Source organism: Thermoflexus sp. (assembly GCF_042408815.1).
Classification (GTDB): domain Bacteria; phylum Chloroflexota; class Anaerolineae; order Thermoflexales; family Thermoflexaceae; genus Thermoflexus.
On record NZ_JBHOQR010000003.1, the window covers coordinates 115343 to 173013 of the forward strand.

The 57671-nt window shown below is 64.8% G+C and carries 47 protein-coding genes (1 of these 47 cut by a window edge); 34 read left to right on the top strand and 13 right to left on the bottom strand.

The features are described from left to right. Positions 1 to 70: 70 nt before the first annotated feature. Both tilS and ACFMO3_RS02345 read right to left on the bottom strand, forming a co-directional pair. Complete coding sequence (gene tilS, locus ACFMO3_RS02340) at positions 71 to 1552, bottom strand: tRNA lysidine(34) synthetase TilS (RefSeq protein ID WP_376788826.1); 1482 nt, start codon at positions 1550 to 1552, stop codon at positions 71 to 73. Positions 1553 to 1618: 66 nt separating this feature from the next. Further along, the gene (locus tag ACFMO3_RS02345; RefSeq protein ID WP_376788827.1) at positions 1619 to 2416 is read right to left on the bottom strand and encodes an alpha/beta fold hydrolase; all 798 of its coding nucleotides are present in this window, start codon (positions 2414 to 2416) and stop codon (positions 1619 to 1621) included. A 230-nt stretch (positions 2417 to 2646) separates the two neighbouring features. On the opposite strand from ACFMO3_RS02345, the gene ACFMO3_RS02350 reads away from it, so the two are divergent. The 8 genes from ACFMO3_RS02350 (at position 2647) to ACFMO3_RS02385 (ending at position 14774) form a co-directional block, all read left to right on the top strand. Next, positions 2647 to 2856: a hypothetical protein gene (locus ACFMO3_RS02350; protein ID WP_376788828.1), complete on the top strand. Its 210-nt coding sequence runs from the start codon at positions 2647 to 2649 to the stop codon at positions 2854 to 2856. Between the two features lie 83 nt (positions 2857 to 2939). Continuing rightward, entirely contained in the window at positions 2940 to 3458 is a 519-nt protein-coding gene (locus ACFMO3_RS02355; protein ID WP_376788829.1) for a hypothetical protein, read from the top strand. Positions 3459 to 4063: 605 nt separating this feature from the next. Then, positions 4064 to 7975 (top strand): DNA-directed RNA polymerase subunit beta, encoded by a 3912-nt coding sequence (locus tag ACFMO3_RS02360; protein WP_376788830.1) that lies wholly within the window; start codon positions 4064 to 4066, stop codon positions 7973 to 7975. A 215-nt stretch (positions 7976 to 8190) separates the two neighbouring features. After that, entirely contained in the window at positions 8191 to 8481 is a 291-nt protein-coding gene (gene gatC / locus ACFMO3_RS02365; protein WP_376788831.1) for an Asp-tRNA(Asn)/Glu-tRNA(Gln) amidotransferase subunit GatC, read from the top strand. A gap of 66 nt (positions 8482 to 8547) precedes the next feature. Further along, on the top strand, positions 8548 to 10059 hold the full coding sequence (gene gatA / locus ACFMO3_RS02370) for an Asp-tRNA(Asn)/Glu-tRNA(Gln) amidotransferase subunit GatA (RefSeq protein ID WP_376788832.1): 1512 nt from the start codon (positions 8548 to 8550) through the stop codon (positions 10057 to 10059). Positions 10060 to 10214: 155 nt separating this feature from the next. Continuing rightward, positions 10215 to 11354: an SH3 domain-containing protein gene (locus ACFMO3_RS02375; RefSeq protein ID WP_376788833.1), complete on the top strand. Its 1140-nt coding sequence runs from the start codon at positions 10215 to 10217 to the stop codon at positions 11352 to 11354. A 97-nt stretch (positions 11355 to 11451) separates the two neighbouring features. Then, complete coding sequence (gene upp, locus ACFMO3_RS02380) at positions 11452 to 12084, top strand: uracil phosphoribosyltransferase (protein ID WP_376788834.1); 633 nt, start codon at positions 11452 to 11454, stop codon at positions 12082 to 12084. Between the two features lie 20 nt (positions 12085 to 12104). Further along, on the top strand, positions 12105 to 14774 hold the full coding sequence (locus ACFMO3_RS02385) for a CBS domain-containing protein (protein ID WP_376788835.1): 2670 nt from the start codon (positions 12105 to 12107) through the stop codon (positions 14772 to 14774). Positions 14775 to 14936: 162 nt separating this feature from the next. On the opposite strand, the gene ACFMO3_RS02390 is transcribed toward ACFMO3_RS02385, so the two are convergent. Then, positions 14937 to 17354 (bottom strand): transglycosylase SLT domain-containing protein, encoded by a 2418-nt coding sequence (locus ACFMO3_RS02390; protein WP_376788836.1) that lies wholly within the window; start codon positions 17352 to 17354, stop codon positions 14937 to 14939. 81 nt (positions 17355 to 17435) lie between these two features. After that, positions 17436 to 18233 carry a TlyA family RNA methyltransferase gene (locus ACFMO3_RS02395; protein ID WP_376788837.1) on the bottom strand — a complete coding sequence of 266 codons (798 nt, stop codon included), beginning with the start codon at positions 18231 to 18233 and terminating at the stop codon, positions 17436 to 17438. A 117-nt stretch (positions 18234 to 18350) separates the two neighbouring features. Between ACFMO3_RS02395 and ACFMO3_RS02400 the strand changes: the two genes are divergently transcribed. The 4 genes from ACFMO3_RS02400 to ACFMO3_RS02415 all read left to right on the top strand — a co-directional run bounded on the left by ACFMO3_RS02400 (position 18351) and on the right by ACFMO3_RS02415 (position 22818). Next, complete coding sequence (locus tag ACFMO3_RS02400) at positions 18351 to 19010, top strand: hypothetical protein (protein WP_376788838.1); 660 nt, start codon at positions 18351 to 18353, stop codon at positions 19008 to 19010. Between the two features lie 27 nt (positions 19011 to 19037). Further along, on the top strand, positions 19038 to 20075 hold the full coding sequence (locus ACFMO3_RS02405; RefSeq protein ID WP_376788839.1) for an MraY family glycosyltransferase: 1038 nt from the start codon (positions 19038 to 19040) through the stop codon (positions 20073 to 20075). Between the two features lie 223 nt (positions 20076 to 20298). After that, positions 20299 to 21576, top strand: a complete 1278-nt coding sequence (gene serS, locus ACFMO3_RS02410; protein WP_376788840.1) for a serine--tRNA ligase — start codon at positions 20299 to 20301, stop codon at positions 21574 to 21576. A 228-nt stretch (positions 21577 to 21804) separates the two neighbouring features. After that, complete coding sequence (locus tag ACFMO3_RS02415) at positions 21805 to 22818, top strand: ribonuclease H-like domain-containing protein (RefSeq protein WP_376788841.1); 1014 nt, start codon at positions 21805 to 21807, stop codon at positions 22816 to 22818. 13 nt (positions 22819 to 22831) lie between these two features. On the opposite strand, the gene ACFMO3_RS02420 is transcribed toward ACFMO3_RS02415, so the two are convergent. From ACFMO3_RS02420 to ACFMO3_RS02430, 3 genes are read right to left on the bottom strand one after another with little or no spacing between them, the layout of a single operon-like run. Next, positions 22832 to 23263, bottom strand: a complete 432-nt coding sequence (locus tag ACFMO3_RS02420) for an HIT family protein (protein WP_376788842.1) — start codon at positions 23261 to 23263, stop codon at positions 22832 to 22834. Between the two features lie 33 nt (positions 23264 to 23296). After that, a complete protein-coding gene (locus ACFMO3_RS02425; protein ID WP_376788843.1) occupies positions 23297 to 24562 on the bottom strand; it encodes an FAD-binding oxidoreductase in 1266 nt (421 codons plus the stop codon). Next, the gene (locus ACFMO3_RS02430) at positions 24553 to 26037 is read right to left on the bottom strand and encodes an FAD-binding oxidoreductase (protein ID WP_376788844.1); all 1485 of its coding nucleotides are present in this window, start codon (positions 26035 to 26037) and stop codon (positions 24553 to 24555) included. Before ACFMO3_RS02430 ends, ACFMO3_RS02425 begins: the two co-directional genes overlap by 10 nt. Positions 26038 to 26267: 230 nt before the next feature. Between ACFMO3_RS02430 and ACFMO3_RS02435 the strand changes: the two genes are divergently transcribed. From ACFMO3_RS02435 to ACFMO3_RS02460, 6 genes are all read left to right on the top strand, one after another. Further along, complete coding sequence (locus ACFMO3_RS02435; RefSeq protein WP_376788845.1) at positions 26268 to 27995, top strand: ABC transporter permease; 1728 nt, start codon at positions 26268 to 26270, stop codon at positions 27993 to 27995. Positions 27996 to 28147: 152 nt separating this feature from the next. Next, complete coding sequence (locus ACFMO3_RS02440; protein WP_376788846.1) at positions 28148 to 28720, top strand: TIGR00730 family Rossman fold protein; 573 nt, start codon at positions 28148 to 28150, stop codon at positions 28718 to 28720. A 42-nt stretch (positions 28721 to 28762) separates the two neighbouring features. Continuing rightward, complete coding sequence (locus ACFMO3_RS02445; RefSeq protein WP_376788847.1) at positions 28763 to 29893, top strand: DUF1786 domain-containing protein; 1131 nt, start codon at positions 28763 to 28765, stop codon at positions 29891 to 29893. A gap of 135 nt (positions 29894 to 30028) precedes the next feature. Next, on the top strand, positions 30029 to 30790 hold the full coding sequence (locus tag ACFMO3_RS02450) for a dolichyl-phosphate beta-glucosyltransferase (RefSeq protein WP_376788848.1): 762 nt from the start codon (positions 30029 to 30031) through the stop codon (positions 30788 to 30790). Positions 30791 to 30903: 113 nt separating this feature from the next. Then, positions 30904 to 32739 (top strand): aldehyde ferredoxin oxidoreductase family protein, encoded by a 1836-nt coding sequence (locus tag ACFMO3_RS02455; RefSeq protein WP_376788849.1) that lies wholly within the window; start codon positions 30904 to 30906, stop codon positions 32737 to 32739. Positions 32740 to 32835: 96 nt separating this feature from the next. Beyond that, positions 32836 to 33828: an NAD-dependent epimerase/dehydratase family protein gene (locus ACFMO3_RS02460; protein WP_376788850.1), complete on the top strand. Its 993-nt coding sequence runs from the start codon at positions 32836 to 32838 to the stop codon at positions 33826 to 33828. A 224-nt stretch (positions 33829 to 34052) separates the two neighbouring features. Here the strand turns inward: ACFMO3_RS02460 and cysS are convergent, their stop codons facing one another. From cysS to ACFMO3_RS02490, 6 genes are all read right to left on the bottom strand, one after another. Then, the gene (gene cysS / locus ACFMO3_RS02465; RefSeq protein WP_376788851.1) at positions 34053 to 35507 is read right to left on the bottom strand and encodes a cysteine--tRNA ligase; all 1455 of its coding nucleotides are present in this window, start codon (positions 35505 to 35507) and stop codon (positions 34053 to 34055) included. Positions 35508 to 35690: 183 nt separating this feature from the next. After that, complete coding sequence (locus tag ACFMO3_RS02470; RefSeq protein ID WP_376788852.1) at positions 35691 to 36743, bottom strand: PIN/TRAM domain-containing protein; 1053 nt, start codon at positions 36741 to 36743, stop codon at positions 35691 to 35693. A 90-nt stretch (positions 36744 to 36833) separates the two neighbouring features. After that, a complete protein-coding gene (locus ACFMO3_RS02475) occupies positions 36834 to 37286 on the bottom strand; it encodes a hypothetical protein (protein ID WP_376788853.1) in 453 nt (150 codons plus the stop codon). Between the two features lie 72 nt (positions 37287 to 37358). After that, positions 37359 to 38585: a metallophosphoesterase gene (locus tag ACFMO3_RS02480; protein ID WP_376788854.1), complete on the bottom strand. Its 1227-nt coding sequence runs from the start codon at positions 38583 to 38585 to the stop codon at positions 37359 to 37361. A gap of 40 nt (positions 38586 to 38625) precedes the next feature. Beyond that, positions 38626 to 39417, bottom strand: a complete 792-nt coding sequence (gene pgeF / locus ACFMO3_RS02485; RefSeq protein ID WP_376788855.1) for a peptidoglycan editing factor PgeF — start codon at positions 39415 to 39417, stop codon at positions 38626 to 38628. Beyond that, on the bottom strand, positions 39414 to 40373 hold the full coding sequence (locus ACFMO3_RS02490; protein ID WP_376788856.1) for an alcohol dehydrogenase catalytic domain-containing protein: 960 nt from the start codon (positions 40371 to 40373) through the stop codon (positions 39414 to 39416). The genes pgeF and ACFMO3_RS02490 overlap by 4 nt, the downstream gene beginning before the upstream one ends. Before the next feature lie 308 nt (positions 40374 to 40681). On the opposite strand from ACFMO3_RS02490, the gene mraZ reads away from it, so the two are divergent. The 16 genes from mraZ to ftsZ all read left to right on the top strand — a co-directional run. Further along, the gene (mraZ, locus tag ACFMO3_RS02495) at positions 40682 to 41170 is read left to right on the top strand and encodes a division/cell wall cluster transcriptional repressor MraZ (RefSeq protein WP_376788857.1); all 489 of its coding nucleotides are present in this window, start codon (positions 40682 to 40684) and stop codon (positions 41168 to 41170) included. A 31-nt stretch (positions 41171 to 41201) separates the two neighbouring features. Further along, entirely contained in the window at positions 41202 to 42116 is a 915-nt protein-coding gene (gene rsmH / locus ACFMO3_RS02500; RefSeq protein WP_376788858.1) for a 16S rRNA (cytosine(1402)-N(4))-methyltransferase RsmH, read from the top strand. Continuing rightward, positions 42113 to 42421 (top strand): hypothetical protein, encoded by a 309-nt coding sequence (locus tag ACFMO3_RS02505; RefSeq protein ID WP_376788859.1) that lies wholly within the window; start codon positions 42113 to 42115, stop codon positions 42419 to 42421. Before rsmH ends, ACFMO3_RS02505 begins: the two co-directional genes overlap by 4 nt. Continuing rightward, on the top strand, positions 42418 to 44169 hold the full coding sequence (locus ACFMO3_RS02510; protein ID WP_376788860.1) for a peptidoglycan D,D-transpeptidase FtsI family protein: 1752 nt from the start codon (positions 42418 to 42420) through the stop codon (positions 44167 to 44169). The genes ACFMO3_RS02505 and ACFMO3_RS02510 overlap by 4 nt, the downstream gene beginning before the upstream one ends. An 85-nt stretch (positions 44170 to 44254) precedes the next feature. Beyond that, a complete protein-coding gene (murF, locus tag ACFMO3_RS02515; RefSeq protein WP_376788861.1) occupies positions 44255 to 45682 on the top strand; it encodes a UDP-N-acetylmuramoyl-tripeptide--D-alanyl-D-alanine ligase in 1428 nt (475 codons plus the stop codon). Positions 45683 to 45777: 95 nt separating this feature from the next. Then, a complete protein-coding gene (gene mraY / locus ACFMO3_RS02520; RefSeq protein ID WP_376788862.1) occupies positions 45778 to 46800 on the top strand; it encodes a phospho-N-acetylmuramoyl-pentapeptide-transferase in 1023 nt (340 codons plus the stop codon). Between the two features lie 16 nt (positions 46801 to 46816). Then, positions 46817 to 48193 carry a UDP-N-acetylmuramoyl-L-alanine--D-glutamate ligase gene (murD, locus tag ACFMO3_RS02525; protein ID WP_376788863.1) on the top strand — a complete coding sequence of 459 codons (1377 nt, stop codon included), beginning with the start codon at positions 46817 to 46819 and terminating at the stop codon, positions 48191 to 48193. Then, positions 48190 to 49419 carry an FtsW/RodA/SpoVE family cell cycle protein gene (locus ACFMO3_RS02530; RefSeq protein WP_376788864.1) on the top strand — a complete coding sequence of 410 codons (1230 nt, stop codon included), beginning with the start codon at positions 48190 to 48192 and terminating at the stop codon, positions 49417 to 49419. The genes murD and ACFMO3_RS02530 overlap by 4 nt, the downstream gene beginning before the upstream one ends. Beyond that, complete coding sequence (gene murG / locus ACFMO3_RS02535; RefSeq protein ID WP_376788865.1) at positions 49337 to 50491, top strand: undecaprenyldiphospho-muramoylpentapeptide beta-N-acetylglucosaminyltransferase; 1155 nt, start codon at positions 49337 to 49339, stop codon at positions 50489 to 50491. Before ACFMO3_RS02530 ends, murG begins: the two co-directional genes overlap by 83 nt. Continuing rightward, complete coding sequence (locus ACFMO3_RS02540) at positions 50488 to 51012, top strand: CvpA family protein (RefSeq protein ID WP_376788866.1); 525 nt, start codon at positions 50488 to 50490, stop codon at positions 51010 to 51012. The genes murG and ACFMO3_RS02540 overlap by 4 nt, the downstream gene beginning before the upstream one ends. A gap of 68 nt (positions 51013 to 51080) precedes the next feature. Further along, the gene (gene murC, locus ACFMO3_RS02545) at positions 51081 to 52514 is read left to right on the top strand and encodes a UDP-N-acetylmuramate--L-alanine ligase (RefSeq protein WP_376788867.1); all 1434 of its coding nucleotides are present in this window, start codon (positions 51081 to 51083) and stop codon (positions 52512 to 52514) included. Further along, a complete protein-coding gene (gene murB / locus ACFMO3_RS02550; protein ID WP_376788868.1) occupies positions 52514 to 53503 on the top strand; it encodes a UDP-N-acetylmuramate dehydrogenase in 990 nt (329 codons plus the stop codon). Before murC ends, murB begins: the two co-directional genes overlap by 1 nt. Next, positions 53448 to 54647, top strand: a complete 1200-nt coding sequence (locus tag ACFMO3_RS02555; RefSeq protein WP_376788869.1) for a D-alanine--D-alanine ligase family protein — start codon at positions 53448 to 53450, stop codon at positions 54645 to 54647. The genes murB and ACFMO3_RS02555 overlap by 56 nt, the downstream gene beginning before the upstream one ends. A gap of 11 nt (positions 54648 to 54658) precedes the next feature. Beyond that, complete coding sequence (locus ACFMO3_RS02560; protein WP_376788870.1) at positions 54659 to 55372, top strand: cell division protein FtsQ/DivIB; 714 nt, start codon at positions 54659 to 54661, stop codon at positions 55370 to 55372. A gap of 40 nt (positions 55373 to 55412) precedes the next feature. Further along, the gene (gene ftsA, locus ACFMO3_RS02565; RefSeq protein ID WP_376788871.1) at positions 55413 to 56639 is read left to right on the top strand and encodes a cell division protein FtsA; all 1227 of its coding nucleotides are present in this window, start codon (positions 55413 to 55415) and stop codon (positions 56637 to 56639) included. Between the two features lie 92 nt (positions 56640 to 56731). Then, a protein-coding gene (ftsZ, locus tag ACFMO3_RS02570) for a cell division protein FtsZ (protein ID WP_376788872.1) crosses the window boundary here: on the top strand, positions 56732 to 57671 show its 5' portion. Its footprint extends 167 nt past the window's final position; the window shows 940 of its 1107 coding nt (coding positions 1–940); its start codon is at positions 56732 to 56734; its stop codon lies off the right edge, out of view.

Consider the following 57671-nt stretch of genomic DNA (forward strand, 5'->3'; position numbering starts at 1 on the left):
TGTCAGGAGGATCTTTCAGCGGTGCCTTTGCCGGTGAGGGCCGATCTCTCCTCATAGGGACGACCGGCGATCATTTCCCTATCGCTCGCCGGATGGCGATGCGCCATACCCGGCGGGCCTCGGGGCCAGGCCGGATAAACGCCGCGGGCCGCACGCCAGCCACCCACAGGATCTCATCCCGCTCGTTGACCAGCAGCGGCCATCGCTCGCGCCATGCCTGAGGGATCTTTTGATGGATCAGGAGGGTCTTCAGGCGCACCGGGCCGGGCATCCCGGCCGGGTGAAAGCGATCTCCCGGACGACGAACTCGGAAAGCCAGGTGGGTCCCCGCACGCTCTGCGTCCAGGTAAAGGGTCCATGGATCCGCATGCTGCAGCCGGATGGGATCCCAGGCAGAGATTTCCTCCCAGATCGCCACCCACCGGCCATCGGGCCATGGGGTCTCTCCGGGGCGTAGCGGCAAGGGAGCGGTCAGCAGGGGAAGGTCTGGATCCGGCCAGACGGCGCCTGTGCGGGCGATCATCAGATTCCCATAGGCTACCACCACCCGCAGATCTTCAGGCCAGGTCAGCATGCTCCCTGTCCTCCCTTCCTCAGCGATCCGGATCGCCTTCTCTACATGCTCAAATCCCAGGTCCCGCAGGCGGCGGGCCAGACGGAAGGCGGCTTCCCGCAAGGCCATGCGCCGGAGGCTCAGGGGGAGGCTCCGCCAGCGGGCGAGGTCGAAGACAATGCGCTCCGGTTCTTCGCTGACGACGACGGTGGGCCAGACCTGACGAAGGGTCTGCTCCAAGAACTCATAATCCGCCGCGAGGGCCTCGGCCATCCGCCACCAGGTTTCCCGCAGCCGGGGGTTCAGACGCTCCAGGAAGGGAAGCACCTCGTGGCGCAGCCGATTGCGGAAAAATGTGAGGTCCAGGTTCGATCGGTCGAAACGGGGCGTCAGCCTTTTGGCCTGAAGATAAGCTTCGATTTCCCGCCGCCAGATTCCCAGAAGGGGCCGCACGAGCCAGAGTCCCTCCGGGGGTTGGCGCAGCAGACCATGGTATTCCGGGAGGGGCATGCGAGGGCGCATACCCCGCAAGCCTGCCAGGCCGCTTCCTCGCAAAAGATGCATCAGCACCGTTTCCACCTGATCATCCGCATGATGAGCGACCGCGATGGTGTGGCTCCCCACCCGGGCGGCGACCTCGGCCAGGAAGGTGTAGCGGGCCTGGCGGGCTGCTTCCTCGAGGGAAAGACCCTCCTGCTCGGCCAGCGCGTGGACATCCATCCGTTCAACGGTGCACGGCAGCCCCCAGGCCCGGGCCAGCTCCGCTACGAAGGCCGCATCGGCGTCCGCTTCCGCTCCGCGCAGGCCGTGGTGGAGATGGGCGACGTGAACGGTGATCCCGAATTCCGGGGCCAGATCCCGCAGCACATCCAGCAGGCACAGGGAATCCGGCCCGCCGGAAACGCCCACCACAACCGGCTCCCCAGAGGCGAAGAGCTGAAAGCGAAGAGCGGCCTCGCGGACTGCTCGCCGCACGGTGGCGATCGCCCGTTTTTCCATGGATCGGGTTCTCCATCCAGATGGGTAGGCGGGGGCATGCTCCCATATCCTGGTTCATCGCATCCCTCAGGCCCCTAGCTCCTGGAGGAATCCCCGGACCGCCTCGTTGAACGCCTCGGGAGCCTCCACATTGGCCAGGTGGCCGGCTCGGGGGATCACCACCAGCTGGGCGCGGGGGATCCCTTCCGCCATCTGGCGGGTAAGATCCGGTGGGGTTACCGCATCCTCCTCGCCGACGAGCACCAGCGTCGGCACCTGAATGGAGGGAAGGAGCTCCGTGCGGTCCGGCCGTTCGGCCATCGCTTGCAGCGCGCCGATGAGCCCGGCGGCGGGGTTTGTGAGCATCTTGCGTCGAAGGGTTTCCACCAGCTCCGGCCGCTCGCGTTGCGTGGTGGCGCCGAACAAACGAGGAAGGAACGCCTCCACCGCGGCGGGTGTTCCCTCGGCTCGGATTCGTTCGATCAGCGCGTATCGGTTCGCCCGGGCCTCCGGGGCATCGGCCTGATGCCGGGTGTCAGCCAGGATCAGGGCCCGGACCCGTTCCGGATAAGCCGCATAGAAGGCGAAGGCGACATAGCCACCCATCGAAAGCCCGGCCAGCACCACCCGATCGATCCCCAGTGTATCCAGCAATCCCCGCAGGTCGGCCGCGTAGGTTTCCATCGTATATGGACCTTCCGGCGCACTGCTGCCTCCGAATCCGCGCAAATCCACGGTGATCGAGTGGGCGATATCGGCCAGGGCATGGACCTGCGGGTCCCAGAGCCAGCGCCCCAGGGGAAAGCCGTGGATCCAGAGCACTGGGATCCCCTGGCCGCGGACGTCATAGACGAGGCGAATCCCGTCGATCGTTGCGAACGGCATGATTTCCTCCCTGGAATGGGATGATTCCCCAGGATCGAGCCCCCAGGGAGGGAGAAGATCTGAGGGCTCGACGCCATGCGGGCCTCCAGGTTTTTATCATAACTCAACTTGCAAGTGGGATCCCCCCGGGAGGCAGAAAGGGTTCTTTCCCTGGTTGTGGAAGCGTCGCTCGGTGAGTTGAGCTATGATTAAGAGGCGACATCGCCAGGAATCCCGGAGGAGGGCGAAACGTGCGCCGCGAGGGACATTGGTTGCTGGTGGGGGGAGTCCTGGGTGCTCTGTTTGGGGTCCTGGCGGCCTATCTTTATGTGCGGGCCCGACAGGAGCGCGGAGGAAGCGCACGGCCATCCCCGGCCGCCATGGTCCAGGGCGCTGTCACCCTGGTCACCCTGTTGCGCCAGATCGTCGAGATGGCGGAGGGAAAGGGCCGCCGTTCATGATCTTGTGGTAGCCGGCTCCCTGCGGAGGGTCAAAGAAAGAGGCAGAGAGAAAGCAATGCGTTCACGTGAAGATGGAGGTTCTCATGGATGAGATTCTGGAGCGCGTGAAAACAAACCGTCCTGCTCTGGAACGATGGCTTCGACTTCTGCCTGGTTATGCGGGATACAAAGAGAAGGAGCAGCGGCGGGATGCGGATCGGATCCTTCGGGAAACCATCCGTCAACGGCTTCGGGAGCTCGCCGATCGTCTCCTGGGGCTCCAGCGGGAGCTTTCGGAACGAGATCTCTCCCGGGTCGATGAGATCGATCGGGTAGTCCGTCGGATCCAGACGCTGGCCGATCAGGTGGGGGTGGCACGATATGGTTACGCGGGCTTCTTCGATGCCGTCCGCATTGGGGAAGCGGAGCTGGAGGCGCTCTACCGGTTCGATGCGGATCTCCTTCAGAAGATCGAGGAGCTGCAAGGGAGCCTTGACGCTCTGGCCCAGGCGATCCGCGGGGGCGGTGATCTTCCGGCCGCCCTGCGCCCGCTGGAAAGCCAGCTTCAGGAGCTTCAGGGGTTGTGGGAGCGGCGTTTGGAGCTCCTGATCCGCGCCGCATAAGCGTCTTTCCTCCCGGGGGCTTCCAGGACCAGCCTGGCCCTGGCGCTGTGGCCTGAGGGATCATATACAAGAGGAACGGGAAGCGCTCGGATTTGACACAAATCGAGTTTGTTGATATATTGTTAATTTGCGACTTGCAAACCCCATAGAAGACCGCTGGAAGCTTCACGCGGGGGGTGGGATTGGCCTTTTCAGGGCCAGTCATGGGAGGGTAGGAAGATTGGCATGGGTTTTCCTAGAGATTCCAGAAAGATCCTCGATGGGAGTGATTCCGAATATCTCCCATCGGATCCCCAGCGGCGGAACTGCAGATCCCACGCGGATGTTCAAAAGCCACCTTTTGGGACCACGATGGCGCTCAGGGCTTGCACAGTTCGATGTCCATCCGGGAGGCGATAAGGCTCCTTCGGGCCTGCTCCTTGTCTCCCTGGGGCCTGAAGGCCTTCCGACGCATGGAGGTCCAGCCGCGCCGATCCTATCCGAAGTTATGCCGCGGGCTTCCTCTTGGGGTTTTGGGTCCACCCCGCTTGCCTGAATGGGAGCCCAGCAGTGGATGTCCGGATTGAACCGAGCATGCAAGCCTGAACGGGAGGGGGCGATCTGTGATGCTTCGAATCAATGGTGAGAAGCGCTACGCGCATATCCCGGAGATCCTGGAGCCGCCGAATCTGATCGAGATCCAGCATCGATCGTTCCAATGGTTTATCGAGGAGGGCCTCAAGGAGCTCTTTGATGAGATTTCTCCCATCGAGAGCGTGAACGGCCAGATGCGTTTGTATTTCCCGGGCAACAACCCGGTGGCCCGGCAGCTGAAGTTGCGCTACTGGTTCGATGAACCCAAATATACGGAGCTGGAGTGCCTGGAGCGGGACCTTACCTACGGCCGCGGGATGTGGGTTCAGGTGGCGCTGATCGTGGCCGGGCGGGAGCCCATGGTAAAGGATGTCTTCTTCGGGGAGCTCCCGTGGATCACCCGCAACGGCACGTTCATCTATAACGGCACCGAGCGGGTGGTGGTCTCCCAGCTGATCCGCTCGCCCGGTGTCTACTTTGATGTAGAGGAGGATCCCACGCTGGGCCGCCCCCTGGCGATGGCCAAGCTGATCCCGGATCGGGGCGTGTGGCTGGAGTTCGAGACCCGGCGCAATGACCTCTTGCTCCTTCGCTTCAACCGCCGTCGCACGGTGCCGGTCACCCTCTTCCTGCGTGCCCTGGCCGCGCTGGATGATGGGATCAGTGATCTCCTGAAGGAGGGGACCGACGAAGAGCTCCTGGAGCTGTTTCAGGATGTGGATACCCATCCGGATCATCCCTACATTTTGAGCACCCTCCACCAAGAGGGCCAGCTGGAGCCCCGGGAAGGTCGCACGCTGGCTCAGGAGGCCCTCGTCGAATTCTTCCGCCGGATGCGTCCGGGCGATCCACCGACGCTGGAGAACGCCACTTCTTTCCTCGCGGCCCAGCTTTTCGATCCGCACCGGTATGATCTGCACCGGGTCGGCCGGTATAAGATGAACCGGCGGCTGGAGCTTTCCATTCCGATTCACCATCGCACCCTCACCAAGCAGGATATTGTGGCCATCATCAAGGAGCTCATCCGCATCAACAACGGGCTGCGCCCGCCGGATGATATGGACCATCTGGGCAACCGGCGGGTGCGCACGGTGGGCGAGCTGATCCAGGCCAAGATGCGGGTGGGGCTGCGCCGGATGGAGCGGGTGGTTCAGGAGCGCATGAGCATTGCCGATCCTGCCACCGTCACCCCCTTACAGCTGATCAATATCCGCCCGGTCATGGCCGCGCTGCGGGAGTTCTTCGGCTCGAGCCAGCTTTCTCAGTTTATGGATCAGACGAATCCTCTCTCGGAGCTTACGCACAAGCGCACCCTTTCCGCGATGGGGCCAGGTGGTCTGCGGCGAGAGCGCGCTGGCTTTGAGGTGCGGGACGTCCACCTCAGCCACTACGGCCGGATCTGCCCGATCGAAACGCCGGAGGGGCCGAATATCGGTTTGATCGGCCGGCTGGCGATCTACAGCCGGGTGAATGAGTTCGGCTTCATCGAAACCCCCTACCGGAAGGTGCTGCGAGCCGTGCCCAATCAGCCGGAGGCCCTGATCGGCCGGATCCTGCGGGAGGATGTGGTGGATCCGGAGACTGGGGAGGTGATCGCACCGGCCGGGACAGAGGTGGACGCCGGCCTGGCGAAGCGGATTGCCCGTCTGCCGCTGAAGGAGATCCGGGTCCAGCCCTTTGTGACCCGGGAGATCGTGTATCTCACGGCTGATGAGGAAGAGCGGTATGTGATCGCCCAGGCGAATGTGGAGCTGGATGAGAAAGGGCACTTCAAGCAGGCCCGTGTCCCCGCCCGCCATATGGGGAAGTTCATGATGGAGGTCCCGGAGCGGATCGACTACATGGATGTGGCGCCGCGGCAGATTGTGGGGGTTTCAGCTTCCCTGATCCCCTTCCTGGAGCATGATGATGCCAACCGGGCCTTGATGGGTTCCAACATGCAACGCCAGGCGGTGCCGCTTCTGCGCCCCGAGGCCCCCATCGTGGCGACTGGGATGGAGCAGGTGGCGGCCCGGGATTCCGGCCACGTCCTCCTCTCGGAGGTGGATGGGGAGGTCGTCCAAGCCACGGCCGATGAGATCGTGATCCGGGGCACCAACCGGCGCCTGTATCGCTATCCGTTGCGGCGCTTCCAGCGGTCGAACCAGAGCACCTGCATCCATCAGCGCCCCCTGGTCTTCAAGGGCCAGCCGGTGAAGAGGGGCCAGGTCATCGCGGACTCCAGCAGCACGGATCAGGGGATGCTGGCCCTGGGCCGCAACCTGGTGGTGGCCTTCCTTTCGTGGGAGGGCCAGGTCTTTGAGGATGCGATTGTGATCAGCGAGCGGCTGGTGCAGGAGGACGTTTATTCCTCCATTCATATTGAGAAACACGAAGCCGAGGCTCGCGAAACCAAGTTGGGCCCGGAGGAGATCACGCGGGACATCCCCAATGTCGGCGAGGAGCAGCTCCGGGATCTGGACGAGAACGGGATCGTCCGCATTGGGGCGCTGGTGGGCCCGGGGGATATCCTGGTGGGCAAAGTCACACCGAAGGGAGAGCGGGAGATCACCCCGGAGGAGCGCCTGCTCCGGGCGATCTTCGGGGAGAAGGCCCATGAGGTGAAGGATTCCTCGTTGCGGATGCCGCACGGCGAGCATGGGAAGGTGATCGATGTGAAGCTTTTCACCCGCAAGGAATACCGGGAGCTCCCCGCCGGCGTGAACGCGGTGGTGCGGGTTTCAGTGGCCCAGTGGCGGAAGATCACCGAGGGCGACAAGATGGCCGGCCGTCACGGGAACAAGGGTGTGATCTCCAAGGTCGTGCCCATTGAGGATATGCCGTTCCTGCCCGATGGCACCCCAGTGGATATCATCCTGAACCCCTTGGGGGTGCCCAGCCGGATGAACATCGGCCAGCTTCTGGAGACCCATCTGGGCTGGGCGGCCTCGCGGCTGGGCTTCCGGGCGATCACCCCGGTGTTCGATGGGGCAGATGAGCAGGAGATCGAGGCGGAGCTGGCCCGGGCCTGGATGATCGACACGGCTTGGGAGGATGCCCGGCGCCAGTGCTGGGGCTGGCTGAAAGCCCAGGGTTATGAGCTCTCGGAGCTCCAGGATGATGCGGAGGCGCGTTTGCTCTATCTCTCGGCGATCCTGGGCGCCCGGGGCTACGATGTGGACCGTCTGGCCATCGATGAAGTTTACGCTCGCCGCAGCACCCTCCGGGAATGGCTCCGGGATCGGGGCTACGATCCGGATGAGATCCTGGTGTTCGAGGATGATCCACGCTCTCCGGAGGAACGTCGGAAGGCGGATGAAAAGGCCATCCTGGTGGGCCTGCGGCTGTGGATGGAGCGCCTCGGGGTGGATACACAAGGCATTCCCGACGAGCAGGTCCGCCAGCGGGCCACAGAGGTGATGCTGGAGACAGGCCAGCCGATGCCGATCCTGGGGAAGATGATCCTCTACGACGGCAAGACTGGCGAGCCCTTCGATCGGCCGGTGACCGTCGGGGTGATTTACATGATGAAGCTGGCCCATCTGGTGGAGGACAAGGTGCATGCTCGGTCCACGGGTCCTTACTCGCTGATCACCCAGCAGCCGCTGGGCGGCAAGGCGCAGTTCGGCGGGCAGCGGTTCGGCGAGATGGAGGTCTGGGCCCTGGAGGCCTACGGCGCGGCCTACACGCTCCAGGAGATGCTCACCGTCAAGTCGGATGACGTGCAGGGCCGCGTCAAGACCTATGAGGCCATCGTCAAAGGGCGGAAGATCGAGGAGCCCGGGCTGCCGGCCTCCTTTAAGGTGCTGGTCAAGGAGCTCCAGTCCTTGGCGGTGTCGGTGGAGGCGATCACGGATACCGGCGAGGTGATCCGCTTTGGGCGGGAGGAGGAGAAGCCGAAGCTGCCGCGCCTGCCCCTGGGCCTGCTGGATCTGGGGCCTGAGGAGGATGGGAAGGAAGGATAATCCTCTGACGGCCGTAGGAGGTAACGCGCATGTGCCGGGGATGCTCGAACCGAGCATCCCCGGTGTTGTTTTACGATCAATCTTAGGAGGAGACTCGAGGCGGATTTTTGAAGGGTTCCCCTCCCGGTCCCACGGATGAATTCCCTCCCTTATAATTCGGTAAGAGTCACGCCGTTAGGCTCCGTGCAGAGTTCTCCATGCCCGAGGAGGTCGTCATGGCCCTTTCCCGTGAGGAGGTAGAGCACATCGCGGAGCTGGCCAAACTGGCTTTGACAGATGAAGAGAAATCCCTGTATGCGGAGCAACTCTCTGCCATCCTGGACTATTTCCGCAAGCTTCAGGAAGTCGACACTTCGGATATCTCCCCGACGGCCACTGTCCTGCCGATCTGGAATGTCTTTCGGCCTGATGAGCCGGGCGAGCCGATGTCGCGAGAATGGCTGCTTCAAAACGCCCCCGCCCAGGCCGATGGCTGCTTCCAAGTGCAGCCGGTTCTGGAGGAATGAGGGGGGTAGGGGGATGAGGGCGAAAGCGGGCCGCCTTCCCCATGATCTCAGAAGGAGGCTTAGGTGATGGCTCCTTACGAGTGGACGATCTATGAGACCCTGGAGCATCTCCGTCGGGGAGAGATCTCGGCTGTGGAGGTCACTGAGTCCTACCTGACGCGCATCGAAACGCTGGATCCCATCCTGCATGCCTATTTGACGCTGACCCCGGATCTGGCGCTGGCCCAGGCCCGGGAGGCGGATGAACGGTGGGCGGCGTGGCGACGGGATCCGACCACGCCGTTCCCCCCGCTCAACGGGATCCCCTTAGCTATTAAAGATGTGATCTGCGTGCGGGGTGTGCGCTGCACATGCGGCTCCCGCATCCTGGAGAACTTCGTTCCGCCTTATGAGGCCACCGCCATCGCCCGGTTGCGAGAGGCCGGCGCGGTGTTCCTGGGGAAAACGAACACCGATGAGTTCGCGATGGGTTCTTCCACGGAGAACTCTGCCTTCGGCCCGACCCGCAACCCCTGGGATCTGGAGCGGGTGCCGGGAGGCTCCTCAGGGGGCAGCGCGGCGGCGGTCGCGGCCGGCCTCTGTGCCGGGGCCCTGGGCACGGACACGGGCGGTTCGGTTCGTCAGCCGGCCGCGCTATGCGGGGTCGTCGGGTTGAAGCCGACCTATGGTCGGGTTTCCCGTTACGGCCTGGTGGCCTATGGCTCTTCCCTGGATCAGATCGGGACGATCACCAAAGACGTGCGGGATGCGGCGATCCTGTTGCAGTGGATCGCTGGGCCTGATCCCCGGGATGCCACTTCATGGCCCGCGCCGGTCCCCGATTATACCCGGGCGCTGATTCCTGATCTGAAGGGTGTGCGGGTAGGCGTTCCCCCTGAGTATTTCATCCCCGGGATGCAGCCGGAGGTGGAGAGGGCGGTTCGAGAAGCTATCGAGGTGCTGGCGGAGCTGGGGGCTGAAGTCGTAGAGGTCTCCCTTCCCCACACGGCCTACGCCCTGCCCACGTATTACATGATCGCCCCGGCAGAGGCCTCCGCGAACCTGGCCCGTTACGACGGGGTCAAATACGGCCTCCGCATCCAGGGGGAAACGATCTGGGATACCTATCGCCTGACCCGGGGATACGGCTTCGGCTCGGAGGTCAAGCGACGGATCATGCTGGGAACTTACGCCTTATCCGCCGGCTACTATGACGCCTATTATCTGAAAGCCCAGAAAGTGCGCACGCTGATCCGACGGGATTTCGAGCAGGCCTTTGAAAGGGTGGACGTCATGGTCTGCCCCACTTCCCCGACGACCGCTTTCCGGCTCGGCGAGCGAACATCCGATCCGCTTCAGATGTATCTGGCGGATATCTTCACCATCACGGCGAATCTGGCCGGGATCTGCGGCATCAGCGTTCCCTGTGGCTTTGACCACCAGGGACTTCCCATCGGCTTGCAGATCCTGGGGCCCGCGCTGGGCGAGGAGAAGATCCTGCGGGTGGCTTACGCCTACGAGCAGGCCACGCCCTGGCATCGTCGCCGGCCGCCCTTGACCGCCGTCGACCATCCGGGCGGATCCTTGGGGTCCGGATAACGCTCCGGATCGCCGGCTGGAGGATAGACGGATCCGATGAGCGGGGAGGTCATTCCAGCGGGCTCACGCCCGCCAAAATTTCTCCGTAATATAAGGTTGCGATGGGCGCGCTCCGGCACTTGTTGCTCCTGCCTGCAGGAGCCGACTGGCGATGGATGGAAGCGTCCCGCTTCTACATCGAACGGTTCCGGGTGATCCCCACCACGAACCCGGAGCTCGCACTTATGCTTCCCGGCGAGTCGCTGATTGTGTCGCTGGTCCTTCCGGATGGGCGCCCAGGGCATACGGCGGCCCAGCTTCGCCAGCGTCGACCTTCTATTCACCTGGATGTGCTCTTCGCCCCCACGCCGGAACGCCTGCAAAGGATCCTGGATGCCCGCACAGCCCACGGCGCTCGGCTGGGCCGAGGGCTACGGGTCGTCACCACGGATCGCCTGAACGTCCGGGGCGGGCCGGGGTTCTCCGCCCCGATCATCGGTCGTCTGGAGGCGGGCGTTGAGGTGGAGGTGGTGGGACAGAGCGCGGATGGCGCGTGGTGGGCTATCCTGGATCCGATACGCCGGGAACGCGCATGGATCGCTGCCGCGTATACCCGGGTGATCGCAGGGATCCCGGAGACCGTGCCGGTCCTCCTGGTGCAGCTTCCCCGAGTTCGCGCCCGGGCTTCGCTTGCGGTCCGTCAGGAACCGGATCCCGGGGCGCCGATCCTGGGCCAGCTCCCCGAGGGGGCGGAGCGGGAAGCCCTCGGGCAATCGGAAGGAGGACGATGGATCCAGGTTGCCTTTCCCGATGCTGCCCATACGGGCTGGGTGCCGACGGAGGGCCTGGAGATCCTGGGGGGAGCCCTGGAGGAGTTGCCCGTCCATCCATCGAGGCGCTGGCTGCAGCCTCCGGTGAAGCCGCCGGTGGTCCATCGTGCCTTCGGAGCCGATCCGGATTCCTTCGCGGCGTGGGGGTTGCCCGGCCATGAGGGCGTGGACTTCCGGGCTCCACCCGGCGAACCCGTTTATGCGGCTGCGGAAGGGATCGTGGTGATGGCTGCGGAACGTCCGGATCATCCCTATGGGACCCAGGTTCGGATTCAGCATCCAAGGCCGGATGGCATTTACGTTACGATTTATGGTCACCTCATGCCGGGCGCCTTGGAAGTTCAGGTGGGGGAGCGAGTGCAACCCGGACAGCCGCTGGGGCGGGCGGGATCCAGGGGGTTTGTCCATTGGATGCTGAAGAAAGCGGGGGCGCGGAACGGGCCGTATGGGGACATCCTGGACCCGATGCCCTATTTGTGTCTATGATAGAGCGCCGCGGGGGCCACGTGGGGAACGGGGTGGGCTGCCTTCGGTAGCTCGCCGGGTCTTCTGAGCGCCACATCTTCCCTTCAGGAGTTCGGCCATGAGCCAGGTTCGGATCGTGCGCCATCCTGTCGTTCAGCACAAGCTCACCGAGTTGCGGGACCAGCGAACAGGCCCCAAGCGGTTTCGGGAGCTGCTGCGCGAGATGACCCCCCTTTTGTTCTATGAGGCCACCTGGGATCTGGAGGTGGAGGAGGTTCCTGTGAGCACCCCCATGGGAGAGGCTCGGGGGCAGCGCCTGCGGGGAACCATGGGCTTGGTCCCCATCCTGCGGGCCGGGCTCGGGATGGTGGAGGGGGCCCTGCAGGTGTTCCCGGAGGCTCAGGTTTGGCATCTCGGGATCTATCGGGATGAGCGCACCCTGCAGCCGATCGCATACTACAACCGGTTGCCTCCCCAACCCACCGTGACGTGGTGCTTCGTTCTGGATCCGATGCTGGCGACCGGAGGATCAGCAGTGGCCGCGGTGGATATCCTGAAGCGATGGGGAGTGCCACACATTGTCTTTGTGGGTTTAATCGCCGCTCCGGAGGGGCTGGATCGCTTCACTCAGGCTCATCCGGAGATCCCCGTTTATGTGGCGGCGGTGGATAGCCACCTGAACCCCCACGGCTTCATCGTGCCCGGCTTAGGGGACGCAGGCGATCGCCAGTTTGGAACTGGGGTTTCTTGAGCTTCCCCATGGAGAGCGGGATGGAAGAGGGCCTGACCCTCATCCTGACCCATGAGAACGCGGATTTCGACGCCGTCGCCGCGCAGTTGGCGGCGGCCAGGCTCTACCCGCGGGCGATCCCCGTGCTTCCCCGTCGGATGAACCGGAATGTGCGCGCCTTCCTCAACCTGTATGGGGATCAGCTGCCGTTTATGCTCCCGGACGAGCTGATCCGGCGCCCCGTGGATCAGGTCATCCTGGTGGATGCGCAGACGATGGCGACCGTGCGGGGGATAGGGCCCCAGACGCGGGTGCAGATCATCGATCATCATCCGCTGGCGCGGGATCTTCCCCCGGGGTGGACTTACCATGGCGAGCCGGTCGGGGCTACCACCACGCTCCTGGTTGAGGGGCTGGCCGAGCGGGGGATGGGCCTGACGTGGGTGGAGGCCACGTTGATGTTGCTGGGGATTTATGAGGACACGGGCTCCCTGAGCTATCCCTCGACCACTCCTCGCGACCTGCGGGCGGCCGCCTGGCTGATCGAGCGCGGGGCGGATCTAGCGGTTCTGGGCGAGTTCCTCCATCACCCGATGACGGAGGCCCAGCGTCGCCTGTATGATCGCCTGGTGGAATCAGCAGAGACCCGGGAGATCAAGGGACACACTGTGGTGATCGCCGCGGCCCGAGCGGATGGTTTTATGGAGGAGGTCTCCACCATCGCCCATCGGCTCCGGGATCTTTTCGAACCCTCCGCCCTCTTCGTGCTGGTGGAGTTCGACGGGCATATCCAGATGGTCTGTCGCACCACAACGGATGACATCGATGCCAGCGGTGTGGCCGCCCACTTCGGCGGCGGCGGCCACGCCCGAGCAGCGGCCGCGGTGATCCGGGATCGCTCCCTCGAGGAGGTTCGGGAGGAGCTGCTGCAGATCCTGCCCCGCCACATCCGACCTGCTGTGACGGTGGCGGAGATCATGTCCCGTGGCGTTCGTGTTCTCCCCCCAGATTTACCCATCAGTGAGGCGGCAAAGGAGATGCAGCGGACCGGCCATGAGGGCTTCCCGGTGGTTCATGGCGGTCGGGTCATCGGGCTGCTCACCCGTCGCGCCGTCGACCGGGCGCTCCATCATGGTCTGGAGGGGCAGCCGGTGGAACGGGTGATGGAGAAGGGCGAGATTTTCGTCCTCCCCTCCGATCCGGTGGAGAAGGTGCAGCGTCTGATGATCGAGACCGGTTGGGGGCAGATCCCAGTGGTGGAGGATGGGGAGGTGGTGGGCATCGTCACCCGAACCGATCTGATCAAGCTATGGGGGGAGCGCCTGCGGGTCCGCCCCCGCCTCAGCGTGGTCTCCGCGATGGAGGTGGCGTTTCCACCCTCCTGGCTGGCCCTCGTGCGGGAGATCGGCGCGACGGCACAGTCCATGGGCTTCATCGCTTACTTCGTGGGCGGCCTGGTCCGCGATCTCATCCTGAATCACCCCCTTGTCGATGTGGACATTGTGGTGGAGGGGGATGCGATCGCCCTGGCGGATGCGATGCGCGCGCGCTACGGGGGGCGGGTGGTGGCCCATCGGCGCTTCGGCACTGCCAAGTGGTTGCTGGAGGGGGTAACGATCGCCACACCGGCCGGGCCGGTGAAGGGATTGAAGGCGATCGACTTCGTCACGGCCCGTCGCGAGTTCTACGCCCATCCCACGGCACTGCCGCAGGTGGAACCCAGCTCGATCAAGCAGGATCTGCACCGGCGGGACTTCACCATCAATACGCTCGCGGTTTGTCTGAACCCGGACCGATTCGGGGAGCTCCTGGACTTCTATGGAGGGCTCCAGGATCTCCAGCGAGGCCTCATCCGCGTGCTGCATTCCCTGAGCTTTGTGGAGGATCCCACTCGGATCCTGCGGGCGGCCCGGCTGGAGGCGCGCTTGGGGTTCCGGGTGGAACCCCGGACCGAGGAGCTCATCCATCATGCGGTGGATCTCCTGGCACGGGTGAGCGGGGAACGCATCCGCCACGAGATGGAGCTGATCCTGGCGGAGGCCGAGCCCGAGCGCATCCTGGCCCGACTGGAGGAATGGCGAGCGCTCGCCTTTGTGATGCCTGGACTCCAGGCGGATGCGTGGCTGCGGGAGCGTTTCCAGGTCATGCGGAGCGCGCTGGAGCAGGGAGAGTGGCGGGTGATCGAAGAGCCGCCGGAGCGCTGGCGGATCCTGGCGGGATGGGGTGTGATGAGCTATCGTTTGTCTGCCGTCCAGCTGGAGCAGGCCATCCGCCGACTGCGCTTCCCGGCGCGGGATGCAAATGTGTTGCGGGGCATCCAAGAGATCAAGGGGAAACTGGATCGACTGGCGGAGCCGCTGAAGCCCAGCACCATCGCCGAGCATCTGGATCTTTACCCGGCGATTGCTCTCTTCGTGGTCTGGGTCGCCGCGCCTATGAGCCGGGCTCGGGAGAACCTCTATCAGTATGCCCATCACTGGCGAGGGGTTCGACCGATCCTGCGAGGGGACGATCTGCGGCGGCTGGGTATCCCACCGGGCCCGGCCATCGGGCAGATGCTGCGCGCCCTGCGGGCGGCCCGCCTCGATGGCGAGGTGCAGACCCGGGAGGATGAGATCGCATTCGTGAAAGAACGCCTTTCACGGCTGTCGGGTCCGGATTCCCATCCGCAATCATCGGCTGGCCGCCAGGGCGGATCCCAAACATCGTAAGAGGTTGGGTTTCGCTGAGCAAGATTTGCTCCGTGAGGATGAAGTGGGCGTCTGACCAGCCCCCTGGCGGCGAAGGCCAGGGAGGGATAACCTAGGTGGCACTCCCATAGGCCTTCTTTATCGGAGCTGGATGCTGAATTCCCATGGAAAACCCGGTCTGGGCTACTTACTCCGGGAGGCGTAAAGCAACCGATACACCGAGAGGTGTTCGAGGATACGTTCCAGGTAGCGCCGGGTTTCCTCGCTGGTGATCCGTTCGTAGAAGAGATCCACGTCCCCTCGGGCCGCTTCCCACCAACGCGCTGCGTTCCCCGGCCCCCCGTTATACGCGGCCAGGGCGATCCACAGGTTCCCCCCGAAGCGATCCCGCTGCCGGGCCAGATAATAAACCCCAAAGGCGATATTCACCTGAGGCCGATACAGCCATGTCTCCCGATATGGCTGGTCCAGCGCCGCGGCAATGGCCTGGGCCGTCGGCGGGATGATCTGCATCAGCCCCCGGGCCTGCGCGGAGGATACCGCATAGGGATCGAACAGGCTCTCCTGACGCATCAGGGCGTAAAGGAGCAGCGGGTCCAGGTTATAACGCTGCGCTTCCGCCAGCACCTGCTCGAGATAAGGCGTCGGATAGGCCAGACGGGCGAGGAACGGTGGGGCTTCCTGAGGGGCAATGCCCAGGCGGGCCAGCATGCGCGCTGCCGCTTGCAGAGAGAGGGCATCCGCCCCGCGCGCTCGAAAGGCCAGCGCGAGCTGATAGAGAGCCAGCGGATCCCCGTCCAGGTGCTGGCGCACGTTGGTCCAGAGCTTGCGGGCCTCTTCCACCCATCCCATCCGCCACGCCTCTTCCCCGGCCAGCCAGTCCGGATCCGACAGGAAGCGAGGGCTCCGCAAGATGGCGGTGTCCGTAATCCCCAGCCGGGCCGCTAGCCATGTCTCCGCTTCCTCCCGTCCGGATTCAGGATCCGGAAAGGTCGGGGAGGGATTTCCGTCCAGGAACTCCTGGCCGTTCAGAAGCATCCGGGCTCGCTCCCCGAGAAAGCGCCCGGCGGCCCGGGCGGCGACTTCCCGCCATTCCGAAGTCGCGCGTTCGCGATCTCCGCGGGCCATCGCCACTTTCCCCAACCAGAATTGGGCCGTCAGCGCCCAGGGCGAGTCGGGATATCGGCTCCGCAGGGTCTCCCAGGCTGCAGCGGCGGTGGTCAGATCCCCGCGAGCGTAGGCCAGCACGCCCATTCGATGCCACGCCTCCGGGGCGCGCGCGTCGGCAGGAAATCGTTCCGCTAGCTGACGATAAAAGGCCACCGCGGATGCCTCCACACCGTTCCTCTCCATGAGGCGCCCGGCTTCCCAGAGCAGGCGGGGGATGAAGGGATGATCGGGGAAGCGGGCAAGGAAGCGACCCCAGAGCGCGACCGCAGCCTCTGCGTTGCCCTCCTGAATCCATAACCGCCCTTTCTCCAGCCATCCCTCTGCCCAGTGAGAAGCTTCCGGATGATCCCGGAGCAACGCGTCCAGATGGGCATGGGCCGCCTTTGCGTTCCCTAGATCCCGGTAGCACAGCGCCGCATAATAATGGACATCGCCATGGTCTGGATGGGCGGCGATCCAGCGCTCAAAGGCCTGAACGGCCGGAAGGCATTGTCCAGCGAAATAATCGATCCGTCCGCGCAGGTCGTCGGGAACGGGGATCCCGGCGGCCACCAGGCGGACCAGCGCGTTGTAGGCCCCGATGGTATCCGGGGCCTCGCGGATCAGGCGCTGGAGTCGCGCATAGGCTTCGGCGGTTTGCCCGGCGTTTAGAAGGGTCTGAGCAGCCCGCCATTCGATGTAAGCTCGGTCGGCAGGATTCTGGGCGAAGGAAAGGATCGCCTGATACTGCTCCAGCGCCGCCGGATAGGCCTGAAGGGCTTCCAGGGTTTCCGCCAGCTGTTCCCGGATCGCCGCTTCCTGGCTTCGGTCCCGGGCGAAGGGTAAGGCCGCTTGGAGCTCCGCTGCAGCCGCTTCCCACCGACCGGCTTCTCGCAGGGCCAGCGCCCGTCGCATTCGCAGCTCCACGGTCAGCGGAGAGCCGGCAGCCAGCGCCTGGGCATACGCCTCCGCCGCCCCGATCGGATCCCCTGCCTGTCGCCGGGCGTCCCCAAGGAGCGCCCAGAGCTGGCGCGCCCATTCGGATGATAGGAGCTCCAGAGGCGCCTGGCTCAGCCGCTGTGCCGCTTCCAGCGGCCGCTCAGCGGCCAGCAACGCTCGCCCTATGCCCACCCATGCTTCCCCAGCCTGCTCCATGGACAGCGGGCCCTGAAGCGCCGCTGCGTAGGCCGTCGCGGCTTCCTCAAACGCTCCGGCTCGCATCGCCGCTTGAGCCCGCATCAGCCACTCGCTGGGGGAGGGGGCAGGGGTGGGTGGAGGCGTCGGGGAGGGGATGGGAGAGGGGGAGGCAGGGGCGGTAGGCATCCCTGTGGGGGTGAGGGAAGGAGAGGGGAACGGCCGCGGCATCCGGGCGAAGAGTGCCATTAGGCTCAGCAGCACGGCCCCCATCATGACCCAGCGCCAGAAAGGTGGGATGGTCTTTCGGGAACTCATCGGCGACCGTTCCCCGAAATGAGAAGATGATCTTAAAAGATCCGCGGAGCTTCAGGGAGAGGCCATGTCTCTATTCCCGTTCTATTCTCGTGAGGGGGGATGGGCTTCGAGCTCGGCGAAGGCCTCGCGGATCATCGCTTCTGGATCGGCTGTCCCTTCCCCTTTTTGAAGCCATAACAGGAACTCGATGTTGCCAGCCGGTCCGAGCAGTGGCGAGGGGATCATCCCGCGTGGCCACCAGCCCTGGCCCATGGCCCATTCGATCAGTGTCCGCAACACCCGCTCGTGCACCGCACGATCGCGCACAACGCCCCGCCGAACCTCGGCCCGACCAGCCTCGAACTGGGGCTTCACCAGGATAATCGCGTGACCTTCCGGGACCAGCCAGCGATGGGCGTTGGGGAGGATTAGGCGAACCGAGATAAAAGAGACATCGATCGTCACCAGATGGATCCGCTCCGGGAGCGATGAGAGATAGCGGGCGTTGGTCCGCTCCATGACGATCACACGGGGATCCTGGCGCAAGCGCAGGTCCAGGAGGCCATAGCCCACATCGATGGCGTACACCCGGGCCGCGCCATGCTGGAGCAGGCAATCTGTGAATCCTCCCGTGGAAGCGCCGACGTCCGCACAGATCGCTCCCTGGACCGGGACCGGGAAGCGGGCGAGGGCCGCGGCCAGCTTGATGCCGCCGCGGCTCACATAGGGGAGCGGCGCGGTTACAGTGATCGGCGCATCCGCCGGAACCAGGGCCCCCGGCTTGTCCACAACCCGGTCCCCAATCCGCACCCGTCCCGCGCGGATTAACCGTTGGGCGCGCTCTCGGCTCTCTGCCAATCCCCGCTCCACGAGGAGAAGATCCAGACGAACGCGAGCCATCCGAGATGCGGTCGCTGGATGAAGGTCAGGAGTCGTGCCCATGTATCGTTCTCTGGGGGTGAGCAGTGCGCTTTCTCTAAATTATAATGAAAGCAAATTCCCTTGGGGGGACATCGGATGGATCTGGGTGTGCCGATCCTGATGACAGGGGCCATCCTCGTGGTGGGGTGGTTTTTCTTAGGCATGCAATGGAATGTGCATAAAGGCCAACGCCTTTTGCGCTGGATGCGGGAGGGACTGCCCCTGCTCAGCGAGCGGACCACGCTGGAGTGGGTCGGGACGTCCCTGGTTCGGCTGCGGATGCGGGAGGCGAAAACCCCCTTCCGGGAGGTGGAGCTGCTCCTGGTTTTCGAGCCTCGGGATGTGCCCTTTCTCTGGCTGTTCTCCCGGTGGCGCGGGCGGCGGGATCTGATGATCGTGCGAGCGCGGCTCCGACAGCCCCCGGCCTTTGAGGGGGAATGGGCCAACCCCGCGATGTGGACCGGGCGGGAGATCCTTCAGCGCATCGTCTGGGGGGAGTGGGAGAATATGGATCTGGCAGGGGGACGCCTGGCGTATCGGGGAACCATAGCGCCACGGGTGATCGAGGAATGCCTGGGGGATCTGAGCCGCTGTTATCCCTACATCGCCCGACTGTCGGTGCGGCGTGCGGAGCCCCATCACCTCCAGATCCACGTGGGATTCCCCCGGGATCAGAAGATCCCGGCCCGGGAGGTTTTCCAGCAGCTCCGTCACATTGCGGAACGGGTCAGCCGTGGTTCAGCCCTCCCATCATGAGATTCACAATTCCGGAACGGAACGAGGATGCCCTTCCTTCTCGCAGCCTTGCTGGTGTTCCTGATCGCCGTTCTGCTTTCAGGGGGATCAACCCCTGTGGCGGCGCGTCTGGGCTATCGGCTAGGGATGCTGGCTCGGCCGGGAGGGCGTCGGCGGCATCGCGGGGAGATCCCGCGTACCGGCGGCCTGGCGCTCTGGATGGCGTTCGTTCTGGCGGCCCTCTTTGCGCAGAGCCTCCCGATCCCCCGCTTTGATTCGAAAGAGGTCATCCGCCTGATAGGCCTCTTGCTGGGCGGAACGCTCAGCCTAATCCTGGGGCTGATCGATGATCGATGGGAGCTCCCTCCGGGGCCGCAGTTCCTCGGGCAGATCCTGATCGCCCTTCTATCTTTGCCTTTTCTTATCTTCATCGAATACGTCAACAACCCGCTGACCGGCCGCCCGCTTTATTTCCCTCCCCTGATTGTTGTCCTGTTGACGGTTTTCTGGCTGGTGGGGATGATGAACACAGTGAACTGGCTGGATGGGATCGACGGCCTGGCCAGCGGGGTGGTGGCCATTGTGGCGCTGATCCTCTTCCTGCACGCCGGATATCGCCTGGATCCGCCTCAGCATAGCGTGGCCTTGCTGCCGGCGGCCCTGGCCGGAGCATGTGTGGGGTTTCTTCCCTGGAACTGGTCACCCGCCCGTCTGTTTCTGGGGTCTTCCGGCGCGCTCTTCCTCGGCTACACCCTGGGGGTCCTGGCGATCATCGGCGGCGCGAAGGTGGCCACGGTCGTGATGGCCATGGCGCTGCCCATCGCGGATGTGGCGTGGCTGATCGCCTATCGCTGGCGCCGAGGGCGACGTCCCACCCAGGGGGGGCGGGATCATTTGCACTTCCGCCTGCTGGATGCGGGATGGTCTCCGCATCGAATCCGGATGGCTTATTATGGCTTTGCCGCGGCCGCTGGAGGGATTGCCCTGCTGATCCCCTCTGCTCTCTATAAAGCCATGGCGCTGGCCATGCTGGGCGGGGTGCTCATGTGGGTGCTGCGCCAGGCGCCCCCTGAGGCTTCGGATTAAGAATGGATGCGGGTTCGGAGATAAGCTGAGGAAAGCCCTCTCGGGGAGACCGGAAGACTCTGGAAGAATCTGCTCGCTCCCTAATAATGATATCTCGGTGGCCTCCTCCTTCGCGAGCTTGCGCCTACCGCGTTGAGTTTGACAGGAGCTTTCTCGTCCGTTTATGGTTATGCGGTGACATGGGGATCCAGGCTGCTTGGACTCTCCTTCAGAGGAGCACCCTATGCTGGACGTGGAACGCATCCGGCGCAATCCGGAGGAGATCCGGATAGGGCTTCAGCATCGCGGGGAATCCCCGGATCTGGTGGATCGCTTTCTGGAGCTGGATGAAGCATATCGGGCGGCGTTGCAGGAAGTGGAGCGCTTGCGGGCAGTGCGCAATCAGGTCTCCCGGGAGATCGGGCAAATGCCGCCGGGACCGGAGCGGGAGGCCCGCATTGTCGAGATGCGGGAATTGGGCGAACGCTTGGCCGCTGAGGAGGTGCGGCTTCGGGATCTGGAGGCACAGCGGGAGGAGCTTTTGCTACAATTCCCGAACATCCCCCATCCCAGTGTCCCCATTGGTCCGGATGAATCCGCCAACCGGGTGGTGCGGATGGAAGGCGAGATCCCGGAGTTCGACTTCCCACCGCTCCCCCACTGGGAGCTGGGGCCGCGCCTGGGGCTGATCGATTTCGAGCGGGGGGTCAAGCTCTCCGGAAGCCGCTTTTATGTGCTCTGGGGGCTGGGCGCGCGTCTGGAGCGGGCCCTGATCCAGTGGCTGCTGGACCTTCACACGCAGATCCATGGTTACACGGAAGTCTATGTGCCCTTTGTGGTCAAGCGGGAGGCGCTGGTGGGCGCCGGGCAGCTTCCCAAGTTCGAGGACAACCTCTATCACGACGTGGAGGATGATATCTGGCTGGTTCCCACCGCTGAGGTGCCCCTCACCAACCTGCATCGGGATGAGATCCTGGAGGCGGAACAACTGCCCCTATATTACGTGGCCTACACGCCATGCTTCCGCCGGGAACGGATGTCCGCTGGTCGGGATGTGCGGGGGATCAAGCGCGGGCATCAGTTCGACAAGGTGGAGCTCTACAAGTTCACCACGCCGGAGACCTCCTATCTGGAGCTGGAGAAGATGGTGGAGGATGTGGTGGACACCTGCCGGCGTCTGGGGCTGCCGACCCGCGTGGTGGAGATCTGCACGGGGGACCTGGGTTTTGCGGCGGCGAAGACCTACGATGTGGAAGTTTATGCGGCCGGCTGTGGGGAATGGCTGGAGGTCAGCTCGGTGAGCAATACGGAGGACTTCCAGGCCCGGCGGGCGAACCTGCGCTACCGGCCCCGCCCGGGCGCGCGCCCGCGTTACGTGCATACCCTCAACGGGTCCGGCCTGGGCCTTCCCCGCACTGTGATCGCCATCCTGGAAAACTATCAGCAGCGGGATGGCAGCATTGTGGTCCCTGAGGTCTTGCGCCCCTACATGGGCGTAGAGGTCCTGCGGGGTCCCCGGTGAATTTCGGGGCCTCCGCATATCGATGCAACCCCCCCAAGATCCCTTCAAGGCGTGAATATGGAATCCCTGGAAGCCCGGTGGCGCCGGCTTCGAGGAAACCGTGTAGATCAGGCGGACTTTTCTCCTTGGCGGGGAGAGGGAATTCGCCTATGGGAGGAATCCCTGCCGCTGTTCCCGGGGCATGGGGATCTTCCGCTGGAGGCCTGGCGGAGGGCCTCGCGGGAAGCAGTGGCGACCCTGGCGGGCCATCCCGACTGGCTGGACATCCCGCCGGAAGGAGTGCTCTTTCTGGATACGGAGACTACCGGGCTGGTAGGAGGGGCCGGGACGATGGTCTTCCTCATCGGTTTCGCCCGGATCGAGGGGGAGGCGCTGGTGTTCCGTCAGCTTTTCCTGGCTGATCCGGCGGGGGAGCCGATGTTCTGGCGGACTTTCCTCGCGATGACCCGGGAGGTGCAGGGACTGGTGACGTTCAATGGGCGGGGTTTTGATCTTCCCCTGATCGAGATGCGCCTTGCGATGCAACGGCTTCGCTGGCATGGCCTGGACGTCCCGCACTGGGATCTTTTACCCACTGCCCGTCGCCTCTGGCGGCGTCGTCTTCCCTCCCGGGCGCTGGCTGCTCTGGAGGAGGCGGTGCTGGGGCTGGAACGTTCCCTGGGCGATGTGCCCGGCTATGAGATCCCCACCCGTTATTGGTCTTATCTGCAAACCCGGGATCTGAATCTGCTGGAGGGGGTGTTTCTTCACAACCGTCAGGATGTGCTTTCCATGGTGATCCTGGCGGCCCGGCTGGCCCATCTGTTTGAGGCGCCCGAGCTCGATCCTGCGGTCCAGGGCTGGGACTGGATGCAGTTGGGCCGGTGGTATCAAGAGAGCGGCCGCTGGGAGGCTGCCGAGCGAGCCTTTCGTCGGGCGCTGGAGGAGGGGGGAGAGGATCTAGAGCTCCGTCGGGCCGCGTGGCATGCGCTGGGGACGCTGTTGCGTCGAATGGGGCGCCTGGAGGAGGCCGCCCGGATCTGGCAGGAGTGGGCGATGGAGATCCCAGACGAGGTGCTTCCGGCGGTCCGGCTGGCCCGCTACTATGAGCGTGTCCGACGGGATCCGATGGAGGCCCGCCGCTGGGCTCAGATCGCTCTGGAGCGGATCGATCTTCAAGCTCATCCGGAGCGCTGGTGGAGTTTGAGGGAGAGTCTGATGCGCCGTATGGGCCGTTTGGGCAATGTCCTCTGGGCCGAATAGCAGGATATCGTTTTCAACGTTCCCTCTCCCGCAGCCGGTCGATCGCCTCGCGCAGCTTTCGGGCGATCTCGGCCATCTCGGCCTCGCTCGCATAGCGCTGCCGAGGCCAGAAAAAGCCCCTCAGCCCATCCCCTTTCCGCCGGGGAACGATGTGGATGTGCAGATGGGGTACGCTCTGGCTCACCCGGTTGTTGATGGCCACGAAGGACCCTTCCGCTCCCAGCCCGACTTCCACCGCCCGGGCCAGGAGGCGGGCGTTCTGAAACAGCGGCCCCACCAGTTCCGGCGGCAAATCGGTCAGGGTCTCATAATGAGACCGCGGGATCAGAAGACAATGTCCCGGGAACAGGGGGCGCTGGTCCAGGAAGGCCGCGGAGCGTTCATCTTCCAGCACCATGAAGGCGGGGGCCTCGCCGCGCAGGATGCGACAGAACACGCAGGTCATCGGCAATCCCCCTACGAGCCGTCGTCCTAATTCTTAGGCCCAGCCTAGGCGCCCGGGGTTCAGCCGACCCTCTGGGTCGAGCTGGGCTTTGATCCGGCGCATGACCTCCACCTCGGGCCGGAGCGGGGCCCACAGGCCCAGGGTCTGTTTGATCCCCTCCGGGCCGCCCAGGATCATGAAATGCCCCCCATGGGCGAGGGCGAAGGAGCGGAGCTCTTGCGCCCATGGGAGGAGGGTCTCCAGCGGCCCATGGCCTTCCGCATAGATCAAGCCCAGGGTTCCATGGGCTCGCCAGAGCGCTGGGATCTCTTCCAGAGCTTCCAGGACCGCAGCGCCCTCCGCCAACTGGGAAGGCAGTAGCCCCAGGCGCACGCCCAGCGTCTCCCTGGGGGTTGGGTTAGGGGGGATCGCCAGGGAAGGAATGCGAGCCCACAGGGCCGATGCGGTTTCCTCCGTCAAGCGGTCTTTCACCTGGGCCCCGGAGGCAGCGGCCGCGGCGTCTCGCCCCACCCGCTCAACCTGCGCTGGCCATCCGCCGGCCCGCACCAGCACCCAGACCCGTGCTCCGGGATCCGTGGGGAGTTCTATCTGTTCCCGCAGGATCTCCCATGCCCGGACGTTCATGACTTCCACCGCGAGGGGGAAGCCCGGGTGGCGGAGCATGCCCAGGGTCAGCGGCAGCGCATCCTCCACGCGGGGGAAGCTGAACACCCATGTGGCCTCCGCCTTGGGGCGCGGCCATAGCTTGAAGGCCGCTTCCACGATTACCCCTAACGTTCCCAGCGCGCCGTGGAACAGCTTCGGGAGGTCATATCCGGCCACGTTCTTGACCACCTCGCCTCCGCCCTGGATGAGCGTCCCATCGGCCAGGGCAACCCGGATCCCGATCAGCAAGTCCCGGGCTGAGCCGTAGCGGGCCCGCAACGGCCCGCTCAGGCCCGTGGCCAAGATCCCGCCGATCGTCGCCTGATCCCCAAAGGGCGGATCGAGGGGGAGCCATTGGCCGTGCTCAGCCAGCATCGTGTTGAGATCGGCGAGGCGGATCCCCGCTTCCACCCGGATGGTGAGATTGGCCGGACGATGGCGCAGGATCCGGGAGAGTCGGGTGAGATCCAGAGCGAGGTCGTAACGGGGCGGGACGTGGCCGATGCCCTGATGGGCGCCGCTCCCCCATGGCACCACCGCCCATCCCGAGCGGGCCGCCTCCCGGAGGGTCTCGGCGACCTCTTCCACGCGCTGCGGTTGCCGCACGATCGAAGGGACCACACCGTTCAGGGAATAGCGGGTGGTTAGATCCACAACTCCTCCTCCATCTCCGCAGGAGGCGGTGCGGTGCGATATCGAACAGGCTCCGTCATACGAGCCCTGCGGCGGCTCCATGTTTCCAGACACATCTTTGTGGAAGGGAACATCTTGCAAGGGTTGAGACGGTTCTCGGGATTGAAAGCCGCCTTGATACGGGCCATCGCCTCCAGGTCCGCCGGTGAGAACAGCAGGGGCATCAGATCTCGCTTCTCCAGCCCGATCCCGTGTTCGCCGGTCAGGGTTCCGCCGGCCTCCACGCAGGCCCGGATGATCTCCGCTCCGGCCTCCACGGCCCGTTGGGTGAGCTCTGGGTCCCGCTCGTCGAAGAGGATCAGCGGGTGAAGGTTTCCATCTCCCGCGTGGAAGACGTTGGCGATGGTGAGGCCATAGCGCTGCCCGATCTCCTGGATCTGGCGGAGGACCTTTGGCAGTTGATCCCGTGGCACCACACCATCCTGAACGTAGTAACTGGGTGCGAGGCGGCCCATGGCCCCGAAGGCGCCCTTGCGGCCAGACCACAGGCGTTCCCGCTCGGCCGGGTCTGTGGCGATGCGAACCTCCCGGGCGTCGAAGTGCTCGCAGATGCGGGCGATGTGAAGGGCGAGCTCCTCCAGGCCCTCCCACAGCCCTTCGACATCGATGAGCAACACGGCCCCGGCATCCATCGGGTAGCCGCAGCGCTTGGTGCTTTCCACGGCCTGGATCGCGGTGTGGTCCATCATCTCGATGGCTCCCGGGATGGTGCCATCGGCGATGATCGCAGAGACGGCCTCGCTGGCCTGGTCCACGGTGTCGAAGACTGCCAGCAGGGTGATCACCGCCTCGGGCGCCGGCATCAGGCGGAGGATCGCTTTGGTGACAATCCCCAGCGTGCCTTCCGAACCGACGATCAGCCCGGTGAGGTCGTAGCCCGGCCAGTCCCAGGCGGCGCCGCCGACCTCCATCACCTCGCCGTCGGGAAGTACCACCTCCAAGCCCAGGACATGGTGGGTCGTGACCCCATAGGCCAGACAATGAGGCCCTCCGGAGTTCTCCGCGATGTTGCCACCGATGGTGCATGCCTTCTGGCTGGAGGGATCTGGAGCGTAATACAGGCCGTGGGCCGCTGCGGCCTGGGAGACCGCGATGTTCACCACGCCGGGCTGCACCACGGCCCTCAGGTTCACCGGATCGATCTCCAGGATGCGGCGCATTCGCGTGGTGACGATCATCAGGCCGCCCTGGTCGGCTACCGCGCCGCCACTCAACCCGGTCCCGGCGCCCCGCACCACGATGGGTAGCCCATAGCGGTTCGCGATCCGCACGGCAGCGACCACCTGTTCCGTGGAAGTGGGGAAGACGACGAAATCCGGGCGCCCCTTATCGATGGAGGCATCGTATTCGTAGAGGAGGAGATGGTGATCTTCCCAGAGCACCCCACGGGGTCCGAAGATTTCCACGAGCTCCTGCCGCACCTGCCCTCGCTTCACTGCGCCCCCTTTCCGATCATCAGGGCCTGCACCTTTGGGCTCCGATCCGGAAAGCATGATGGCCTTCTCCATTTATCATAGCGTAAATGGCCATGCAAGGGTGGAGGAAAAAAGGCGAGGGCCGTCTTCGGCGGCCGTCGGTATCCCGAAATCTTCTCAGGCGGATAAGGCCAAAATATATAGGAGCATGCTGATTCGGAATCATACCCCATGAGGGAGCGAGGGCGCGGATGTCCCGCCGGGATCTTCTGTTGATTCCCCCGCTGTTGTTTTTTGCAGTGTTCTATCTTTACCCGCTGGTTTCGATCCTGAGCCTGAGCCTGGCCCCTGAAGGGATCATCCGTTGGGAGGTCATGGTTCAAACGCTTCAAGGGGCAACCTTCTGGAGGATCTTGGGGTTCACGGTAGGTCAGGCGGCGCTTTCCACTGGCGTCACCCTGGCGCTGGGTCTGCCTCTAACGGGCCTCTTCGCTCGCTATCCTTTTCCGGGCCGGGGCTGGTGGCAGGCGATGGCGACTGTGCCTTTCGTCCTGCCGACCGTCGTGGTGGCGGCCGCCTTCACCGCGCTCCTGGGCCCCCGGGGCTGGGTGAACCAGATCCTGATGGCCGCGCTGGGTCTTCCGGAGCCGCCCATCTCTTTCCTCAACACCTTGACGGCCATCGTGGTCGCTCACGTGTTCTACAACCTCACGCTGGTGCTGCGCATCGTCGGGAATGCCTGGGCCCATCTGGATCCGACACTGGAAATGGCAGCTCGCACGCTGGGGGCGGACCGCTGGCAAACCCTGCGACGGGTGACACTTCCCCTTCTGATGCCGGCGATCCTGGCGGCGACGGCGCTGGTGTTCCTCTTTGACTTCACGAGCTTCGGTGTGGTGTTGTTGCTAGGCGGCCCCCGATACGCCACGCTGGAGGTGGAAATCTACCGGCAGGCGGTTGGCCTTTTCAACCTTCCCGTCGCCGCCACCTTGGCCCTGACTCAGCTGGGGCTGTCCTTCGGGATCCTGGCGATCTATACTCGCCTCCAGGCCCGGCTCACGTTCCCGTTGGAATGGCGCCCGGCGGCTTCCACGATCCGCCCGCCGCGCAGGGGACTGGAGCGTGTAGGGGTGGGTTTGGGGATGGCGGTGCTTTTCCTGTGGATCGGGCTGCCGTTGCTGGCGCTGATCTTACGTTCGCTCACCCCGATGACCCTCCGTAAGCCGGGAGAGGCGGCGGTCTACACCGGGTGGATCACGCTGGGATATTATCGGGAGCTGTGGATTAACCGGCGGGGATCCGTCACGTATATCCCGCCGATCGAGGCGGTGCGCAACTCCCTGGTCTTCGCCATTGCGGTCATGACGCTCTCGCTCCTGCTGGGGGGGCTGGCGGCTTATGGGATGGCCGGCCGCCGCCGTCGCCGGTGGTTGGATCCTCTGCTGATGCTTCCCCTTTCGACTTCTGCCGTCACGCTGGGGTTCGGGTTCCTGGTGGGGTTCAGCCGTCCTCCGGCGTTCCTGTGGGCGTGGCCGGGGATCGTGGAAGCCCTCATGGCCCTGCGCACCTCATCCCTTCTGGTGGTGATCGCCCACACGCTGATTGCCTATCCCTTTGTGGTGCGCATCCTCCTGCCGGCGATGGAAGGGATGAACCCCCGCTGGCGGGAGGCGGCGATGACCCTGGGGGCTTCCCCCTGGCGGGTCTGGTGGCATGTGGAAGCGCCACTGTTGGGGCGGGCGCTGCTCACAGCCGCGGTCTTCGCCTTCTGTGTCTCCCTGGGGGAGTTCGGCGCCACCGCCCTGATCGCCCGGCCGACGATGACCACCATGCCCCTGGCCATTGCCCGCTTTCTGAGCCAGCCCGGCGAGCTGAACCTGGGCCAGGCGATGGCCATGAGCACCCTGTTGCTCCTCCTTACTTTCTTCGGTATTCTTCTCATCGAGCGCTTTCGGTATCGAGGCCTCGGGGCGTTTTAGTGGGCTGTGCATCCCGGGGCTGTTCTCCCCACCCATTAGGGGAGGCCTGCGATCCCAGCTCATAGAGCGAGGGGAACTCGGGTGGTTCCGCTCAGCGGGACGTTGAGCCTTATGGAGGGTTGATTTCGCGGAGGCCTGGGAGGCGAACTCGAATGCGGCAGTGGATGATCTCGGTCTTCGGCAGCAGCGCGCCATCCCCGGAATCCGCCGATTATCAGATCGCCCGGGAGCTCGGCCGCCGGCTGGCCCAGGCCGGGTTCGTGGTGGTGAGCGGCGGGTACCGTGGAACGATGGAGGCGGTGTGCCGCGGGGCGAAGGAGGCCGGCGGTCGGACCATCGGGGTGACGGTGGATAGGTTCGATCGCTGGGGCCTAAAAGCCAATCCTTACTTGGATGTGGAGATCAAATTCCCTACTCTCTTTCAGCGCCTTCACTATCTGGTCACCACCAGCGATGCGCTGATCGCCCTCCCCGGGGGCATCGGCACCTTAAGCGAGATGGCGCTGGCCTGGAGCCTTCTGCAAACCGGTGAGCTCCCTCCCCGGCCGTTTCTGCTTCTGGGCTCCCGATGGCGACGCTTGCTGGAAGCGTATCTGGATCCGTTTTACATTCGGGAGGAGGATGCGGCAATCCTGCAGCTGGTGGAGACGCCTGAGGAAGCCATCGCGGCATTGGAGGCCCGGCTGGAACGCCCGGTGGAGCGGATCTCCCGTCCACGGGGTTGACCCGGCGATTCACCTGTTTTTCCGGTGTATGAGGAGGTTCTCTTGAAGATCCTTTGTGTGGACATCGGGACGGGGACCCAGGACATCCTGCTCTATGATAGCCGGAGGGAGCTGGAGAACGCCTATCAGCTGATCATGCCCTCGCCCACGATCCGGGTCGCTCAGGCGATCCGCCAGGCGACCCGGGAGCGGCGGCCCCTTCTCCTCACCGGCGTTACGATGGGGGGAGGCCCATGCCAGTGGGCTGTGGAGGACCACCTTCGGGCGGGCCTTCCGGTGTATGCGACCCCCGAGGCGGCGCGCACGTTCAACGATGACCTGAACGCGGTGCAGGCCATGGGGGTGCGGATCATCGGGGAGGAAGAAGCCGCCCGCATGGATGAGCGGGTGGTCCGCCTGGTGTTGCGGGATTTCGATTGGGATGCGCTGCGGCAGGCTTTTGAAGCCTTCGGTGTCCCCCTTCAGCCCGATGGGATCGCGGTGGCGGCCTTTGATCATGGCGCGGCGCCCCCGGGATATTCTGATCGGAAGTTCCGATTCGACTATCTCGCCCGGCAGCTTTCCGAGCATCGGGATCTCACAGTTTTCGCCCATCGAGGGGAGGAGATCCCTCCCGCCCTGACCCGGTTGCAGGCGGTGGTGCGTACCGTTCGAGAGGTCTTCGAGGGGCCGGTGGTGGGGATGGATACGGCTCCCGCGGCGGTCCTGGGGGCGACCCTGGATCCCCGGGTGGCGGCCTGGCGGCAGTGCCTCATCGTCAATATCGGGAATTTCCATACCCTTGCTTTTCGCTTGCGGGAGGGGCGGGTGGAGGGACTTTTCGAGCACCACACGGGCTTTCTGGATCGGGAGAAGTTGGATCGCCTGTTGAGCCAGCTGGCGGGAGGCACGCTGGACTTTGAGGAAGTGTTCGGGGATATGGGCCATGGAGCGCTGATGTTCGATAGGGCGCCGATGAAGCTGGAGGGGGTAGCGGTTGTGGGGCCTCGCCGCGGGCTGCTGCGGGGGTCCCGCCATCCGGTTTACCTCGCCGTCCCCTATGGGGATATGATGCTGGCCGGCTGCTTCGGGCTGTTGCGGGCCTTCGCCGCCCTTTACCCGGAGTTCGCCCCCGCCGTTATGGACTCCCTGCATGGAGCTTCCCGTCCGGCACCGTGGGAGACGCTGGATTGATTTCTCCCCGGGGTCTTCGTTTCAGCAATCCCCTTGGGGAGCTCAGAGGAGACTTTTGTCCAGGACGAAGGAGATGATCCGGTATGTGGGCGGCCTGCACCCATATCAGCGAAAGACATGGAGGAGCCTCATCGAATGAGCACGAGCGTTCGGGTGGATGTAGTCATCCCGGTCTACAATGAGGAGCGGGACCTGGAGCCCAGCGTTCACAAATTGCGCGCTTTTCTGCAGGCGAATTGCCCTTACCGCTGGCGAATTGTGATCGCGGATAACGCCTCGGTGGATCGCACGCCAGAGATCGGGCAGCGACTGGCCGCACAATGGCCCGATGAGGTGCGCTATATCCGGCTGAACCGCAAGGGACGGGGGCGGGCGCTGCGCAAGGCTTGGCTGGAGAGCGATGCCGATGTGATGGCCTATATGGATGTCGATCTCTCCACAGACCTCAGCGCCTTCATGCCCCTGATTCAACCTCTGGTCGAAGGGCGCTATCACATCGCTACTGGGAATCGGTTGCATCCCCAATCCCGGATCACGCGCTCGCTCAAGCGCGAGCTGATCTCCCGTGTTTATAACTTCATCGTCTGGCTGCTTTTCCCCCGCCGGCGTTTTCAGGATGCCCAGTGTGGGTTCAAGGCCATTACCCGCCAGGCGGCCCGCGAGTTGATCCCCCTGGTGGCCAATCAGTCGTGGTTCTTCGACACGGAGTTGTTGCTGCGGGCGGAGCAACGGGGTTACACGGTATGGGAGGTCCCAGTGATCTGGCGGGAGGATCCGGATACCCGGGTGAAGATCGTGCGCACCGCCCTGGAGGATCTGCGAGGTCTGTGGCGGGTTCGACGGACCCCCCATCCCCTCCCCATCTATACAGATCCGGAAGCGGATTATCCGGATTGAGGGCCTGGAATGTGAATCCTCTGGACAGCTAGGGTGCCGGCCAGGGGGCTTTCCGGGTATCCCATGCGGTTTGTGGGGGAAATGCGCTGCGGAACTCCTGTCGGAGGGACCCGATGGAACGGTTCGGGCGATTGCTGCGGGTGAATCTTTCCACTGGCGTCATCGTACGGGAGGAGATTCCTCCTTCTTGGATCGAAAGCTTCATCGGGGGAAGCGCTCTGGCGGCTCGCCTGCTGTGGGAGCGCCTGCGGCCGGAGGTGGACCCTCTGGGCCCGGAGAACCCCCTGCTGTTCATCACCGGTCCCCTGACCGGAACGGCAGGGCCGGCCGTAGGACGGTTCACGGTGTGTGCCCGTTCCCCTGCCACTGGCCTGTGGGGCGAATCCAACTGCGGCGGGTTCTGGGGGCCGGAGCTGCGGTTCGCGGGCTATGATGCGCTGCTGATCGAAGGGCGTGCCCCGGAGCCGGTTTACCTGTGGATCGCTTCGGGCCGAGCAGAGATCCGTCCGGCTTCCCATCTTTGGGGCCAGGATCCCTATACCGTGCAGGCGATCGTGCGAAAGGAAGTGGGGGATCCCCTCGCCCGGGTGGCGGCCATCGGCCTTGCCGGCGAGAACCGGGTTCCCTTCGCTCTCATCCTGTGCGATCACGGCCGGGTGGCTGGCCGGACCGGGATGGGAGCGGTGATGGGTTCCAAGAACTTAAAGGCCATTGCGGTGCGGGGAGGCCAACCCGTGCCCCTGGCCCGCCCGGAAGCCTTCCAGACGCTGCGAGCCCAGGTCAACCGGGCGCTGCGGGAGGATAACCTGACCCGGGTGTTCCGGGAGACCGGAACGGCGGGCGCGGCGGAGTATTTCGAGTTGCTGGGGAGCATGCCCAAACGATATTACGGGCAGGGAGCCTGGGAGGGGGCCTCCCGAATCAGCGGGGCGGCCATGGCCGAGACCATTCTTTCCGGGGTGTCGGCCTGCCATGCATGTGTGATCGCCTGCGGGCGGGTGGTGACCATCCCCGAAGGCCCCTATGCCCGGACGAAGGCGAAGGGTCCAGAATATGAGACCATTGCGGCCTTCGGCCCGAACCTTCTGCATGATGATCTCCCGACGATCACGCACCTGGGGGATCTTTGCGATCGCTACGGCCTGGATTCGATCAGCATGGGGAATGTGCTGGGCCTGGCCTATTTGTTGTTCGAAAAAGGTCGGATCACAGAGCGGGAGACCGGTGGCCTCATCCTGCGCTGGGGTGACGTCCGGCCGGTGGAGACTCTGATTGCCCAGACGGCCCGGCGGGAGGGGTTCGGCGCGCTCCTGGCCCTGGGGGCGCGAGGGCTGGGACAGGCGTTCGGGGCGGAGGATCTGGCCGTCGAGGTGAAGGGCCTCGAGGTTCCCTATCACGATCCGCGGGGGGTTGCCGGGATGGCGTTGAGCTATGCGACTTCCCCGCGCGGGGCCTGCCATAATCAGAGCGATTTCTTCATGGTGGAATTGGGCCAGTCCATCGAGGAACTGGGCATCCCGTATCTGGACCGGCATCAGATCGAAGGGAAGGCGCGCTATGTGGCGATCCATCAGGACTGGCGCACGGTGTGCAACAGCCTGGTGCTGTGTTATTTTGCAAACGTCGCCCCCCGCATGGTCCTCGCGCTGCTCAATGCCGCCATGGGCTGGGATTGGGATCTGCCCACGATGCTGGAGGCGGGGGAGCGGGGCTGGCAATTGAAGCGAGCGATCAACGGCCGTCTCGGCGCTACCCGGGCTGATGACCGGTTGCCCAGGCGTTTGCTGGAGCCCTTGGCCGATGGAGGGGCCGCGGGCTTCGTTCCGGATTTGGAGACGATGCTGCGGGAATATTATGAGGTCCGCGGATGGGACCCGGAGACAGGCCAGCCCACCCCGGAAACCCTTCAGCGTTTGGGGCTGGAATTTGTGGCTCAGGCGACCCCCTGAGCGAGGCGCCGCTGGTTTCCTTCGGAGGGCTTGTGGGGTTGATCCCACCTCCTTGGGTTTGAGCGTAACCCCGATCCGCATTTAGAGGAAAAATCGATGCGCGTGCTGGTCACCGGGGCGACTGGCTTCCTGGGCCGAAACCTTTGTCCTTACCTGGTGGAACGGGGACACTCCGTGCGCGCCCTGGTTCGACCGTCCTCGGACTGGAGGTTCCTGACGGAGCGGGGAGTCGAGATCGCCTTCGGCGATGTGCAGGATCCCGGCTCGGTTCATGCGGCCCTCGCCGGATGCGATGCGGTGATTCATGCCGCGGGCTACTTTCGGTTCTGGGGGCCTCGGGATCAGTATTGGGTGGTGAATGTGATCGGGACCCGGAACGTGGTTCATGCGGCGGAGCGGATGGGGGTTCAGCGGTTCATCCATATCTCGACGGTGGCGGTGGTCGGGCGGCCGCGCTCGGGGACTGTGATCGATGAAACCTATCCGTGCCGGCCTGTGGATGAATACCAGCGGACGAAGCTGGAAGGGGAGTGGATCGTTCAGGAGGCGGCCTACAGAGGGCTTCCGGCTGTGATCTTACGCCCCGGGGCGTTTTATGGCCCGTGGGGACGTTATGCGTTCAACCGGCTCTTTTTCGAGGATTTCCTAAAGGGTTTGCGCCTTCAGGTGCACGGCGGCCGTCGCTATACGTTCCCGATCTTCGTTCCGGATCTGTGCCGGGTCATTGAGGCTGCGCTGAGCCAGGGACGGGTAGGGGAGATCTACAACGTAGCAGATCGCAGCCGGCAGCATCGAGAGATCTACGAGATCGTGGCCCGCATCGCGGGAGTTCCCGCGTGGCGAATCAATGTCCCGGCCGCGCCCATGCTCATACTGGCATGGATCTGGACGAAGCTGGCGGATCTCACCGGGCGGGAGCCCTATTATCCCCTGGCGCTGGCCTCTTACGTGTTCTACGACTGGAAAGTTTCCTCTGAGAAGGCGAAACGGGAGCTGGGGTTCGAGCCAACGCCTTTTGAAGAAGGAGCCAGGCGGACCCTCGAGTGGTACTGGAGCCAGGGGATCCTAGCCCCGCCTCGAAGAAGATGAGCCGCCTCCCCGTGTTTCCGCTTCACGCCGATGGCCAATCGACCTTCGCCGGCACGAAAACCCTTTGGCCCGGTGCCAGCCGGCCAAAGGCCTCCTCACGCCGATTGAAATCGGCCTTGTGGGGTGCTGCGCACCGGGCGCCGGCCTTCGCTGACGCGAGGATGCTTTCTAGCCAGCGCAGGCCGGCCATCGGCCGAAGGCCAGTGAGGTCAAATGCATTCGACTCAAGAACGAGCCATCCGCCATACGGTGCCCTCTGGACGGTCTTCCAGGATGATCCCCAGGGCCCGAAGGCGGTCACGGATCTGATCGGCGCGGGCGAAGTCGCGCTGGCGGCGGGCTTCCGCCCGGATCTCGACGAGCAGTTGCACCAGCCCAGCCACCAGATCCGAGGGGATGTCCGGCCGGATGACATCGGGGATCACCCCCAGGACCTGGCCCCCGAACTCTCGATAGACGGCGTCGATGGCCTCCAGGATGGGACGCCCCACCGGGGCCCCGCCGAAGAGCAGGCTGTTGACCGTTTTGGAGAACTCGAAGAGCACCGAGAGGGCCTCTGGTGTGCCAAAGTCATCGTCCATCGCCTCAAGGAGCGCGCGTCGTGCCCGCTGGATCTCCTCCACGAACGTCTCCGGCTCAGCGGTTTCGAGGACATCACCCCGGGCGAGCCGCTCCCGAACCTCGATCACCGTGTTCCAGAGGCGGTCCAGGCCCTTCTCGGCCGCCTCCATAGCCTCTTCGCTGTAGTCGACAGGGGAGCGGTAATGGCTGGAGAGAATGAACAGGCGGATCGCCTGAGGTCGGTATTGCTGGAGGGCATCCTTGATTCGCACCACGTTCCCCAGGCTTTTGCTCATCTTCACGCCGTTGACGGTGAGGGATCCTGTGAGCAGCCAGTAGCGGGCGAAGGGCACTCCGTTGGCGGCCTCCGCTTGGGCGATCTCGCTCTCATTGTGAGGGAAGAGGTTATCGATGCCTCCGCCGTGGATATCGAACGGCTGCCCCAGGTATTTGGTGGCCATCACCGAGCATTCGATATGCCAGCCCGGGTAGCCCCAGCCCCACGGGCTGGGCCAGCGTAGGATGTGCTCCGGCTCTGCCCGCTTCCACAGGGCGAAATCGGCAGGGTGCCGTTTCTCCTCCCGCACCGGGACGCGGACGCCCTCCTCCTGCTCCTCCAGACGGCGACCGGAGAGCTTCCCGTATTCCGGCCAGGATTCCACCGAGAAATAAACCGAGCCGTTCACCTCATAGGCGTGGCCCTTTTCGATCAGGATCTTGATCATCTCGATCATCTCGGGGATATGGCAGGAGGCCCGGGGAGAGATATCCGGACGCACCACTCCCAGCGCGTCCATGTCTTCGAAATAACTGCGCATGTATTTCTCCACCAGCTCCATCGGCTCCAGGCGTTCCCGGGCAGCTCCCTTGAGGATGCGGTCTTCCCCGGTATCCAGCAGATGCCCCACGTCCGTGATGTTCTGGACGTAGCGGACCTTATAGCCGCGATACCGGAGGTAACGAACGATCACATCCATGGAGACATAAAGCTTGGCGTGACCAAGGTGGGCGTGATCGTAGACGGTCGGTCCACAGACATACATATGAACTCGTCCCTCGCGCAGGGGAACGAAGGGCTCCTTCTGGCGCGTCAGAAAGTTATAGACCATCAGGCTCATCGATTTCGCACCTCCTGAAGATGGGGCATGCGACCGCTGTAGCCTCCCGAACCGGTTCTCTAAGCCGACGGAGAGGCACTCGCCCCTCCAATGCGCCCGGCAAGAACCTTCGGAGTCCAGCTGTATGGTTGTAAGTAAAAGGTGAAGAGCGAAGCGGATCGCCGGGGATCCGTGGCGAAGGCCCTAAGAGGAGCCCCCGCGGCTCGGTTCCTCGGGCCGGGCGAAGATCATCCGACCGGCCGCCGTCTGGAGCACCTTGGTCACCACCACTGGGATCTCCCGGCCGATATAGCGGCGCCCCTCTTCCACCACTACCATCGTCCCATCCTCCAGGTAACCCACACCCTGTCCGGGTTCCTTCCCCTCCTGGATAATGGCAAGCGTGAACGTTTCCCCAGGTAGCAGAACCGTCCGCACGGCATTGGCCAGTTCGTTGATGTTGAGGACACGGATGTTCTGCAATTCGGCCACCCGATTCAGGTTGTAGTCGTTGGTCATGATCGGACAGCGCAAGCGGCGGGCCAGGGCGATCAGCTTCTCATCCACCTCCCGACCTTCCACATCTATATCCACGATGCGGACCGGGACGTGGCTTTCTTTCTGTATCCGGCTCAGGATCTCCAGGCCCCGGCGGCCCCGGTTGCGCCGCAGGGGGTCCTGAGAGTCGGCGATGTGCTGGAGCTCGTTCAGGACGAAACGGGGCACCAGGAGCGTGGCCTGAAGGAACCCGGTGCGCGCGACATCGGCGATCCGACCATCGATGATCACGCTGGTATCCAGCAGGATCGCGTGCTCACCATCCCGTCCATCACGCAGGTGACGAGGGAATATGGCTAGCAGGTCCTTGTAGCGGGTACTGGCGACCGTGAGGCCCAGGTAGCCGAAGAACACGGCCCCCAAGGAGGGCATCACCCGGCCCAGGGGGTCCGGAAGAAGGGAAAGTGGATAGGAAACCAGCCCGGCCATGATCAACCCGAGGATCAATCCCATCGTGCCGGCGATCAGCTGCTGTAAGGGGATCGGCCGGATGATCTGGCGGATCATGGCGGCCGGGCGGATGGTGAGCCAGGGCGTGAGGATAAGGCCGAGGATGGCGCCGATCAGGCTGAAGGCCAGGGCGAACTGCCAGGCCGGGCGCGAATCTAACCCCAGCCGGGCCGCGTCCATCCCCAGCCGCCATCCGGCAACTCCCAGCACCAACATGCCGATCAAACGAAGGAAGCGTTCAAAATCCATCAATCCTCCAGATAAGAATAAAGTGCAACGTTCATCTTACACCGGGGGCCATGAGGAGGGCAAGGAATGGGGCCCATCCTTCTTCCTTGCTCAGGCTACTCCACGGCCGGAGGTCCCCACCAGGGCTCTGGGGGTCAGGTAATTGCCTGCCCTTCCACGGTCAGTGGGCCCATCTGCCCCGTTCTCCCGTGCCTGCGCAGAAGAGGGATTCAGGGATGACCGAGGCTCATGGTGCTGACCCGAAGGCGGGCACTCTTCATACGTCACCGGTTGCAGGCTCAGCCGGGGCGCCCAGAGCCAGAACCAGACGTCCGTGCGCTGGCACAGGCGGCCTTCCGGGTTCCGGTAGGCCGTCGTTTGGGAGAGGGCCAGACCCGAGCCCTCTCGTTCGCGGATTAACCACAGGCGATACTGGGCGCCCCCTATGCTCCAGGAGAGATCCCCGCGGATGGCCAGGGTCCCCAGCCCACAGATCCCACATCCGACTCCAGCAACTGTCAGCGCGAGGAAGAGGGAGATCGCGGTTTCTAGGCGATGGCGCATCGCCGGGCGATTCCTTCCCAATTGGGATGGGTGCGGTTCCACTCCTCCTATCATAGCCCGATCGTGTCGGTCTCACGAGGAGGTCGAAAGGCCTTTTGATCCTTCCGGCTCATCGCTTTGCAGGTGGATCAGAACGAGTTCCGGCGGGCACATCAGGCGCATCCGGGGCATCCCGAGTCCTTCCATTCCCAATCCCCGGCTCACATACATCGTGGTCGGGCCCCGTCGATACAGGCCCATCTCGTATCGCTTTCCATAAATAGAAGCGGTGATCAGCGCGCCGATGAGGGGCAGGCGGATCTGTCCGCCGTGGGTGTGCCCGCATAAATAGAGATCGATCCCCAGCGCGCTGGCTTCGGGGAAGAGATCCGGTGAGTGGTAGAGCAGGACGGTGAGGGCGTGAGCCGGGATCTGGTGCATGAGCTCCCGCAGCCGCTCGCCATCCCGCTCTGGATCGTGCGTGCATGTCAGGCCGATCAGGCAAACCTGAGGCCCCCGATGGCCCAGCTGCCCGAAGCGGGCCACCTGGTTGTTCAGCCAGGTGATGTGGGTGAAGCCGAAGAGGATCCGCCGCACTACCTCCGGCGGATCCACTAAGGGCGTCCCGGTGACCAGGTAAACCCCCAGGGGGGCGCGCAGCGCCTCCAGGAACCGACTGCATTGGGCCTGGGCTTGGGGATCGTGCACATAGCTCAGGTTGAGGAGATCTCCCGTGAAGACGATCAGGTCGGGATCCAGCTCCTCGACCCACCGCAGGACCTGCTGTTCCCGCCGGGTCAGGCGCTCCAGATGGAGATCGGTGAGGTGCAGAACCCGGAGGGGAGGCATTCCCCGCAACTTGGGGGAGGCCACCACGAGCTCCGTCAAGGTCAGCCGGAAGGGTTCTCGGTAAAGCGCGTTGAGGAGGTTTCCGGTGAAGGCGAGGTGTCCGATCAGTGCCAGCTCGATCGCCCAGGAGAACGGCTGAAGGGGAAGGGTGCCCAGGCTCAAGAACAAGCGGAAGAGGGTGAAGATGACAAATGGGGGCCGGGATGGGCCGAAGGAATACCCGAGGCGAGGCAGCAGAACCAGCATCAGGGCATCGCCCCCGGCGAAGGCGAGGAAGGTCCCTGCGGCGCCTATACCGACCTCCAGGGATCCCGATGCTTCCCCCCAGGCCAGTCCGATGATTGCCCCCAGAGCCAGTGCCCACAGGCCCAGGAAGGCCCACGGAAGGCATTCCAGGCGGTTCAGGGCCACCATGAACTGATGGAAGGGGCTGGCCTCAGTTCCCGGCCGGAACCGTCGGTGTCGCGGCATGGCGGCACGCTCACCCGCCGGGGCTGGCGGGGAAATCCCCTCACGGATTTCGGATCCAGGCCCCAAAGCGTCCGGTCCTTCCATGCTCCGCCCGGTGGGAATACCAGTCCTCGAGATGGCAGGCGGTGCAAACCCCGGCGGCGACCACGGAGGTCACTCCCAGATCGCGCAGGTGCTGGCGCACAGCCTCTGGCAGATCGAGATGCCAGGCGCCGTTGCGCCGGTGCAGGGGGAGGGCTTTCCGGATGCGGGGCTCCAGGGCCTCGATGACCTCTGGGCCCACCGCGTAGCAGCACCCTCCGATCCCGGGGCCGAGGGCCGCATGGAGGGCGGATGGGCAGCGTCCCAGGCGACGCTGGAAGAGCTCCAGAGTGGCTTCCAGAACCCCCGCTGCCAGCCCTCGCCAGCCGACATGCACGATGCCGACGGCCGGGAGCGTCGGATCCGTGAGCAGAACCGGGATGCAATCAGCGAATCGCATGAAGAGGGCCAGTCCCGGCTCCACGGTGACCAACCCATCCACGCCTTGCAAGATCATGCCGCGGTGGTGTGCGTCAACCAGAGCCACCCGGTTCCCATGGATCAACCAGGCGGTGACGACCTCCTCTTCCCGCAGCCCGATGGCGGCGAAGGCCCGGCGCAGGTTCTCAGCCACCGCTGCCGGGTCATCGCCAACGGAGTGGCTCAGGTTCAGGGAGGCGAAAGGAGGGGCGCTCACCCCTCCCTTCCGGGTGAGGAAGCCATGGGGAATGTCGCTCCACGGAGAGCCCCGGAAGCGGTAAAAGACAATCGCCTCTCTCTGCACAGCTTCCCAGCGTATAAACGCCGTCATGGGGAAACATCCAGCAGGACCTTCAACACGCCCTTGCGGGCGGCGTGTTCAAAGGCCTGGGCAGCCTCGCGCAACGGATAGCGAGCGTGGATCAGCGGCAACACATCGACGAGCCCCTGCTGGAGGAGCCGGAGGGCCGGTGGAAATGGTCCGCAACGGGAGCCGATCACCGCCACCTCGTCCACGGCGATCATAGTCAGGTTGGCTTCCACCGTGCCGTGATAGGTGCTCTTCAGGACCAGCGTTCCCCGCGGGCGCACCCATCGGCGGGCGAGATGGAAGCCTTCCGGAGAACCGGTGCATTCCACCACCACATCGGCGGATAGCGCGTTCACCTCCTCCACTCGCGCGGTGGAGATCCCCCGCCGGGCCAGGAGATCCAGCTTGTTCTGGTTCCGTCCGATTACCAGGAGATCGCACCCGGTGAGTTGCAGCACCTGCGCGACCAGCTGGCCGAGCTTGCCATCGCCCAGCACCACCACGCGGTCGGTCGGATGGATGTGGATCTGTTCGGAGATCTCCAGGGCCGCCGCCAACGGCTCCACGAACACCGCCGCTTCATCGGGGATCTCCGGGGGGACCTCGTGAAGGTTCACCACGGGCAGGAGAAGATATTCCGCGAACGCGCCATCGCGGCCGGAGATCCCCAGGGTGGTCCGATGCGGGCAATGGGTGGGCCGTCCGGCCCGACATGTGGGGCAGATCCCGCATGCGGCATTAATCTCACCGACCACCCGTTTGCCGATCCATTCGGGGTGACCCGGGGCCTCTTCCACCACGCCCACGAACTCATGGCCGGGGATGCCCTGGAAATCGAGGTAGCCGCGCATCAGCTCCAGATCTGTTTTGCAAATCCCAGCGATCTTCACTCGAACGCGGGCCTCCCCCGGTGGCGGCGAAGGCACGGGATAGTCGTGTCGGATCTCCAGCCCCCGGTTCAGGTAAACGGCCAGCATGGAGGGCTCCTCGTTAGGGATAGAATCGCGATGAATCCCATCGGCAACGTTTTTATTATAGCGTAACCCCCGTCCTTCCGCTGCCGGGAGCGGCCAACCGGGCACCTTTCAGATCGGAACCGCGCGATCCCCCCCAACAAAGCGCCAGCCTCCAGCCGCTCTCGGAGCGGAATGCCAGGCTTCGGGCGTGAACGGCGTTATCCCAAGATAACCCAATCCTCGCGTTAAGGTTTCCCAAATCTCTTGTGCAGGTGGAGGGAATTCATATAATGGAGGCGTAGGGTGGTGGAAAGTGGAGGGATGTGGTGATGAGGGGACGAGGGAAAAACGCGTTGGAGCAGCCGATACTCCCCCCGGGGGATCCTCCCATGTTCCTGGGAGAGTATCGGCATGGGATTGATGCCAAGGGGCGGATGTTTCTCCCGGCGCGTTATCGGCCGTTTTTTGCGGGGGGAGCGGTGCTGACCAGAGGCCTGGAGCCCTGTCTGTATTTGTTCACGCTTCCCGAATGGCGGCGGGTGGCGGAGCGGATCAGCCAGTTGCCGCTCACGGCCCCGGAGGCCCGTGAATGGCGTCGGTTCTTCTTCGGCGGGGCCTTTGATGTGATCCCCGATGAACAGGGTCGGATCCTCATTCCCGCTTCTCTCCGGGCGTATGCGGGCCTGGAGGGTCAAGCCGTGATTGTGGGCGTTCACACGTATCTGGAGATCTGGTCTCCTCCTGCCTGGCAGGAGATCCTGGGGCGATTTCAAAACGGCCGGATTCCACCCGAGCACTGGATGAAGCTCGGGATTTAGCGCTCGGCCCGGTCGCAACGGCGATTTCACGATGCACATCCCGGTTCTGCTTCGCGAGGTGCTGGAGGGCCTGAAGGTTCGACCCGGCGGCGTGTATATCGATGCCACGGTCGGTGGGGGAGGGCATGCGGCGGCGATCCTGGAGCGCTCTGCGCCGGACGGCCGTCTGCTGGGGATCGATCGAGATCCGGAGGTGCTGGAGCGGGCGCGAGAGCGCCTGCGTCCGTTCGGAGAGCGAGCTGTCCTGGTCCACGGTTCCTATGCGGAGTTGCGGCGGATCGCTGTGCGGTATGACTTCCTGGCGGTCGATGGGATCCTGTTTGATCTGGGACTCTCCTCGTGGCAGCTGGCGGATCCCCATCGGGGGTTCAGTTTCCAGATCGAGGGCCCGCTGGATATGCGGTATGATCCCGGCCGTGGAGTCCCGGCGGCGGAGATCGTGAACCGCTGGCCGGAGAAGCAGTTGGCGGAGATCATCCGTCGATACGGGGAGGAACGATTCGCCCGGCGGATCGCGCGGGCGATCGTGCGGAACCGACCCATCCGAACCACAACGGAGCTGGCTGACTTAATCGCCCGGGTGGTGGGCCGGGGGCGGGAGGATCAGCATCCGGCCACGCGGACGTTTCTGGCGTTGCGCATTGCGGTGAACGAGGAGCTTCAGGCGTTGGAACAAGCCCTCCCCCAAGCGGTCTCGTTGTTGAGGCCGGGCGGCCGGCTGGCCGTGATCGCCTTCCATTCTCTGGAAGATCGAATTGTGAAGACGTTCTTTCAGCGGGAATCGCGGGATTGCCTCTGCCCGCCAGAGGCGCCGGTTTGCATGTGCGGGCATCGGGCAAGCCTGCGTCTGGTCACGCGCAAACCGATCCGGCCTTCGGAAGAGGAGGTTCGGATCAACCCGCGGGCCCGCAGCGCTCGATTGCGCATTGTGGAGCGACTGGGATGAGCGGGCGGCAGCGACTTCTTCTGGCGGTAGCAGGAGCCTTGCTGTTCCTGGCCTCCTTCTCTATGCTGTTTACGTTTCTCTCCACCACGGCGGTGGAGCAGGGACAGATCGTTCAACATCTGAGCGAGACCCGTGCCGCGCTGGAGCGAGGGAATGCCGCGATGGAAGAGGCCATCGCCCGGGAAAGCGCGATCCCGCGCCTACGAGAGCGGGCCCGGTCGATGGGGTTCGTTCCCGGCGGGGAACTGTCAGGCTTGCCGCTCTCATTGCCGGTGACGCTTCCGCTGGAGAGCGCGGGGCCATGAAGGAAACGGGATCGACACTGCGGTTGCATCCGGTGGCGTTCCCGCCTGCCCTGTTCCTCGGGCTGGTGGTGATCCGCCTGATCTATCTGACTTTCTACGCGCCGGGGGAGCCGCTGGGCGTTCAGTCCTTGGAATTGCGGCTCGAGGCACAACGAGGCCGGATCCTGGATCGCCACGGGGCCGTGCTGGCCATAGATGCGCCACGATATCAGGTGGTTCTGGAATACCCCCCTATCGCCTACGGAGGAGATCCGATCCGTCGGGCGAAGTGGTTGCAACAGGTGGATGAGGTCCTGAGCCCCCTGCTGGGTTTCCCGGTCCAGGAGGCCGCGCGGGGCTGGCCGGATACCGGGTGGCAATTTCCGGTAGCCAGAGGGATCCCGGAGGATCTGGCCCGGGTGGTCAGCCGGCGGGTTAAGGAGACCGGCCTCCGGGGGGTTCGGGTGATGCCCTACTGGAAGCGGGTGTATCCAGAGGGCTCGTTGCTGGGGCCGGTGGTGGGCTTTGTGTTCTTCGGGCCAGGGGATGCAGGCATGGAAGAACGGCAGGGCGCTGCCGGGGTGGAAAAAGCCTATGATGAATTCCTGCGCGGCAAGCCGGTGACCCTGCGCGTCCCAGTGGATGCGGAAGGACGTCCGTTGCCGGTGAGGGAAGAGGCGCTGACCCAGCCCGAGCCGGGGGGAGAGGTGGTGCTGACCATCGATCGGACGATCCAGGCGATTGTGGCGGAGGAGCTGGCGCGGGGCTTGCAGGAGAGCGGGGCGCAGCGGGGGGATGCCGTGGTGCTCCGCCCTCGCACCGGTGAGATCCTGGCGATGGTGAGCCTGCCGTCCTTCGATCCCAACGCCCTGGAGACCCTGGATCGAGACGCCCGCAACCCAGTAGTCCAGGATCTCTACGAGCCGGGGTCGGTGTTTAAGATCCTCACCATGGCGGCGGCCCTGGAGAGCGGGGTGATCCGGCCGGAGGATCGTTATCTCGACCAGGGATGCGTGGAATTTGGAGGAGCGCCGATCTGCAACTGGGATCGGGATCGTTATCCGGGCGGGCGGGGCTGGCTGGATATGACAGAGCTTTTGATCTACTCCCGGAACGTGGGCGCGGCCCACTTGGCCCGCCTCCTGGGCCCAGAGCGGTTCTACGCAGCCCTTCACGCTTTCGGGATCGGGGAGTCCACCGATGTGGATCTCCCCTACGAGGCGGTGATGCGGGTGCGAGCGTATGGGGATCCGGACTGGCGGGAGGCCGATTGGGGGCGGCAATCCTTTGGGCAGGCGGTCTCCGTGACGCCTCTGCAAATGGCCGTGGCGGTCTCGGCAGTGGCCAACGATGGCCTGATGATGCGGCCCTTCGTGGTGCAGGAGATCCACACCCCGGAAGGGGTGAAGCGGACGGAGCCCCGGATCCGCCGTCGGGCGATCTCCGCCCAGACGGCGCGGACGCTCCGGGAGATGCTGGCGGCGGTGATTGAGCGGGAGGCGGTGAAGGCGCGGGTGCCGGGTTATCGGATGGCCGGCAAAACCGGGACAGCCCAGATCCCCACGCCGCTGGGCTACGATCCCCGGGATACCATCGCCTCCTTTGTCGGATTCGGCCCGGTGGAGGATCCGCAAGTGCTGATCCTGGTGAAGCTGGATCGCCCCCGGCGCTCGCCGTGGGGCTCCGAGGAGGCCGCCCCGGTGTTCGCCCGGATCGCCGCGCGGATCCTGCCGCTGTTGGGGGTCCCACCATCGTCGTCAGGGCCGTAGCGAGCTGCCCTTGAAGAAGGGATACACGGCTGGCAGCTGGGCGGAGCGATCCTGTGGATGGAGTGAAGGCGAGATGTCGGGGGAGATGGGGACGCGCGTTGCCGTGGAGGGGATGACGCTGGCGGATCTGGCAGAGGCGTTGAGCGGACGCCGTCCGCCATGGGAGATGCCGATCCGGCATGTGGCCATCGATTCGCGGACATGCGAGGCGGGGGATCTCTTTGTGGCATTGCCCGGGGAGCGGACCGATGGACATCAATATGTGGGCGATGCGTTCCATCGTGGGGCGATCGCCGCCCTGGTTCATCAGGACGTTCCAGCGGGCGCGATGGTGGTGGATCTCGAGCGAGGGCCATGGCCGGAATCCCTGACCTTCCCGGTTTGCTTTCGGGTTGCCCGAACCCTGGATGCGCTCCACCGCTGGGCCGGATGGTGGCGCGCTCGCTTTCCGGTGCGGGTGATCGGCATCACTGGGAGTGTAGGGAAGACCAGCACCAAGGAGCTGACCTGGGCGATCCTCTCCCGTCGGTATGAGACGCTCAAGACCGAGGGGAATCTGAACAGCGAGATCGGGCTGCCGCTGATGCTGCTCCGGCTCACGGCACGCCACCAGTGGGCGGTATTGGAGATGGGGATGTATGCGCGGGGGGAGATTGCCGCCCTCTGCGCCATCGCTCGCCCGGTGATCGGCGTGGTCACGATGGTCGGCCCGGTTCATCTGGAGCGTCTGGGGAGTATGGAGGCCATCGCGGCGGCGAAGGCGGAGTTGGTGGAGGCCCTGCCCGAAGATGGCGTGGCGGTGCTGAACCGGGATGATCCGTATGTTCGAGGGATGGCGGAACGGACCCGAGCCCGGGTCTTCTTCTATGGTCTGGATCCGGAGGCGGATCTGTGGGCGGATGAGATCGTGAGCGAGGGGTTGGAGGGGGTGCGGTTCGATCTGCACTATCGGGGCGAGACCTTCCGGCGGGTTCGGGTCTCGTTGCTGGGGCGTCACAGTGTCCACACCGCCCTACGGGCCATCGCGGTGGGCCTTCTGGAGGGATTGACCTGGGAGGAGATCTTCGCGGGCCTGCGGGATCGGCGGGCCCAGCTGCGCCTGGTGGCGGTGCCGGGCCTTCGGGGCTCGACGATCCTCGATGATACCTATAATGCCAGCCCGCCCTCGATGCTGGCTGCCCTGAACCTGCTGGCAGAGCTGGATGGCCGGAAGATCGCGGTGCTGGGGGATATGCTGGAGCTGGGCGCTTATGAGATCGAGGGACACCGGCTGGTGGGGGGACGGGCCGGAGCGGTGGCGGATCTCCTGATCACGGTGGGGCCGCGGGCCCGCATCATCGCCCAGGAGGCGATGGCCGTGGGCCTGCCGCCCCATCGGGTGTGGATCTGTGATTCCAACCAAGAGGCCATTGAGGTCCTCCGGCAGATCCTGGAGCCCGGAGATGTGGTGCTGGTGAAGGGCTCCCGGGGTCTGCATATGGAGGAAATCGTCAGCACCCTGTGCGAGGGGTAATGGGATCCGGACTTGCGCCTCCCTTCCTCAAGGCCCAAAGGTTCCGAGGGGAAGGGAGAAACCATATCTCATACTTTAACCGATGAGGTGCCTCTGTGGCGCAGGCGTTGTTCATGGGAGGCCTTTCCTTTCTGCTGGCCGTCGTCTGGGGTCCACCCCTGATCCACTGGCTGCGGGCGAACGGGATCGGGAAGAAGATCCGGATCGAGGGACCACGAACCCACCTGGTGAAGATGGGGACGCCCACGATGGGCGGCCTGATGATCGTGGTGCCGGTCGTGGTCCTGACGATAATCCTGAACATCGGTAACCTGATCGCCAACACCGAGGCAGGACGGGTGTTCCTGAGGCGGATGGGATGGCCGGGGGATCAGCTGATCGGGCGTTCGATCCTGGTGCCGGTGGCGGCGATGCTGGCCTTCGGGGCGCTGGGAGCGGTGGATGACTGGATGGGCGTGCGGGGGAACGGTGGGCTTCTGGCCCGTCATAAATTCCCGATCCAGATCGCCCTCGGCACCGCCCTGGCGCTGGTATTGCATTTTGGGATGGGCTTGCGCAGCGTGGCCATCCCCACCGTGCCACAGAAGATCGACATCGGGCTCTTCTACCTTCCGATCGCGGTGTTCATCATCGTGGGCTCGGCGAACGCCGTGAACCTCACCGATGGCCTGGATGGTCTGGCCGGGATCATCATCGCGACGAGTTTCATCGCCTACGGTGTGATCGCCTATCTCCAGGGGCAGATCTATCTGGCGACATTCGCCTTCATCGTGGTGGGGTCGTGTCTGGCGTTCCTGTGGTTCAACGCCCATCCGGCGCAGCTGATCATGGGCGATATCGGCTCCCAGGCCCTGGGGGCGACCCTGGGGGTGGTGGCGCTGATGACCGGCCAGTGGCTCCTGTTGCCCATCGTGGCGCTGATCCCGGTGGTGGAAACGCTCTCTGTGATCCTGCAGGTGGCCTATTTCAAATGGACCCGGGGGAAGCGGCTGTTTCGGATGAGCCCGATCCATCATCACTTCGAGCTGCTCGGATGGTCTGAAACCCAGGTGGTGCAGCGGTTCTGGTTGATCGCCATCTGGTCGGCCATGATCGGCGTGGCGCTGGCGCTGTTGTAAGGATCAAGATACCGGTATGCGAGATCTCGCCGGTGCTCGTGTGGTGATTCTGGGGCTGGGCCGGCAGGGATCGGCACTGGCCCGCTGGCTGGTCCGGCAGGGCGCGGAGGTCACCGTCAGCGATCGCCAGCCGGCCGAGCGCCTTCAGGGCTTCCTGCAAACTCTGGAAGGCCTGCCGATCCGTTATGTGCTCGGGGATCATCCGCTCTCGCTGCTGGAGCATTGCGATCTCCTCTGTCTAAGCGGGGGTGTTCCCCTGGACATCCCGATCGTTCAGGAGGCGATCCGGCGGGGGATCCCTCTGGCCAACGATGCGCAGCTGTTCCTGGAGCGCTGCCGGGGATGGACAGCGGGGATCACGGGCTCCTCCGGGAAGACGACCACGACGGCCCTCGTGGGGGCGATGTGCCGGGCGGCGGGCTTTCGAACGTGGGTGGGCGGGAACATCGGCAACCCGTTGATCGAATCCGTTGAGGAGATCGGCCCGGAGGATCGGGTGGTGCTGGAGCTTTCCAGCTTCCAGTTGGAGATCATGACGGTCAGCCCGCGGGTAGCCGCCGTGCTGAACATCACCCCGAATCATCTCGATCGTCACAAGACCATGGAAGCCTATATCGCCGCCAAGCAGCGGATCCTGGATTTCCAGGATGTCGAGGACATTGCGGTGCTGGGCTACGATGATCCCAACGCCCGATCTCTGGCGGCGGCGGTGCGGGGGCGGGTGCGGTTTTTCAGCCGGGAGCGGGAGGTCGCTCGGGGGGCCTTCATTCGAGGGGAGACTCTCTTCCTGCGCCTGGGAGCGGATGCCTGGCCGATTTGTCGGGTGGAAGAGGTGCGCCTGCGGGGCCGGCATAATTGGTGGAACCTCCTGGCAGCGGCCGTGATCGCCGGCAGCCTGGGGGTGGACATCGATTCCATTCGGGAGGTGGCGATCACCTTCTCCGGCGTGCCCCACCGCCTGGAGCTGGTGCGGGAGGTGCGCGGGGTGCGCTATGTGAACGATTCCATCGCCACGACCCCGGAGCGCGTGCGGGTGGCGCTGGAGGCCTTTGACGAGCCCTTGATTCTGCTGGCGGGCGGGCGGGATAAACAGCTTCCCTGGGACGAGGCCGCCCGGGATATCGTCCGACGGGTACGGATCCTGATCGGTTTCGGGGAGATGGGGGATCGGGTTGTGGAGGCCGTGCAGGCGGCTCGCGCTCGCCTGGGGGAGGCAGTTCTGGAGCGGGTGGAGCGAGTGGGCACGCTGGAGGAGGCAGTGATGCTGGCTGCCCGGCTGGCCCGCCCTGGGGAGGTGGTGTTGCTGTCGCCGGGCGGGACCAGCTACGATGCCTATCGAGATTTCGAAGAGCGCGGCGCCCATTTCCGTCAGCTGGTGGAGACGTTGGAATGACCACGGCGCGAAGAAGGTGGTATGAGCAGTCGGTTCCCCAAAGCGGGACCCTGACGCTGTTGCCCGGGATCACCTCTCTGGAGCTGGGGTTGCTGATCCTGCTGGCCGTTCTGGTGTTATTGGGTCTGCTGCTCATTTACAGCGCCACCTACTATCTGGCGCGCCAGGTCTTCAATGACCCGTTTTATTTCGTCCGGCGTCAGGCTGGGGCCGCGCTGGTGGGAGCTCTCGCTCTTCTGGGGCTGTGGCGGGTGGATTATCATCGCCTCCAGCGGCTCTCCATTCCCCTGATGCTGTTGGGGGTGGCCTCTCTGGTCGCTGTGCTGGTTGTGGGAGAGGAACGCCTGGGGGCCCGACGGGCCTTCTCGGGCGGCTCCTTCCAGCCCTCCGAGTTCGTCAAGCCGATTATCATCCTGTATCTGGCCACCTGGTTGCCCACCAAGGGCGAGCGTCTACGGAAGCTCAGCCGAGGGTTTATCCCCTTCCTGATGGTGCTCAGCACGGTGGTCATCCCCATTTTCCTGCAGCCGGATCTGGGGACGGGGCTGTTAATCGGAATAGTCGCCGCCTGGATGTTCGTGGCCTCGGGCGCCACCTGGGTTCAGGTACTGCTGGGGCTGGCGCTGGGGGCTGGGGTGTTCGGGGCGCTGCTCCAGATCCATCCCCACGCGATGGTGCGGTTGCTGGATTACCTGGGAGCCCTGAGCGCCCCGGAGGGCGCTTCAGGGCATGTGGGTATGGTCCAGGAGGCGATCCGTTCCGGGGGTCTCTTCGGGAAGGGGCCGGGGGCGAGCCTCTATGTCCTCAGCGGCCAAGTTCCCCTTCCCCATTCGGACAGCGCTTTTGCGGTGATTGGGGAGGCTTTCGGATTTGCAGGGGTGATCGGAGTGATCGGCCTGCTGAGCGTCTGGGTGTTCCTGGGGTTCCGCACGGCTCGACATGCCCGTGATGCCTTTGGGGGTCTGCTGGCGCTGGGGGTGACGCTGTGGATCGCATGGCAGGGGTTGATCCATCTGGGCGGGGTGACGAGTGTGATTCCCTTCTCCGGGATCCCGTTTCCATTTATCAGCTACGGCGGCTCCGCGCTGCTCAGCGAGCTGATGGGGGCAGGGATGTTGCTCAGCGTCGCCAGGAGGCGAGGGGATGAGGATCTGGATCGCCGCGGGCGGGACCGGCGGGCACATCTACCCGGCGTTAGCCGTCGCGGAGGCGCTTCAGGCCGCTGATCCGGATCTGGAGCTGACATGGGTGGGCGCGCGGGATGGAATGGAAGCCCGCCTGATTCCATCCCGCGGTTATGCCTTCCTTCCCGTGGAAGCGGGCGGGGTGTATGGAATGGGCTGGCGTCGGGGGTTGAAGGGGCTCTGGCGGACGCTTCGGGGGGCGGTTCAGGCCTGGGGGCAGATGCGCCGGCGACGCCCCCAGGCGGTGTTCACCACGGGAGGTTTCGTATCGATCCCGGCCGCCCTCGCTGCGGCATGGTCGGGGGTTCCGATTTTGGTTTACCTGCCGGACATCGAGCCTGGTTTGGCCGTCCGCATTTTGGCCCGTCGGGCGGCCTGGGTGGCAGTGACCGCGCCGGAAGCGGGGGAGGCCTTTCCGCGGCGATCGGTGGTGGTCACGGGATATCCGGTGCGCCGGGCGCTGGTGGAGGCGGCCCGGGTCCGAGAGGAAGCCCGACAGCGGGGACTCACCCGCTGGGGGTTTGCCCCGGAGGTTCCAGTGGTGCTGGTGTTTGGGGGAAGCCGGGGCGCCCGCCGGTTGAATCAGGCGGTCGCCCGTCATCTGGAGGCGCTGACGGCGGAGGCCCAGGTCCTCCATCTCACCGGGCCTGCCGATCTGGAAGGGATGCAACAATGGCGAGCGACGTTGCCTCCTGAACGCCGGGCTCGTTACCAGCCAGTAGCGTATCTGGATGAAGAGATGGGGGAGGCGCTGGCCATGGCGGATCTGGCGGTGTGCCGAGCAGGAGCCTCCGCGCTGGGAGAGCTCCCCCTATTCGGATTGCCGGCGGTGCTGGTGCCCTATCCTTACGTGCGACGCCACCAGGAACGCAATGCGGCCTACCTGGTCCGACATGGGGGCGCCGTCATGGTCCCGGATGAAGAGATCGAGGAACGGCTGGGCGATGTGGTGCGGGGTCTTCTCCGCAGTCCGGATCGCTTGAGCGAGATGCGCCATCGGATGGCGGCGCTGGCCCGGCCGGAGGCGGCGGAACGCCTGGCGGCCCTGGTGATGCAGTGGATGAAAGCTCACGGTTCCATTCCGGCAGGACTCGGGGTCGGGAGGGGGGGATGATCGCGTTGCACGCGGTCTTCTGGGCCTCTGTGGCCCTATTCGCCCTGATCGGAGCCTTGCGGGGGGTGGCCAAGGAGATCCTGGTCAGCGCTTCGATCGTGGGGATCATGTTTTTCTTCAGCCTGCTGCAGCAATTCGCGCCGGCGATATGGGAATCGTTTACCCGGGATCCGGCCACTAGTTTTTTCGTTGAGACCACTGCGGTCGCCATCGCCGCGATTTTGGGATATGCTGGCCCGGCGCTCTCCATTCAGCTGGCTGGCCGGGCGAAACGGGAGAAAGGCACCGAGATCATCGCCGGCTTCGCCGCGGGGGCGATCAACGGATGGCTGATCGTCGGCTCGATCCTGTTCTTTCTACACCAGACCGGCTATCCCTTTCCCGAGATCCTTCAGCCCCCGGGCCCGAATAGCCCGATGATGGATCTGCTGCCCTGGATGCCCCCTGCGGTGATGAAGCCGCCGCTGCTTTACTTTATGGTGTTGATTGCGCTGTTCGCATTGTTGGTCTTTTATCTCTAATGGTTTCAGGTAGTGGTCTCAGGATGGGGAGCAGGGATTCATGAGGCGGGGGCCTTTTCCACCGGAAGATGATGGAGGAGGCGGTTCTCGAGATCCGGGATGCCGTCGGGGGGATCGGGATGATCCGGCTGCGGCCTGGCATGGCCTTTCATTTGATCGGCATCGGCGGCGCGGGGCTCTCGGCCCTGGCGACGGTGCTGCATGAGCTCGGATATGCGGTGAGCGGGTGTGATCGCTCCCCCTCACCGTTCGTAGAGATCCTGCGCACCATGGGCGTTCCGGTGTATTTGGGTCATGATCCCGCCCATGTCCACAACGCCGAGGTGGTGGTGCGGTCCTCCGCTGTTCCGCCGGATCACCCCGAGGTCCGCGCGGCGGAGGCGCAGGGTCGACCGGTGGTCAAGCGGGAGGTGGTGATCGGGGCGTTGATGGCGGAGCGGACTGGGATTGCAGTGGCTGGGACCCATGGGAAAACCACCACCACGGCCATGCTTGCCTGGATCGCCATGGACACTGGCCGCGACCCAACCTTTATCGTCGGCGGTCTGATCCAGGGCCTGAATCGAAACGCGCGGGCGGGCAGGGGGGATCTCTGGATTGTGGAGGCTGATGAATACGACCGGATGTTCCTGGGGCTTCAGCCGCAGGTCGCGGTGGTGACAACGATCGAGCACGATCATCCTGATTGTTACCCGACGCCGGAGGCCTTCTTCGACGCGTTTGTGGCGTTTGCGGAGCGAGTGCCACTCCATGGGATCTTTGTGGTGTGCGATGCGGATGCTGGGGCGCGTCGTCTGGCGGATCTCCTGGAGGCACGGGGGCGATCGGTGGTGCGATATGGATGGGGGCCTCCCGCCCGATGGTGGGCCCGCCCCGTAACGGTGGACCGCTTTGAAATCCACCGGGAGGATCGCCGAATCGGCGAGCTATCCCTTCGCGTCCCCGGGCACCACCATGGCCTGAACGCCCTGGCGGCACTGGCCGCAGCGGAGGCGGTAGGGATCCCTCCGGCGATCGCCCGGGAAGCGCTGAGTCGGTTTCCGGGCACGGCGCGGCGGTTTGAAATCAAAGGGGAAGCGCGCGGGGTGTTGGTCATCGACGATTATGCCCATCATCCAGGGGAGATCCGGGCCACGCTCCGGGCGGTCCGCGACCGTTACCCGGGTCGTTCCATTTGGGCGGTGTTCCAGCCCCACACCTACAGCCGGACGCGGGCGTTGCTGAAGGAATTCGCGCAGGCGTTCGAAGACGCCGACCATGTCATTCTCACTCCGATCTATGCGGCTCGAGAGACGGATACCCTTGGGGTGAGCAGCGAGGATATCGTGAGGCGGATGAGCCATCCGGATGCTCGCTGTCTCCCCGATTTCAACGCCGTGGTCGCTTATCTGCGGGAACACGTTCGATCGGGGGATGTGGTGGTGACCATGGGGGCAGGGGATGGATATCGGATCGGGGAGCGGCTGCTGGCGCTCCTGAGCCATCCCGCGGAGGGAGGATGATGTCGGATTCCATGGCCATCACCGGCCGGGCTCTGGCGGCGGCTCTTCAACGATGGGGACTGCCCCTGTATCGGGATATCCCGCTGGCTCGGTTCACCACATCCCGGATCGGCGGGCCTGCGGATGCCCTGGTGATCGTGGAGGAGATCCAGGCCCTGGTCGATGTCGTACAGAGCGCATGGTCCGATGGGATCCCCCTCACCCTGTTGGGTGGGGGCTCGAATGTGCTCATCGCCGACCGTGGGGTGCGGGGGCTGGTGGTGCTGAACCGGGCGCGGGCATTGCGCTTGGAAGCCGATGGGCGGGTGTGGGCGGCTTCCGGTGCCCTTCTGCCCACCCTGGCCCGGCTGTGCGCCGAACGGGGATGGTCCGGCCTGGAATGGGCGATCGGGATTCCGGGCACGGTGGGCGGAGCGGTGGTGGGCAACGCTGGGGCCCATGGGGGAGACATCGCGAGCTGTCTGGAATCGGTGGATTTGCTGGTACCGGAAGAGGGCATTGTGACCTGGAGGGCTGAGCAGCTCAGGCTGGGTTATCGAACCAGCCGGCTGAAGACATGGCCGACCGTGCCGCGGCCGGTGGTCCTCGCCGCCCGTTTCCTCCTTCGACCGGAGGATCCGGAGGCGATTCTGGAGCGGATGGCAGCCTTCAATGCTTACCGCCGGCGCACCCAGCCGGGCGGAGCCAGCATCGGATCGATGTTCCGAAATCCGCCCGGGGACTACGCTGGCCGTCTGATTGAGGCGGCGGGCCTCAAAGGGGCTCGGCGGGGAGGGATCGTGATCTCCACGCTGCACGCGAATTTCTTCATCAATGAGGGAAACGGCACGGCCGCGGATGTGCGGGCCTTGATGGTGGAAGCTCAGCGCTGCGTCTGGGAACGGTTCGGTGTGCTCCTGGAGCCGGAGATCGAGTTCGTCGGGGAGTGGGAGGATGAAACGGCGGATTCGGGTGGGTGTGCTGTTCGGCGGGAAATCCGGGGAGCATGAGGTGAGTCTTCTGTCGGCTCAATCGGTGATCCGGGCGCTGGACAAGACGAAATACGAGGTGATTCCCATCGGGATCACCAAAGAGGGCCGTTGGCTCACCCGGGGGGATCCGATGAAGGCCCTGACCGGCGGGGCGGTGACGATGGCCGATCTGCTGGGGACGCCCTCCATTGTGGAGCCGGAATCGATCATTTCCCCGCCGGTTCCCCGGCGGCGAGAACTGATCCCAGGGGTCCAGGCGGAAGGAATCCCGGAGGTGGATGTGATCTTCCCGGTGCTCCATGGCCCTTTCGGGGAGGATGGGACGATCCAGGGGTTGCTGGAGCTGGCGGGCATCCCCTACGTGGGGGCAGGGGTGCTGGCCTCGGCGGTGGGGATGGATAAGGCGGTGATGAAGGATGTGTTCCGGGCCCATGGCCTCCCGGTCGCGTGGTATATCGTGATCTTCCGGCGGGAATGGGAGCGGGATCCGGAAGGCGTGATGGATCGGATCGAGCAGGAGCTCGGGTTTCCGTGCTTTGTCAAGCCGGCTAACCTGGGGTCCAGCGTGGGCGTCTCCAAGGTGAAGCGGCGGGAGGAGCTCCCGGCCGCCCTGGCGGAGGCCGCCCGTTATGGCCGCAAGATGCTGGTGGAGCGGGCGATCCCGGCGGCCCGGGAGATCGAGGTCAGCGTGCTGGGAAACGAGGATCCCATCGCCTCCGTTCCTGGGGAGGTGATCCCGGCAGGGGAGTTTTACGACTACGCGGCCAAGTATCTCGATGATCGAACCCAGCTGGTGATCCCAGCCCCGCTGGATGAGGCGCTGGCGGAGCGGATCCGCTCCCTGGCCCTGAAGGCGTTCCGGGCGATCGACGCGTGGGGGATGGCGCGGGTGGATTTCCTCCTCTCCCGGGAGACCGGGGAGCTGGTGGTCAATGAGATCAATACCATCCCGGGGTTCACGGCGGTCAGCATGTATCCGCGCCTGTGGGAGGCCAGCGGCCTGCCGTATCCGGCGCTGCTGGATCGGCTCATCGAATTGGCGCTGGAGCGCTATCGGGATCGTCAGCGGGATGTGATCGCTTACGAGGGGTGGACATGGCTTTCCTCCCGTCGCGCCAGCGGCGCGCCACAAGAAGGCGAGGGCGGACCTTCCGCTCGGTGAGCCCGGCGGGGATGGCGGTGGCCATCTGGGCCCTCCCCCCGGTGGGCTCCCGGCTGGTGGCGGGGGGGCTGTTGTTGCTCTGGGCCATGACCGGCGGGGTCTTGCTGCTTCACGATGTCTTCTACACCCGGCTGGATGTGGCGGGCGCCCACCGGCTCTCCCCGGAGGCGCTGGCGGCCGCCAGCGGGATCGACGGCCTGCACATTTTTTGGGTGAACCCGGCGGAAGCCGCTGCTGCCGTCCGCCGTCAGTTCCCCACCCTGAAGGACGCAACGGTGCGCTGTCGATGGCCGGCGTTCTGCACCCTTTTTGTCGTGGAAGGGCAGGCCCCCTGGGAGTGGGTGAGCGGGGATCTGCGAGTGCTTCTGGATGATAGCGGTCATGTCGTGGAAGGGGAGGCCGTGGAAGCCCGGCGCCGGCTGGAGGTTGATGGCCTGCCGCCCCCTGCCCCGGGCCAGGGCGTGGATCCGGGGTTATGGGCGCGCATGCAGGATCTGGGCCAGGCCTTCCCGGAGATCCAGGCTTTCCGATATGAAGTAGGCCGGGGGTTCTCCTTCATTGATCCATATGGCTGGCCGGTGCTGCTGGGGGAATACGGATCCATGGTGACGCGCGCGGCGGTGTGGCGGGTGATGCGCGATCTTCTCACCGCTCAGGGCCAGCGCCCCGCCTATCTGGATTTGCGCGTCCCGGAGGCCCCGGCGGTTGGATTCCCACCGCAATGAATCGGGCAGGTCTCTTCCCGTGCGCGCGAGGGCATATCCCATGACGCTGGTCGCGATGGATATCGGCACCAGCAAGATCTGCACGCTGGTGGGCGAGGCGGATGAAGCCGGGATGCTCCGCATCCTGGGCGTGGGGGTCGTCCCAGCCCGGGGGATCCGTAGGGGGGTGGTGGTGAACATCGCGGAGGCCACGGAGGCGATCGCCGCCTCGATCGAGAAGGCCGAGCGGACCAGCGGCTATCAGATCCGACGGGCCATCGTGGGCATCGCCGGGCCTTATGTGGCCTCGGTGAACAGTAAGGGCACCGCCTCGGTGATGCGGGGGGATCGGGGGATCAGCCCGGCGGATGTGGAGCGGGCGATCGAGAACGCCCGGACCATCGCGATCCCCCATTCCCATGAAATCCTTCACGTGCTCCCGCGGGCTTTCATCGTCGATGGCCAGGAGGGGATCCGGGATCCCCTGGGGATGTATGGGTTCCGGCTGGAAGCGGAGGTCCACATCGTGACCGCCCAGGTGGGCCCGTTGACTAATCTGCGACGGTGCATCGAGGCCGCCCAGATCGGGGTGGAAGAGTTCGTCCTCTCGCCGCTGGCTTCGGCCGAGGCGGTGCTCACGGAGGGTGAGCGGGAAATGGGGGTGGCCCTGGTGGATATCGGGGCGGGGACGACGGATCTGGCGGTCTTTGTGGAGGGGAGCGTCGCGCACACCGCGGTGATCCCGGTGGGAGGGCAGCACATCACCAACGATCTGGCCTATGGCCTGCACGTCCCGGCCACGGTGGCGGAAGCGATCAAGGTCCAATACGGCCATGCGGCGGTCCAGGCCATCGCGCCGGAAGAGCAGATCACGGTCCAGGGCTTCGGGGAGAACGGCACGCTGATCTTTTCGCGCCGGGAGATGGCTGAGATCATCGAGGCGCGGGTCCAGGAGATTTTCCAGCTGATCCTGAAAGATCTGCGAGCTTCAGGTTACGAGCGGTTGCTCCCGGCCGGGCTGGTCCTCTGTGGAGGGACTGCTCTGCTGCCGGGGATCCGGGAGGTAGCCCGCGAGGTCACCGGGATGCCCGTCCGCGTGGGCATGCCGTGGGATCTGGGAGGGCTGGCGGAGACCCTCCGTTCACCGATGTTCGCGGCTGCGGTGGGCCTGCTCCGCTGGGGCCTTCGGATGGATGCCAGCACTGGCTATTCTCCGTCCGGGGACTCATGGCTGGGGCGTCTCTGGCGGACCCTGCAGGGGATCTTCCGGGAGATGTTGCCTGGGTAGGGCATGCCCGCGCTTCCGGATCGGGAATTCCGCCCGAGGCCTTCTTTCTCTAGCCCGGGCTGATCAGGAACCTTGCTGCGAGGAGGTGGACGATGGAGGCGATGGCGATGGGTCAGACGCCGGCCAAAATCCGCGTGGTGGGCGTGGGCGGCGGGGGCAGCAATGCCGTGAACCGCATGATCGAGGAGGGGCTCCGGGGGGTGGAGTTCATCGCCGTCAACACCGATGTGCAAGCTCTCTCCCTGGCCAAAGCCGATCGCCGGATCCATATCGGGGAGAAAGTCACTCGTGGCTTGGGCGCAGGGGGGAACCCGGAGATTGGATACAAGGCCGCAGAGGAGTCGGCGGATCTCATCTACGAGGCGCTCCGCGGCTCGGATATGGTGTTCATCACGGCAGGGATGGGGGGCGGCACGGGGACGGGCGCCAGCCCGGTGATCGCCCGCATCGCCCGGGAGGTGGGCGCCCTGACCATCGGGGTGGTGACCCGCCCCTTCTCCTTTGAAGGCCCGAAGCGGGCCAAGGCCGCGGAGGAGGGCATTAACCGCCTGAAGGAGAGCGTGGACACTCTCATTGTGATCCCCAATGATCGCTTGTTGGAGATCACGGATAAGAAGGTGACCCTCATGCAAGCCTTTCGAATGGCCGATGAAGTGCTTCGCCAGGGCATCCAGGGGATCAGTGAGCTGATCACCGTCCCCGGTCTGATCAATCTGGATTTCGCCGATGTGCGCACCATCATGGCCGAGGGCGGTGCCGCGCTGATGGCCATTGGGGAGGCTTCGGGGGAGAACCGGGCAGTGGAGGCCGCCCAGCAGGCCATCTCCAGCCGGCTTCTGGAGGTCACCATTGATGGGGCCCGGGGCATCCTGTTCAACGTCACGGGGGGTCCTGATCTCACCCTTTACGAGGTCCATCAGGCGGCGGAGATCATCCGTCAGGCGGCTCATCCGGAGGCCAACATCATCTTCGGCGCGGTCATCGATGAGGCGATGCAGGAACGGGTGCGGATCACCGTGATCGCCACCGGGT

What these genes read in the sequence shown, in the direction of transcription:
- ACFMO3_RS02345 (WP_376788827.1), bottom strand. Translation starts at nt 2,416, where the DNA reads ATGCCGTTCGCAACGATCGACGGGATTCGCCTCGTCTATGACGTCCGC.
- ACFMO3_RS02530 (WP_376788864.1), top strand. Translation starts at nt 48,190, where the DNA reads ATGACCACGGCGCGAAGAAGGTGGTATGAGCAGTCGGTTCCCCAAAGC.
- murD (WP_376788863.1), top strand. Translation starts at nt 46,817, where the DNA reads ATGCGAGATCTCGCCGGTGCTCGTGTGGTGATTCTGGGGCTGGGCCGG.
- ACFMO3_RS02355 (WP_376788829.1), top strand. Translation starts at nt 2,940, where the DNA reads ATGGATGAGATTCTGGAGCGCGTGAAAACAAACCGTCCTGCTCTGGAA.
- upp (WP_376788834.1), top strand. Translation starts at nt 11,452, where the DNA reads ATGAGCCAGGTTCGGATCGTGCGCCATCCTGTCGTTCAGCACAAGCTC.
- ACFMO3_RS02400 (WP_376788838.1), top strand. Translation starts at nt 18,351, where the DNA reads ATGGATCTGGGTGTGCCGATCCTGATGACAGGGGCCATCCTCGTGGTG.
- ACFMO3_RS02470 (WP_376788852.1), bottom strand. Translation starts at nt 36,743, where the DNA reads ATGGATTTTGAACGCTTCCTTCGTTTGATCGGCATGTTGGTGCTGGGA.
- ACFMO3_RS02375 (WP_376788833.1), top strand. Translation starts at nt 10,215, where the DNA reads ATGGAAGCGTCCCGCTTCTACATCGAACGGTTCCGGGTGATCCCCACC.
- ACFMO3_RS02510 (WP_376788860.1), top strand. Translation starts at nt 42,418, where the DNA reads ATGAAGGAAACGGGATCGACACTGCGGTTGCATCCGGTGGCGTTCCCG.
- ACFMO3_RS02395 (WP_376788837.1), bottom strand. Translation starts at nt 18,233, where the DNA reads ATGGCTCGCGTTCGTCTGGATCTTCTCCTCGTGGAGCGGGGATTGGCA.
- murB (WP_376788868.1), top strand. Translation starts at nt 52,514, where the DNA reads ATGTCGGATTCCATGGCCATCACCGGCCGGGCTCTGGCGGCGGCTCTT.
- gatC (WP_376788831.1), top strand. Translation starts at nt 8,191, where the DNA reads ATGGCCCTTTCCCGTGAGGAGGTAGAGCACATCGCGGAGCTGGCCAAA.
- rsmH (WP_376788858.1), top strand. Translation starts at nt 41,202, where the DNA reads ATGCACATCCCGGTTCTGCTTCGCGAGGTGCTGGAGGGCCTGAAGGTT.
- ACFMO3_RS02490 (WP_376788856.1), bottom strand. Translation starts at nt 40,373, where the DNA reads ATGCTGGCCGTTTACCTGAACCGGGGGCTGGAGATCCGACACGACTAT.
- ACFMO3_RS02540 (WP_376788866.1), top strand. Translation starts at nt 50,488, where the DNA reads ATGATCGCGTTGCACGCGGTCTTCTGGGCCTCTGTGGCCCTATTCGCC.
- ACFMO3_RS02420 (WP_376788842.1), bottom strand. Translation starts at nt 23,263, where the DNA reads ATGACCTGCGTGTTCTGTCGCATCCTGCGCGGCGAGGCCCCCGCCTTC.
- murG (WP_376788865.1), top strand. Translation starts at nt 49,337, where the DNA reads ATGAGGATCTGGATCGCCGCGGGCGGGACCGGCGGGCACATCTACCCG.
- ACFMO3_RS02440 (WP_376788846.1), top strand. Translation starts at nt 28,148, where the DNA reads ATGCGGCAGTGGATGATCTCGGTCTTCGGCAGCAGCGCGCCATCCCCG.
- ACFMO3_RS02435 (WP_376788845.1), top strand. Translation starts at nt 26,268, where the DNA reads ATGTCCCGCCGGGATCTTCTGTTGATTCCCCCGCTGTTGTTTTTTGCA.
- ACFMO3_RS02450 (WP_376788848.1), top strand. Translation starts at nt 30,029, where the DNA reads ATGAGCACGAGCGTTCGGGTGGATGTAGTCATCCCGGTCTACAATGAG.
- ACFMO3_RS02390 (WP_376788836.1), bottom strand. Translation starts at nt 17,354, where the DNA reads ATGAGTTCCCGAAAGACCATCCCACCTTTCTGGCGCTGGGTCATGATG.
- ftsA (WP_376788871.1), top strand. Translation starts at nt 55,413, where the DNA reads ATGACGCTGGTCGCGATGGATATCGGCACCAGCAAGATCTGCACGCTG.
- ACFMO3_RS02455 (WP_376788849.1), top strand. Translation starts at nt 30,904, where the DNA reads ATGGAACGGTTCGGGCGATTGCTGCGGGTGAATCTTTCCACTGGCGTC.
- ACFMO3_RS02480 (WP_376788854.1), bottom strand. Translation starts at nt 38,585, where the DNA reads ATGCCGCGACACCGACGGTTCCGGCCGGGAACTGAGGCCAGCCCCTTC.
- mraZ (WP_376788857.1), top strand. Translation starts at nt 40,682, where the DNA reads ATGAGGGGACGAGGGAAAAACGCGTTGGAGCAGCCGATACTCCCCCCG.
- murF (WP_376788861.1), top strand. Translation starts at nt 44,255, where the DNA reads ATGGGGACGCGCGTTGCCGTGGAGGGGATGACGCTGGCGGATCTGGCA.
- ACFMO3_RS02385 (WP_376788835.1), top strand. Translation starts at nt 12,105, where the DNA reads ATGGAAGAGGGCCTGACCCTCATCCTGACCCATGAGAACGCGGATTTC.
- gatA (WP_376788832.1), top strand. Translation starts at nt 8,548, where the DNA reads ATGGCTCCTTACGAGTGGACGATCTATGAGACCCTGGAGCATCTCCGT.
- ACFMO3_RS02360 (WP_376788830.1), top strand. Translation starts at nt 4,064, where the DNA reads ATGCTTCGAATCAATGGTGAGAAGCGCTACGCGCATATCCCGGAGATC.
- ACFMO3_RS02560 (WP_376788870.1), top strand. Translation starts at nt 54,659, where the DNA reads ATGGCGGTGGCCATCTGGGCCCTCCCCCCGGTGGGCTCCCGGCTGGTG.
- murC (WP_376788867.1), top strand. Translation starts at nt 51,081, where the DNA reads ATGATGGAGGAGGCGGTTCTCGAGATCCGGGATGCCGTCGGGGGGATC.
- tilS (WP_376788826.1), bottom strand. Translation starts at nt 1,552, where the DNA reads ATGGAAAAACGGGCGATCGCCACCGTGCGGCGAGCAGTCCGCGAGGCC.
- serS (WP_376788840.1), top strand. Translation starts at nt 20,299, where the DNA reads ATGCTGGACGTGGAACGCATCCGGCGCAATCCGGAGGAGATCCGGATA.
- ACFMO3_RS02555 (WP_376788869.1), top strand. Translation starts at nt 53,448, where the DNA reads ATGAAACGGCGGATTCGGGTGGGTGTGCTGTTCGGCGGGAAATCCGGG.
- ACFMO3_RS02460 (WP_376788850.1), top strand. Translation starts at nt 32,836, where the DNA reads ATGCGCGTGCTGGTCACCGGGGCGACTGGCTTCCTGGGCCGAAACCTT.
- pgeF (WP_376788855.1), bottom strand. Translation starts at nt 39,417, where the DNA reads ATGACGGCGTTTATACGCTGGGAAGCTGTGCAGAGAGAGGCGATTGTC.
- ACFMO3_RS02405 (WP_376788839.1), top strand. Translation starts at nt 19,038, where the DNA reads ATGCCCTTCCTTCTCGCAGCCTTGCTGGTGTTCCTGATCGCCGTTCTG.
- ACFMO3_RS02475 (WP_376788853.1), bottom strand. Translation starts at nt 37,286, where the DNA reads ATGCGCCATCGCCTAGAAACCGCGATCTCCCTCTTCCTCGCGCTGACA.
- ACFMO3_RS02505 (WP_376788859.1), top strand. Translation starts at nt 42,113, where the DNA reads ATGAGCGGGCGGCAGCGACTTCTTCTGGCGGTAGCAGGAGCCTTGCTG.
- cysS (WP_376788851.1), bottom strand. Translation starts at nt 35,507, where the DNA reads ATGAGCCTGATGGTCTATAACTTTCTGACGCGCCAGAAGGAGCCCTTC.